At 73.9% G+C, this 54,664-nt stretch carries 53 protein-coding genes and 2 riboswitches (1 of these 55 only partly in view); of the genes, 31 read left to right on the top strand and 22 right to left on the bottom strand.

Features of this window, described 5'->3' with window-relative positions; all coding sequences use genetic code 11:
• Window positions 1-55 carry the 3' portion of a LuxR C-terminal-related transcriptional regulator gene (locus ACZ7MY_RS30605; RefSeq protein WP_499606515.1) on the top strand. The gene continues 617 nt to the left of window position 1, outside the view, so 55 of the gene's 672 nt are visible here — the last part of the coding sequence; its start codon lies beyond the left edge, outside the window; it ends in the stop codon at window positions 53-55.
• Between the two features lie 18 nt (window positions 56-73).
• Here ACZ7MY_RS30605 and ACZ7MY_RS30610 read toward each other — a convergent pair whose 3' ends face one another.
• A complete protein-coding gene (locus ACZ7MY_RS30610) occupies window positions 74-1,141 on the bottom strand; it encodes a C40 family peptidase (RefSeq protein ID WP_499606516.1) in 1,068 nt (355 codons plus the stop codon).
• A 339-nt stretch (window positions 1,142-1,480) separates the two neighbouring features.
• On the opposite strand from ACZ7MY_RS30610, the gene ACZ7MY_RS30615 reads away from it, so the two are divergent.
• Window positions 1,481-1,834 (top strand): hypothetical protein, encoded by a 354-nt coding sequence (locus ACZ7MY_RS30615; RefSeq protein ID WP_499606517.1) that lies wholly within the window; start codon window positions 1,481-1,483, stop codon window positions 1,832-1,834.
• Between the two features lie 64 nt (window positions 1,835-1,898).
• Here the strand turns inward: ACZ7MY_RS30615 and ACZ7MY_RS30620 are convergent, their stop codons facing one another.
• Window positions 1,899-3,032, bottom strand: a complete 1,134-nt coding sequence (locus ACZ7MY_RS30620; RefSeq protein WP_499606518.1) for a C40 family peptidase — start codon at window positions 3,030-3,032, stop codon at window positions 1,899-1,901.
• An 8-nt stretch (window positions 3,033-3,040) separates the two neighbouring features.
• Window positions 3,041-3,198: riboswitch (cyclic di-AMP (ydaO/yuaA leader) on the bottom strand.
• A gap of 261 nt (window positions 3,199-3,459) precedes the next feature.
• Between ACZ7MY_RS30620 and pcrA the strand changes: the two genes are divergently transcribed.
• Window positions 3,460-5,901, top strand: a complete 2,442-nt coding sequence (gene pcrA / locus ACZ7MY_RS30625; RefSeq protein ID WP_499606519.1) for a DNA helicase PcrA — start codon at window positions 3,460-3,462, stop codon at window positions 5,899-5,901.
• A 49-nt stretch (window positions 5,902-5,950) separates the two neighbouring features.
• Here pcrA and ACZ7MY_RS30630 read toward each other — a convergent pair whose 3' ends face one another.
• Entirely contained in the window at window positions 5,951-7,306 is a 1,356-nt protein-coding gene (locus tag ACZ7MY_RS30630; protein ID WP_499606520.1) for a M23 family metallopeptidase, read from the bottom strand.
• Between the two features lie 141 nt (window positions 7,307-7,447).
• Complete coding sequence (locus ACZ7MY_RS30635) at window positions 7,448-8,266, bottom strand: esterase/lipase family protein (RefSeq protein WP_499606521.1); 819 nt, start codon at window positions 8,264-8,266, stop codon at window positions 7,448-7,450.
• 241 nt (window positions 8,267-8,507) lie between these two features.
• On the opposite strand from ACZ7MY_RS30635, the gene icmB reads away from it, so the two are divergent.
• A complete protein-coding gene (gene icmB / locus ACZ7MY_RS30640; RefSeq protein WP_499606522.1) occupies window positions 8,508-8,921 on the top strand; it encodes a coenzyme B12-dependent isobutyryl CoA mutase small subunit in 414 nt (137 codons plus the stop codon).
• Window positions 8,922-8,983: 62 nt separating this feature from the next.
• On the opposite strand, the gene ACZ7MY_RS30645 is transcribed toward icmB, so the two are convergent.
• Together ACZ7MY_RS30645 and ACZ7MY_RS30650 are read right to left on the bottom strand one after the other, a co-directional pair.
• Entirely contained in the window at window positions 8,984-10,522 is a 1,539-nt protein-coding gene (locus ACZ7MY_RS30645) for a DUF5691 domain-containing protein (RefSeq protein ID WP_499606523.1), read from the bottom strand.
• Window positions 10,523-10,578: 56 nt separating this feature from the next.
• Window positions 10,579-11,943, bottom strand: coding sequence for an SWIM zinc finger family protein (locus ACZ7MY_RS30650; RefSeq protein WP_499606524.1), 1,365 nt, complete (start codon window positions 11,941-11,943; stop codon window positions 10,579-10,581).
• 164 nt (window positions 11,944-12,107) lie between these two features.
• Here ACZ7MY_RS30650 and ACZ7MY_RS30655 point away from each other — a divergent pair, with 164 nt between their 5' ends.
• The 5 genes from ACZ7MY_RS30655 to sucD all read left to right on the top strand — a co-directional run bounded on the left by ACZ7MY_RS30655 (window position 12,108) and on the right by sucD (window position 19,151).
• Complete coding sequence (locus tag ACZ7MY_RS30655; RefSeq protein ID WP_499606525.1) at window positions 12,108-13,196, top strand: ATP-binding protein; 1,089 nt, start codon at window positions 12,108-12,110, stop codon at window positions 13,194-13,196.
• Window positions 13,193-15,538, top strand: a complete 2,346-nt coding sequence (locus ACZ7MY_RS30660; RefSeq protein WP_499606526.1) for a DUF5682 family protein — start codon at window positions 13,193-13,195, stop codon at window positions 15,536-15,538. The genes ACZ7MY_RS30655 and ACZ7MY_RS30660 overlap by 4 nt, the downstream gene beginning before the upstream one ends.
• Window positions 15,535-16,719 (top strand): VWA domain-containing protein, encoded by a 1,185-nt coding sequence (locus ACZ7MY_RS30665; RefSeq protein WP_499606527.1) that lies wholly within the window; start codon window positions 15,535-15,537, stop codon window positions 16,717-16,719. Before ACZ7MY_RS30660 ends, ACZ7MY_RS30665 begins: the two co-directional genes overlap by 4 nt.
• Window positions 16,720-17,072: 353 nt before the next feature.
• Window positions 17,073-18,248, top strand: a complete 1,176-nt coding sequence (gene sucC / locus ACZ7MY_RS30670) for an ADP-forming succinate--CoA ligase subunit beta (RefSeq protein WP_499606528.1) — start codon at window positions 17,073-17,075, stop codon at window positions 18,246-18,248.
• Window positions 18,249-18,266: 18 nt separating this feature from the next.
• The gene (gene sucD / locus ACZ7MY_RS30675) at window positions 18,267-19,151 is read left to right on the top strand and encodes a succinate--CoA ligase subunit alpha (RefSeq protein WP_431960236.1); all 885 of its coding nucleotides are present in this window, start codon (window positions 18,267-18,269) and stop codon (window positions 19,149-19,151) included.
• A 95-nt stretch (window positions 19,152-19,246) separates the two neighbouring features.
• Here sucD and ACZ7MY_RS30680 read toward each other — a convergent pair whose 3' ends face one another.
• The gene (locus ACZ7MY_RS30680) at window positions 19,247-20,278 is read right to left on the bottom strand and encodes an RNA polymerase sigma factor (RefSeq protein WP_499606529.1); all 1,032 of its coding nucleotides are present in this window, start codon (window positions 20,276-20,278) and stop codon (window positions 19,247-19,249) included.
• 112 nt (window positions 20,279-20,390) lie between these two features.
• On the opposite strand from ACZ7MY_RS30680, the gene ACZ7MY_RS30685 reads away from it, so the two are divergent.
• Window positions 20,391-21,785: a cell division protein PerM gene (locus ACZ7MY_RS30685; protein ID WP_499606530.1), complete on the top strand. Its 1,395-nt coding sequence runs from the start codon at window positions 20,391-20,393 to the stop codon at window positions 21,783-21,785.
• A 30-nt stretch (window positions 21,786-21,815) separates the two neighbouring features.
• On the opposite strand, the gene ACZ7MY_RS30690 is transcribed toward ACZ7MY_RS30685, so the two are convergent.
• Window positions 21,816-22,520, bottom strand: a complete 705-nt coding sequence (locus ACZ7MY_RS30690) for a hypothetical protein (protein ID WP_499606531.1) — start codon at window positions 22,518-22,520, stop codon at window positions 21,816-21,818.
• Window positions 22,521-22,749: 229 nt separating this feature from the next.
• Between ACZ7MY_RS30690 and purN the strand changes: the two genes are divergently transcribed.
• Together purN and purH are read left to right on the top strand one after the other, a co-directional pair.
• On the top strand, window positions 22,750-23,364 hold the full coding sequence (gene purN / locus ACZ7MY_RS30695; RefSeq protein WP_499606532.1) for a phosphoribosylglycinamide formyltransferase: 615 nt from the start codon (window positions 22,750-22,752) through the stop codon (window positions 23,362-23,364).
• Entirely contained in the window at window positions 23,361-24,914 is a 1,554-nt protein-coding gene (gene purH, locus ACZ7MY_RS30700) for a bifunctional phosphoribosylaminoimidazolecarboxamide formyltransferase/IMP cyclohydrolase (RefSeq protein ID WP_499606533.1), read from the top strand. Before purN ends, purH begins: the two co-directional genes overlap by 4 nt.
• A 92-nt stretch (window positions 24,915-25,006) precedes the next feature.
• Here purH and ACZ7MY_RS30705 read toward each other — a convergent pair whose 3' ends face one another.
• Window positions 25,007-25,591 (bottom strand): hypothetical protein, encoded by a 585-nt coding sequence (locus ACZ7MY_RS30705; protein ID WP_499606534.1) that lies wholly within the window; start codon window positions 25,589-25,591, stop codon window positions 25,007-25,009.
• A 57-nt stretch (window positions 25,592-25,648) separates the two neighbouring features.
• Window positions 25,649-26,344, bottom strand: a complete 696-nt coding sequence (locus tag ACZ7MY_RS30710; protein WP_499606535.1) for an RDD family protein — start codon at window positions 26,342-26,344, stop codon at window positions 25,649-25,651.
• 102 nt (window positions 26,345-26,446) lie between these two features.
• On the opposite strand from ACZ7MY_RS30710, the gene ACZ7MY_RS30715 reads away from it, so the two are divergent.
• The 8 genes from ACZ7MY_RS30715 to ACZ7MY_RS30750 all read left to right on the top strand — a co-directional run bounded on the left by ACZ7MY_RS30715 (window position 26,447) and on the right by ACZ7MY_RS30750 (window position 34,776).
• Window positions 26,447-27,301 carry a bifunctional methylenetetrahydrofolate dehydrogenase/methenyltetrahydrofolate cyclohydrolase gene (locus ACZ7MY_RS30715; protein ID WP_499606536.1) on the top strand — a complete coding sequence of 285 codons (855 nt, stop codon included), beginning with the start codon at window positions 26,447-26,449 and terminating at the stop codon, window positions 27,299-27,301.
• Window positions 27,298-27,747: a DUF3017 domain-containing protein gene (locus ACZ7MY_RS30720; RefSeq protein WP_499606537.1), complete on the top strand. Its 450-nt coding sequence runs from the start codon at window positions 27,298-27,300 to the stop codon at window positions 27,745-27,747. Before ACZ7MY_RS30715 ends, ACZ7MY_RS30720 begins: the two co-directional genes overlap by 4 nt.
• Window positions 27,748-27,831: 84 nt before the next feature.
• Window positions 27,832-29,049: an NADP-dependent isocitrate dehydrogenase gene (locus ACZ7MY_RS30725; protein WP_499606538.1), complete on the top strand. Its 1,218-nt coding sequence runs from the start codon at window positions 27,832-27,834 to the stop codon at window positions 29,047-29,049.
• 233 nt (window positions 29,050-29,282) lie between these two features.
• Window positions 29,283-30,518, top strand: a complete 1,236-nt coding sequence (locus ACZ7MY_RS30730; RefSeq protein WP_499606539.1) for a sensor histidine kinase — start codon at window positions 29,283-29,285, stop codon at window positions 30,516-30,518.
• Complete coding sequence (locus tag ACZ7MY_RS30735) at window positions 30,515-31,198, top strand: response regulator (protein WP_499606540.1); 684 nt, start codon at window positions 30,515-30,517, stop codon at window positions 31,196-31,198. The genes ACZ7MY_RS30730 and ACZ7MY_RS30735 overlap by 4 nt, the downstream gene beginning before the upstream one ends.
• Before the next feature lie 94 nt (window positions 31,199-31,292).
• Window positions 31,293-32,144: a helix-turn-helix domain-containing protein gene (locus tag ACZ7MY_RS30740; RefSeq protein WP_499606541.1), complete on the top strand. Its 852-nt coding sequence runs from the start codon at window positions 31,293-31,295 to the stop codon at window positions 32,142-32,144.
• An 85-nt stretch (window positions 32,145-32,229) separates the two neighbouring features.
• On the top strand, window positions 32,230-33,138 hold the full coding sequence (locus tag ACZ7MY_RS30745) for a helix-turn-helix domain-containing protein (protein WP_499606542.1): 909 nt from the start codon (window positions 32,230-32,232) through the stop codon (window positions 33,136-33,138).
• Between the two features lie 648 nt (window positions 33,139-33,786).
• Window positions 33,787-34,776 carry a malate dehydrogenase gene (locus ACZ7MY_RS30750; protein WP_499606543.1) on the top strand — a complete coding sequence of 330 codons (990 nt, stop codon included), beginning with the start codon at window positions 33,787-33,789 and terminating at the stop codon, window positions 34,774-34,776.
• Between the two features lie 78 nt (window positions 34,777-34,854).
• Here ACZ7MY_RS30750 and pdxR read toward each other — a convergent pair whose 3' ends face one another.
• Window positions 34,855-36,336, bottom strand: coding sequence for a MocR-like pyridoxine biosynthesis transcription factor PdxR (pdxR, locus tag ACZ7MY_RS30755; protein WP_499606544.1), 1,482 nt, complete (start codon window positions 36,334-36,336; stop codon window positions 34,855-34,857).
• 50 nt (window positions 36,337-36,386) lie between these two features.
• Here pdxR and ACZ7MY_RS30760 point away from each other — a divergent pair, with 50 nt between their 5' ends.
• On the top strand, window positions 36,387-36,905 hold the full coding sequence (locus ACZ7MY_RS30760; RefSeq protein WP_499606545.1) for a carboxymuconolactone decarboxylase family protein: 519 nt from the start codon (window positions 36,387-36,389) through the stop codon (window positions 36,903-36,905).
• A gap of 40 nt (window positions 36,906-36,945) precedes the next feature.
• Here ACZ7MY_RS30760 and rocD read toward each other — a convergent pair whose 3' ends face one another.
• On the bottom strand, window positions 36,946-38,151 hold the full coding sequence (gene rocD, locus ACZ7MY_RS30765) for an ornithine--oxo-acid transaminase (RefSeq protein WP_499606546.1): 1,206 nt from the start codon (window positions 38,149-38,151) through the stop codon (window positions 36,946-36,948).
• Window positions 38,152-38,281: 130 nt separating this feature from the next.
• A riboswitch (ZMP/ZTP riboswitch) is annotated at window positions 38,282-38,368 on the top strand.
• 30 nt (window positions 38,369-38,398) lie between these two features.
• On the opposite strand from rocD, the gene ACZ7MY_RS30770 reads away from it, so the two are divergent.
• A complete protein-coding gene (locus ACZ7MY_RS30770) occupies window positions 38,399-39,841 on the top strand; it encodes a glycine hydroxymethyltransferase (RefSeq protein ID WP_499606547.1) in 1,443 nt (480 codons plus the stop codon).
• A gap of 50 nt (window positions 39,842-39,891) precedes the next feature.
• Here the strand turns inward: ACZ7MY_RS30770 and ACZ7MY_RS30775 are convergent, their stop codons facing one another.
• The 3 genes from ACZ7MY_RS30775 to ACZ7MY_RS30785 all read right to left on the bottom strand — a co-directional run bounded on the left by ACZ7MY_RS30775 (window position 39,892) and on the right by ACZ7MY_RS30785 (window position 42,024).
• The gene (locus ACZ7MY_RS30775) at window positions 39,892-40,611 is read right to left on the bottom strand and encodes a hypothetical protein (protein WP_499606548.1); all 720 of its coding nucleotides are present in this window, start codon (window positions 40,609-40,611) and stop codon (window positions 39,892-39,894) included.
• A 100-nt stretch (window positions 40,612-40,711) separates the two neighbouring features.
• Window positions 40,712-41,467 carry a hypothetical protein gene (locus tag ACZ7MY_RS30780; protein WP_499606549.1) on the bottom strand — a complete coding sequence of 252 codons (756 nt, stop codon included), beginning with the start codon at window positions 41,465-41,467 and terminating at the stop codon, window positions 40,712-40,714.
• Entirely contained in the window at window positions 41,464-42,024 is a 561-nt protein-coding gene (locus ACZ7MY_RS30785) for an RNA polymerase sigma factor (protein WP_499606550.1), read from the bottom strand. The genes ACZ7MY_RS30780 and ACZ7MY_RS30785 overlap by 4 nt, the downstream gene beginning before the upstream one ends.
• A gap of 144 nt (window positions 42,025-42,168) precedes the next feature.
• Here ACZ7MY_RS30785 and trpS point away from each other — a divergent pair, with 144 nt between their 5' ends.
• The 4 genes from trpS (at window position 42,169) to ACZ7MY_RS30805 (ending at window position 46,416) form a co-directional block, all read left to right on the top strand.
• Window positions 42,169-43,182 carry a tryptophan--tRNA ligase gene (gene trpS, locus ACZ7MY_RS30790; RefSeq protein ID WP_499606551.1) on the top strand — a complete coding sequence of 338 codons (1,014 nt, stop codon included), beginning with the start codon at window positions 42,169-42,171 and terminating at the stop codon, window positions 43,180-43,182.
• A 170-nt stretch (window positions 43,183-43,352) separates the two neighbouring features.
• The gene (locus ACZ7MY_RS30795) at window positions 43,353-43,958 is read left to right on the top strand and encodes a 2'-5' RNA ligase family protein (RefSeq protein ID WP_499606552.1); all 606 of its coding nucleotides are present in this window, start codon (window positions 43,353-43,355) and stop codon (window positions 43,956-43,958) included.
• Between the two features lie 46 nt (window positions 43,959-44,004).
• The gene (locus tag ACZ7MY_RS30800) at window positions 44,005-45,405 is read left to right on the top strand and encodes a pyridoxal phosphate-dependent decarboxylase family protein (protein ID WP_499606553.1); all 1,401 of its coding nucleotides are present in this window, start codon (window positions 44,005-44,007) and stop codon (window positions 45,403-45,405) included.
• A 33-nt stretch (window positions 45,406-45,438) separates the two neighbouring features.
• Window positions 45,439-46,416, top strand: coding sequence for a YihY/virulence factor BrkB family protein (locus ACZ7MY_RS30805; protein WP_499606554.1), 978 nt, complete (start codon window positions 45,439-45,441; stop codon window positions 46,414-46,416).
• Window positions 46,417-46,437: 21 nt separating this feature from the next.
• Here the strand turns inward: ACZ7MY_RS30805 and ACZ7MY_RS30810 are convergent, their stop codons facing one another.
• Together ACZ7MY_RS30810 and ACZ7MY_RS30815 are read right to left on the bottom strand one after the other, a co-directional pair.
• Entirely contained in the window at window positions 46,438-47,010 is a 573-nt protein-coding gene (locus tag ACZ7MY_RS30810; RefSeq protein ID WP_499606555.1) for a 3'-5' exonuclease, read from the bottom strand.
• A complete protein-coding gene (locus ACZ7MY_RS30815) occupies window positions 46,986-47,468 on the bottom strand; it encodes an ATP-binding protein (RefSeq protein WP_499606556.1) in 483 nt (160 codons plus the stop codon). Before ACZ7MY_RS30815 ends, ACZ7MY_RS30810 begins: the two co-directional genes overlap by 25 nt.
• 97 nt (window positions 47,469-47,565) lie before the next feature.
• Between ACZ7MY_RS30815 and ACZ7MY_RS30820 the strand changes: the two genes are divergently transcribed.
• Both ACZ7MY_RS30820 and ACZ7MY_RS30825 read left to right on the top strand, forming a co-directional pair.
• Complete coding sequence (locus ACZ7MY_RS30820; RefSeq protein WP_499606654.1) at window positions 47,566-48,354, top strand: helix-turn-helix domain-containing protein; 789 nt, start codon at window positions 47,566-47,568, stop codon at window positions 48,352-48,354.
• Entirely contained in the window at window positions 48,351-48,575 is a 225-nt protein-coding gene (locus ACZ7MY_RS30825; protein WP_499606557.1) for a DUF397 domain-containing protein, read from the top strand. The genes ACZ7MY_RS30820 and ACZ7MY_RS30825 overlap by 4 nt, the downstream gene beginning before the upstream one ends.
• A 49-nt stretch (window positions 48,576-48,624) precedes the next feature.
• Here ACZ7MY_RS30825 and ACZ7MY_RS30830 read toward each other — a convergent pair whose 3' ends face one another.
• Window positions 48,625-48,843: a hypothetical protein gene (locus ACZ7MY_RS30830; protein ID WP_499606558.1), complete on the bottom strand. Its 219-nt coding sequence runs from the start codon at window positions 48,841-48,843 to the stop codon at window positions 48,625-48,627.
• A 217-nt stretch (window positions 48,844-49,060) separates the two neighbouring features.
• Window positions 49,061-50,551 carry a D-alanyl-D-alanine carboxypeptidase family protein gene (locus tag ACZ7MY_RS30835; RefSeq protein WP_499606655.1) on the bottom strand — a complete coding sequence of 497 codons (1,491 nt, stop codon included), beginning with the start codon at window positions 50,549-50,551 and terminating at the stop codon, window positions 49,061-49,063.
• Window positions 50,552-50,776: 225 nt separating this feature from the next.
• Between ACZ7MY_RS30835 and ACZ7MY_RS30840 the strand changes: the two genes are divergently transcribed.
• The 3 genes from ACZ7MY_RS30840 (at window position 50,777) to ACZ7MY_RS30850 (ending at window position 52,819) form a co-directional block, all read left to right on the top strand.
• On the top strand, window positions 50,777-51,025 hold the full coding sequence (locus tag ACZ7MY_RS30840) for an SCO4848 family membrane protein (protein WP_499606559.1): 249 nt from the start codon (window positions 50,777-50,779) through the stop codon (window positions 51,023-51,025).
• Complete coding sequence (locus tag ACZ7MY_RS30845) at window positions 51,022-52,296, top strand: metallophosphoesterase (protein WP_499606560.1); 1,275 nt, start codon at window positions 51,022-51,024, stop codon at window positions 52,294-52,296. Before ACZ7MY_RS30840 ends, ACZ7MY_RS30845 begins: the two co-directional genes overlap by 4 nt.
• Before the next feature lie 118 nt (window positions 52,297-52,414).
• Window positions 52,415-52,819: an ATP-binding protein gene (locus tag ACZ7MY_RS30850; protein WP_499606656.1), complete on the top strand. Its 405-nt coding sequence runs from the start codon at window positions 52,415-52,417 to the stop codon at window positions 52,817-52,819.
• Between the two features lie 39 nt (window positions 52,820-52,858).
• Here ACZ7MY_RS30850 and ACZ7MY_RS30855 read toward each other — a convergent pair whose 3' ends face one another.
• From ACZ7MY_RS30855 to ACZ7MY_RS30865, 3 genes are read right to left on the bottom strand one after another with little or no spacing between them, the layout of a single operon-like run.
• Window positions 52,859-53,566, bottom strand: a complete 708-nt coding sequence (locus tag ACZ7MY_RS30855; RefSeq protein ID WP_499606561.1) for a TetR/AcrR family transcriptional regulator — start codon at window positions 53,564-53,566, stop codon at window positions 52,859-52,861.
• Between the two features lie 10 nt (window positions 53,567-53,576).
• Entirely contained in the window at window positions 53,577-54,125 is a 549-nt protein-coding gene (locus ACZ7MY_RS30860; protein ID WP_499606562.1) for a thiol-disulfide oxidoreductase DCC family protein, read from the bottom strand.
• 5 nt (window positions 54,126-54,130) lie between these two features.
• Window positions 54,131-54,541, bottom strand: a complete 411-nt coding sequence (locus tag ACZ7MY_RS30865; RefSeq protein WP_499606563.1) for a hypothetical protein — start codon at window positions 54,539-54,541, stop codon at window positions 54,131-54,133.
• Window positions 54,542-54,664 lie beyond the last annotated feature (123 nt).

Consider the following 54,664-nt stretch of genomic DNA (forward strand, 5'->3'; position numbering starts at 1 on the left):
GCTGAGCAACCGGCACGAACTCACCCGCTGGGCGACCGCCCGCCGCCTGGTCTGAGCCCTCGCGGCAAGGGCGTCACGCCGGACGCGCGGCGCCCGCGAAGGGCATCTGGTCGACCGGGGCGAGTTTGACGACGTCACCGGTGCGCGGGGCGTGGATCATCATGCCGTTGCCCACGTAGAGGCCGACATGGCTGATCCCCGAGTAGAAGAACACCAGGTCGCCCGGCTCCAGTTGGGAGCGGGAGATCCGGGTGCCCGCGTTGATCTGGGTGTACGTCGTGCGCGGCAGCGAGACCCCGCCCGCCCGCCACGCCGCCTGCGTGAAGCCCGAGCAGTCGTACGCCGACGGCCCGGTGGCGCCCCAGACGTAGGGCAGCCCGAGGGCTCCGTACGCGAAGGAGACGGCGCGCGCGGCCCGCGCGTTGGGGGCGGCGGCAGGCGCCAGCCCGGTGCGGGAGCCGGTGGCGGCACGGCCGGCACGGGCCGGGTCGGCGGAACCGTGGCCGCCGGAGGAGAGCACCTCGGCGCGCTCGCCGGCGGTCAGCCGGCCCAGCAACTGCCGCGCGGAGGCCAGGCGCTGCTCCACCGTGCGCTTGTGGCGGGCGAGTTCGGCGCGGGTGCCGCGCAGCTCCTCCAGCTCGGCGCCCGCTTCGGCGCGCAACTGCTCGATGTCCCGCTGCTGGGCCGACAGGGCGCGCAGCGCGGCGTTCTGACGGCTGCTCATCCGGTCCAGCATCCCGGCGCGCTCCAGGTAGTCGCCGGGGGAGGAGGCGAGGGCCAGCTGGACAGCCGGGTCGATGCCGCCGCTGCGGTACTGGGCGGTGGCGAGGGAGCCGAGGCCGTCGCGGGTGCTGTTGAGGCGCTCGGTCCTGCGGGCGAGCTCGTCCTGGAGGCGCTCGATCCGCGCGGTGGCCGTGTCCGCCTTCTCCTTGGCGCCGTTGTACCGCTCGGTGGCCTGCTCGGCCTCCTCGTACAGCCGGTCCACCCTGGCCCTGGCCTCGTCCGTGGTCAGCCGGGGCTCCGCGTGCCCGGCCTCGCCGAACACCGTCACGGAGGCGGCGCCCGCCAGGGCGAGGCCGACGGCGGTGCGCGCTGCCGTGCCTGCGGGACCGCGGTCCCTGGGCCTTCTGTGCGACGCCACGCGCCGTCACTCCTTCCGGGCTGTCCGTACCTCCCCCCGGCGGTCCGGCGGCGGGCGGACGGGGACCGTCCACCGCCGGACCTTCGGCGGGGGCGGCCGTGCCGGGGACGGGGTCCGCGCGGCAGTGGGGATCGGCCACCTGGGGCAGGACGCTAAACCTGGACGCCGCGAGGGGGCTCCGGAGTGTGCGGGACTGGTCCGATTCGGCCGCGGACTGCCCGCGGATGACCGCTGTTCGACGGGTGACCTGGTCACTTCCGGTCCGTCCCTGACCGATGTGACGGAGGAGCGGGACCTCGGTGCCGGGCGCTGGTATGGGCCTGGCTAGGGTCCTGAGCCATGGACGTACTCATCAACCTGATCGTCGGCCTGCACATCATCGGCATCGCCGCCCTCCTGGGCGGCTTCCTCACCCAGATGAAGGCCATGGGCCGCGGCGAGGCCCGTTTCGTGCCGGGCATGCTGCACGGCGCGCTGACCATGCTGGTCACGGGTGTGCTGCTGGTCGGCCTCAACCAGGCCGACGACCAGCCGGTGAACAACATCAAGATCGGCGTGAAGCTCGCGGTCCTGGTGGTGGTCCTCGGCCTGGTCTACGTCAAGCGCGACGAGGAGAAGGTGCCGGCGGCGGCCTTCGGCACCGTGGGTGCGCTGACCACCGCCAACATCTTCATCGCGGTGCTGTGGACCTGAGCCCGGCCGGCGGCGGCCGGACGGGGGCCCGGGCTCGGGCTCGGGCTCAGGTTCGGGCTCGGGCTCAGGCCATCCGGGCGTAGCCGTAGATCGGCATCTCCGTGATCGGGGCGATCTTCACCACGCTCCCGGTGTGGGGGGCGTGGATCATGTTGCCGCCGCCGATGTACAGGCCGACGTGCGTGATGTCGGAGTAGAAGAAGACCAGGTCGCCGGGTTGCAGCTGGTCCGCGCTCACCCGGATCCCGAAGTCGACCTGGTCGTAGGTCACGCGGGGGATCGAGACGCCCGCGGCGCCCCAGGCGGCCTGGGTCAGGCCCGAGCAGTCGTAGGAGTTCGGGCCGGTGGCGCCGTACACGTACGGCTTGCCCAGCTGGGCCCGCGCGAACTCGATCGCCTTGGCCGCCTTGGCGGCGTAGGTGCCGGACGGGGCGGTGGAGCCGGTGGAGCCCGTGGACGAGCCCGACTCCTTGGCGGCCGCCTCCTGCGCGGCCTTCTCCTTGGCGGCGATCTCCGCGGCCTTCGCGGCCGCCTCCTCCCGGCGCTTCTTCTCCAGCGCCGCCAGCCGTGCCTTCTCCTGCGCGGTGAGGCTGTTGAGCAACTTCTGCGCCGCGGCGAGCTTCTGCTTGACCGAGGTCTTCTCCGCGTTCAGCCGCTGCTGGGCCTCGGTCAGCTTCTGCAGGCTCTCGACGGCCTCGGAGCGCTTGGCCGTCGTCTCGGCCTGCTCGGAGCGGAAGGTCTCCAGCGCGTGCTCCTGGCGGTCGGACAGGCGGTCCATCAGGTGCGCCTGGTCCAGGAACTGCTGCGGGTCGGAGGTGAGGAGGAAGGTCGTCGTCCCGTCCAGGCCGCCGCCGCGGTACTGCGCCGCGGCGTACTCGCCGATGGTGCGGCGGGCGGCGTTGAGCGTCTCGGTCCTGCGGGCCACCTGGTCCAGCAGCGCGTCGGCGCGCGTGCGCTGCCGCTCGGTCTGCTCCTTGGCGCCGTTGTAGCGCTCGGTGGCGGCCTCGGCCTGGTGGTAGAGCTTGTCGACCTGGGCCTTGACCTCGGTGATGGAGGGCTTGTCGGGTGAGGCGGGCGCCGCGCTCGCGCTCTCGCCGAAGAGGGTGACGGTCGCCAGTGCGGCGGTCGTGAGTCCCACCGCGGCCCGGGGGCCGGGGACGGTCAGCGCGCGCGGGCGCGGCTTGCGGTGCGTCGCCAAGTCAGGCGGCTCCTTCCGTGGACCGCCTACCGGGTTAGCTGTCGGGTTCGGGCTTCGGAAGGCCGCCCTACGGTGCGGACGGGCGCGCTGCGCTCGTACGGACCGATTCACCCCAAGGTCGTGGGTCCCCGGCTCCGGCGGTCGCCGGACTCAGCGGAGGCGGCCCGTGACGGCACGGTCGCCGCCGCGTGGAGCGGACCGCCTGATCCGGCACGGTAGTCAACTGCAGGGGTCCGTGGGAACCCTGGTGTTCGAATTGTCCGCAATCATTTCGTGACCTTCGTCATTCGGGGCCGCGAAAGGGGGCGTCCGGTCGTCACGCGTTCGCCGGGGACGGGCACCGGGCGACTTCCGGACGCCCCCGGAGGGCGCGGGCTCGGGCAAGCGGCGCAACGCTGTCCGTCCCACGGCCTAGACTCGGGAGGCGATGAGCAGCCTCTTTGACGACAGCTTCCTGGCCGGCCTCGAACCAAGGGAGGAGGAGCCCCCGCCGCCTCCCGAGGAGGAGCCCGGCACGGTCCCCGACGACCTCTTCGAGGGGCGCTTCGACGCGCCCGTCGACCGGGACGCGTACTACCGGGACGGCGCCCACCGCCCCGTCGTCGACCCGGCCGCGCTGCTCGACGGGCTCAACGAGCAGCAGCGCGCCGCCGTCGAGCACACCGGCTCCCCGCTGCTCATCGTCGCGGGCGCCGGCTCCGGCAAGACCCGGGTGCTCACCCACCGCATCGCGTACCTGCTGGGCGCCCGCAAGGTCCACCCCGGCCAGATCCTGGCGATCACCTTCACCAACAAGGCCGCCGGCGAGATGAAGGAGCGCGTCGAGCAGCTGGTCGGCCCGCGCGCCAACGTGATGTGGGTCTCCACCTTCCACAGCGCGTGCGTCCGCATCCTGCGCCGGGAGTCCAAGAGGCTCGGCTTCACCTCCAGCTTCTCGATCTACGACGCGGCCGACTCCAAGCGCCTGATGGCCCTGGTCTGCCGGGACCTGGACCTGGACCCCAAGCAGTTCCCGCCGAAGTCCTTCAGCGCCAAGGTCTCCAACCTCAAGAATGAGCTCATCGACGAGGAGACCTTCGCCGACCAGGCCGAGAACCCCTTCGAGAAGAAGCTCGCCGAGGCATACGCGATGTACCAGTCGCGGCTGCGCGAGGCCAACGCGCTCGACTTCGACGACATCATCATGACCACGGTCAACCTGCTCCAGGCCTTCCCGGACGTCGCCGAGCACTACCGGCGCCGCTTCCGGCACGTGCTGGTCGACGAGTACCAGGACACCAACCACGCCCAGTACACCCTGGTGCGCGAACTGGTGGGCACGGCGGGCGGAGACGCGCAGGAGGACGGCGAAGGGCCGGCCGAGCTGTGCGTGGTCGGCGACGCCGACCAGAGCATCTACGCCTTCCGCGGCGCCACGATCCGCAACATCCTCCAGTTCGAGGAGGACTACCCGCAGGCCCGCACCATCCTGCTGGAGCAGAACTACCGCTCCACCCAGAACATCCTGACCGCCGCCAACGCCGTCATCGAGCGCAACGCCTCCCGCCGTCCGAAGAACCTGTGGACGGAGGCCGGGCAGGGCCCGGTCATCACCGGCTACGTCGCCGACCAGGAGCACGACGAGGCGCAGTTCATCGCCGACGAGATCGACCGGCTCACCGACGCCGGCGACGCCCGCCCCGGCGAGGTCGCGGTCTTCTACCGGACCAACGCGCAGTCCCGTGTCTTCGAAGAGGTCTTCATCCGCGTCGGCCTGCCCTACAAGGTCGTCGGCGGGGTCCGCTTCTACGAGCGCAAGGAGGTCCGGGACGTCCTGGCCTACCTGCGCGTGCTCGCCAACCCCGAGGACACCGTCCCGCTGCGCCGCATCCTGAACGTGCCCAAGCGCGGCATCGGGGAACGCGCCGAGGCGATGGTCGACGCCCTCGCCTCACGCGAACGGATCACCTTCCCCGCGGCGCTGCGCCGGGTGGACGAGGCCTTCGGCATGGCCGCCCGCTCGGTCAACGCCGTCAAGCGCTTCAACGAGCTGCTGGAGGAGCTGCGCACCGTCGTGGACTCCGGCGCCGGCCCCGCCACCGTCCTGGAGGCCGTGCTGGAGCGCACGGGCTACCTGGCCGAACTCCAGGCCTCCACCGACCCCCAGGACGAGACCCGCGTCGAGAACCTCCAGGAACTCGCGGCGGTGGCCCTGGAGTTCGAGCAGGAGCGCACCGAGGAGGAGCCCGGCACGCTCGCCGAGTTCCTGGAGCGGGTCGCCCTGGTCGCCGACTCCGACCAGATCCCGGACGACGACGAGGGCGGCGGCGTCATAACGCTGATGACCCTGCACACCGCCAAGGGCCTGGAGTTCCCGGTGGTCTTCCTGACCGGCATGGAGGACGGGGTCTTCCCGCACATGCGCGCACTCGGCCAGACCAAGGAGCTGGAGGAGGAGCGGCGGCTCGCCTACGTCGGCATCACGCGGGCGCGGCAGCGGCTGTACGTGACGCGGTCCACCATGCGCAGCGCCTGGGGCCAGCCCTCGTACAACCCGCCCTCGCGCTTCCTGGAGGAGATCCCGGAACCGCTCATCGAGTGGAAGCGCACGGGCGCCTCCTCGGCGCCCTCCGCCTCGGTGTCGGCGGCGGCCTCGATGCTGTCGCGGTCCCCGTCGAAGAGCGGCCCCTCCGGGTTCGCGACGCGGCGCACCCAGGACCGCCCGGTCATCTCGCTGGCGGTCGGGGACCGGGTCACGCACGACACGTTCGGGCTGGGGACGGTCGTCGCGGTCGACGGCAGCGGGGAGAAGGCGAAGGCCACCATCGACTTCGGCGACGAGCGGCCCAAGGTGCTGCTGCTGCGGTACGCGCCGGTGGAGAAGCTCTGAGCGGACTGCCGGGGTCCCGGTCCCGCCGCGGTGGGGCCGGGGCCGGGGCTCAGCGCGGGTCGATGCCGTGCTTCAGCATCCACTGCAGCGGGTCGATGGCCGCGCCGCCGGCCGGACGCACCTCGAAGTGCAGGTGCGGGCCCGTGGAGTTGCCCGAATTGCCGGAGTAGGCGATGACGTCGCCGGCCTTGACCGAACCCGAGCGGATCTTGGTGCTGCTCAGGTGGCAGTACCAGGTCTCGGTGCCGTCGGGGGCGGTCACTATCGCCATGTTGCCGTAGGCGCTGTTCCACTGGGTGCGCACGACGCCGTCGGTCGCGGCCATCACCGGTGTGCCGTAGTTCACCGGGAAGTCGATGCCGGTGTGGACCGACATCCAGTTCACGCCCGCCTGGCCGAAGTAGGCGCTCAGCCCGTGCTGCTTGACCGGGAGCAGGAACTTGGGGCGCAGCTGCTCCTTGAGGGCCGCCTCCGCGGCCTTCTTCGCGCGCTCCTGCGCCTGGCGCTCCTTGAGGTCGATGCGCTCCTGGTTGCGGCTGGCGCGGTCGGTGAAGTCGTCGACGTCCCGGTTGACCCCGGCGAGCTGCTGGTCGAGCTTGCTGGTCGGGACGTCGGCCGCCGCCTCCGGGGCGCCGTCGGCCTGGGTGCGGCTGGTGTCGGGGTCGTCGGTGTTGACGGTGACGGCGGCCGCGCAGGCGACGCCCATCACCGCGACGGAAGGGACGGCGACCGTGAGCAGGGCCGAGCGCCGGGCCTGCCGGCGCCTGCGGCTCCCGCCGCCGCTTCCCCCGCGCGGGCGCGGCAGTGCGGCCACGGGGGCGCTCTCCTCGGAGCCGTGCTCCGGTTCCGCCTCCGGCTCGGTGTCGTCCTCGGCGTCGTCGTAGGCCTCGGGCTCGTACGCGTCGGGCTCGTACGCCTCCGGCTCGTAGTGCTCGGCCGCGTAGTGCTCCGGGGTGTGGGCCTCGGCCCCGTACCGCTCCGGATGCTGCTCGTAGGCGGCGGCCTCGGGAGCGGGAGCGTGGGCGTGCGCGGCCTCGGGCTCCTCATAGGCGGCGTGGACGGCCGTGTGCTCGTAACCCGTGTAGTCGTACGCCGCCGTCGCCTGCGTCTGCGAGGGGTCCAGGTACCAGGTGCCGGTGGTCGCGCCCGTGTGGTCGGCGTAACCCGGGGTGCCGGTGGTCTGCCCGGAGGGCCAGTAGCCGGTCGCGGTGCTGTCGGCGGTGGCGTCGTAGGGCGCGGTGGCGTAGGACCCCGTGTCGTAGGCGGGGTAACCCTGGCAGGAGCCGAAGAGGGGATCGTCATCCGTGTGAGCGGCACCCATGGGCGCGTAGGAGGCGTCGGAGAGCCCCTCGTACCCATAGCCGCTGTACTCGGGGGCGTACCCCGCCGGATGACGGTCGTTCACCGCTTCTCTTTCGCCTCGGCAGCAGGAGAATTAGCGGCGACTGTATCCCCCTGCGGGCGACGCCCACAATCTTCGGCGGGATCTCGGTATCCCCGATGCCTTGTGTTCGACGGCCTTTCGATGCTTATGGGGGCAAGGCCGTCACGCGGCGTCCACGGCCCCCGACGCCAGCTCCTCGCCGAGCAGTGCCTGCCGGATGCCGGCGGCGATGGCCGCGTGGACCGGCATCGTCAGATGGCCGACCCCCGCGACGTGGACGTTGCGCGCGATGAGGTCCGGGTGGTCCAGGCGGGCGGCCTCGACCGGGCTCATCAGCTCGTCCAGATCGCTCCAGAACGCCACGAAACGGGTGCGGCAGCCGGTCGCGGGCTTGGCCAGCTCCTCGATGAGGTCGGAGTTCGGCCGCATCTGGCGGACGATCGGGTGCGGGTTCAGCAGTGGCGCGGCCCGGGTCCCGGCGTGCGGGGTGCCCAGGGTGACCACGGTGCGCACCCGCGTGTCGCCGCCCAGGCGCTGGGCGTAGTAGCGGGCGATGAGCCCGCCGAGGCTGTGGCCCACGATGTCCACCCGGTGGTGCCCGGTCTGCTCGCAGATCTGTTCGACGTGGCGTCCGAGGAGGGCCGCCGCCGTACGGATGTCGCAGGTCAGCGGCGAGTAGTTGAGCGCCTGCACATGCGGCCAGCCGTGCCGCCGCAGCGACCGGCGGAGCATCGCGAACACCGAACGGTTGTCCACGAAGCCGTGCAGCAGGAGCACCGGGGGATGGCTCCGTCCCGCGGTGGGGAGACGGGGCGGCTCCTCGGAGTCACCGACCGCCGGCTGCGGCCCGCGTTCCTGGAAGATTCCGGTCGGGTAGAGGAAGACATGACCGGTCAGGATGGCGATCTCGATCGCCGCGGCTCGTACGTAGGCCGCCTGGCGCACCAAGCGGTCTCCGACACCGAAAGACAGGACGCCCATGGCCTACCTCCCGTGGGCACACGGAGACGGCCCTGTCCCCCGTGCGCCGAGAACGCGACGGCCCGCGTCGCCTGCTGAACGGAGGACGACCACGGGCCGAACGCGTTTCTAACGTGAACGTGTCCCATGTGTGATTTCCCCCTCGGGGCCCTTCGTGAAACTGTCCGCACGGGGGATGCTGGCGATAACGTTCGTTCACACATGTGCCCGCTGAGCGCAGCAATCGTGTATGGAGGCAGCGATGGGAGTGTCCGGACCGATCCGTGTGGTGGTCGCCAAGCCGGGCCTGGACGGTCACGACCGCGGGGCGAAGGTCATCGCGCGGGCGCTGCGGGACGCCGGCATGGAGGTCATCTACACCGGTCTCCACCAGACGCCCGAACAGATCGTGGACACCGCGATCCAGGAGGACGCCGACGCCATCGGCCTGTCCATCCTCTCCGGTGCCCACATGACGCTCTTCGCCAAGGTGATCGAGTTGCTCCGCGAGCGTGAGGCGGAGGACATCAAGGTCTTCGGCGGCGGGATCATCCCGGAGGACGACATCGCCCCGCTGAGGGAGCTCGGCGTGGCGGCGATCTTCACCCCGGGCACCTCGACCGGTGACGTCGTCACCTGGGTGAACGACAACATCCGCCATCCGGCCGAGGCCTGACCGTCGCCGCGGGGGTGCGGGCCGAATCCCGCACCCCCGCCGGCCGGTCCCCGGCCGCCCCCTCAAGCCAGCTCCGCGAGCATCGCGGCCCGCATCCGCAGGGTGCCGACCAGCCGCTGGAAGGCCTCCGCCCAGTACGCCCCGGCGCCCGGTGAGGTGTCGGCGGACTCCGCGGGCACGGCGGCCAGTGGGGCCGCCCGGTCGGCCTCCGCCGGGTCCATGCAGCGCTCGGCCAGGCCCATCACCCCGCTGAAGCTCCACGGGTAGCTGCCCGCGTCGCGGGCGATGTCCAAGGCGTCCACCACCGCCGCCCCCAAGGTCCCGGCCCACGGCACGGCGCAGACCGCGAGCATCTGGAACGCCTCCGACAGGCCGTGCGCCTCGATGAAGCGGGCCACCCACTCCGCCCGCTCCGGGGCGGGGAGGATCGACAGCAGCTTCGCCGGGTCCCCGACCGGGCTGACCGCCGCCGCGGGGGCCGGGGTGGGGCCCAGCAGGGCACGGGCCCAGGCCGCGTCCCCCTGGCGCACCGCCGCCCGGCACCACGCGGCGTGCAGGTCCGGCTGCCAGTCGTCGGCGACCGGCAACGCGATGACCTCCTGCGGTGTCCGGCCGCTGAAGCGCTCCCGCCACGTGGCGAGCGGCGCCGCGTCCACCACCTGGCCGAACCACCACGCCCGCTCCCCGCGCCCGGCCGGGGGTATCGCCACCACGCCGTCGCGCTCCATGGCCGCGTCGCATTCGTACGGCGCCTCCACACCGATCCGGCCGGCCGCCGGATCCCAGGCGACGCAGGTCCGGGCCCGAGCGGCCATACGGGCGGCGAGGGCGGAGCCGGGCAGGGCCGACAGCAGCTCGGCGGCGGTGGCCCGCACATTGCGGCTGCGGTCGGTGAGGGCCTGCTCCAGGAAGGGCTCGTCCTGCGGCGACAGGCCCTCGCGGAGTGAGTCCAGGAACATCAACCGGTCCTCCGCACGCTCGGCGGCCCATCCCGAGCGCAGCAGCTCCAGCGCGCGGCCCGGGTCGCGGGCCCGCAGCCGGGCCAGCAACGCCACCCGTTCGGCGAACAGGCCCTCCTCCCACAGCGTGCGCACGGCCTCCGGGTCGGCGGTGTCGGGCACGACGCCGGGCGCCCCGGCGCGCAGCGCGAACCGCCAGTCCGCGTTCAGCTCCGCCAGCCACAGTCCGCGCGGTCCCGCCAGGGCCAGGGCGTCCGGCCGCAGGTCGGTGCGCGCGCGGGCGGCGTCCAGCAGCGCGGGCAGTAGCTCCGGCGGGGCCGCCCAGCCGCGGGCGTTGGCCTCGCCGAGCCACTGGGGCAGCAACTCGGCGAGGTTGGGGGCGGCGCCGCGCCGGCCGCCCCCGCCGCCGACCGAGCGTTCCGCCAGGAGCAGGGACAGCCTCCGTCGGGCCGCCTCGGGCAGCGGCGGCCGCGGGTCGTGGGGTGCCGCGGCCGGCCGCACCCCCGCCGTGGCGGGCCGCGCGCCGGCGCGGCGCCGCAGGACGGCGAGCGCGGCGGTGTCCAGCAGCTCCCCGGGCGTGCCGCCCCTGCGGTCGGTGCCGAGGAGCGCGGTGCCGACCAGGTCGGTCCAGGTTGTCGTCATCGGTCCTCCTTCGTCGTGGTGTGCACGTGGGCGGGCGGGGGGGCTTCCGGGTGGGATCAGGTCGTCAGCGGTACGGGTCGGGTGTCCGGGCCGGGCCAGGCGGTGAGGGGGCGCAGGCCCTGGTGGCCGAGTTCGCCGAAGAGGGTCACCGGGTGGCCGCCGGAGACCGCGGCGAGGCGCCACAGACCCGTTGCGGTTCCGGTGCCGGCCGCCGCGACCGGGACGGCGTCGTTCCCGTCCGTGTCCGCCACCTGCCAGCCCGTGCCGCCCGGTATCGGCACGACACCGGCGAGCACGACCGGCCAGGCGTCCAGCCACGGATCGCCGGCCAGGGCCTGCCCGTACGCGTCGAGCGCCGCCGCGACCGGCACACCCGGGGGCACGCGGCCCGGCAGCGGCGCGCCGTGCCGCGGCCCGAGCGCCGCCCGCAGCGGGCCGGCCCCCGGGTGGAAGGCCAGCTCCGCGTCGAGGCCGAGGCCGACCGGAAGCGCCGGCTCCGGCGCCCGTCCCGCCGCGCCGTAGGACAGCAGCAGTGCCGTCCGGCCCGTGGCCTCCCCGTGCAGCCAGGTCCTGCGGGTGGTGAGACGGTCGTCGGCGGTGTCCTGCCGCGCCAGGACCAGCCAGCGGTCGCGCACCCTCGGCCCGGCGAGGAGCTCCGCCGAGTCCACGGTGAAACCGACCCGGGACCGGACGGTGGCCGCCAGGGGCGCGGGCAGCGCGTCCTGCCGCAGGCAGCCCCGGGCCAGCAGATGCAGCAGCGCCGTCTCCTCCAGCAGCCGGGACGGCCAGTCGCCCCCCGAGCCGGCCACCGCGCCCAGTTCGCGCACCCGCGAGGCGAGCCCGGGAGCCTGGGCGTCCACCATGCGCGCCGCCGTCTCCTCCCACGGCCGGTACCCCTCGCGTTCCGCGCCCGCCAGGCCTCCCCGCAGCAGGTCCGCCAGCCGCCGCTCCAGCTCGTCGGCCCCGGCGGCCACCCGCCCCGCCCGGCGTTCGGCCCGCCTGCGCGCCGCCTGCGGATCGCCCCCGGACCTCGCGCGCCCGCCCGGCTCCGTCCGTCCCCCACGCGCGGCGCGCGCGTCCAGCCACTCGCTGACCCAGCCGGGCCGGCCACCCCCGTGCGCGGCCGGCCCGACCTCGCCCCCCGCCCACAGCAGGAGCAGCGCGACCGCGTGCTCGCACGGGAACGCGCGGCTGGGGCAGCTGCACCCGAAGGCGGGCCCCGCCGTGTCGACGACGGCCCGGTACGGCGCGCCGCCGCCCGCGCACAGCCCCCACACCGCCGTGCCCGAACTCCCCGTCCCGGACCAGCGGGCAGCCGCCGCCAGCTCCTTCCCGGCCGCGCGCGACGCCGCGTCGGGCGCGAGTGCCAGGACCTGGTCGGCGGTCCACCGCTCCGTCCGCTGTCCGTCCATCCCGTCCATGGCCACGACGCTACGGGCAGGCACTGACAAACCGGTCCGAGCTGCAGCTTCCTGACGGTGGAGCGGGATTGTCAGTGGGGTGCGCGATGGTGGGAACGCGGACGTCCCGCGGGGGCTGACGGGGCGTCCGCGCCATCCGCTCCATGGGAGAACAGGGGAGAACCATGTCCGTGGACACCGCACTCCGGCCGCACGCCGAAGACGCGTTCGCCCATGAGCTCAAGGCTCTCGCGGCGGCCGACGACCGGCCGCGCCCGGCCCGGTGGAACCTGTCGCCGTGGGCGGTCGCCACCTACCTCCTCGGCGGAGTACTGCCCGACGGCACCGCCGTCACCCCCAAGTACGTGGGCCCGCGGCGGATCGTGGAGGTCGCGGTCAGCACCCTCGCCACCGACCGGGCACTCCTGCTGCTCGGTGTCCCGGGCACCGCGAAGACCTGGGTCTCCGAGCACCTCGCCGCGGCCGTCAGCGGTGACTCCACGCTGCTCGTGCAGGGCACCGCGGGCACCCCGGAGGAGGCGATGCGCTACGGGTGGAACTACGCCCGGCTGCTCACCGGCGGCCCGAGCCGGGAGGCACTGGTCCCGAGCCCGGTCATGCGGGCGATGGCCGAGGGGCGCATCGCCCGGGTGGAGGAGCTGACCCGGATCCCCGCGGACGTCCAGGACGGCCTCATCACGATCCTCTCGGAGAAGACGCTGCCGATACCCGAACTGGGCACCGAGACCCAGGCGGTGCGCGGGTTCAACGTGATCGCGACCGCCAACGACCGGGACCGCGGCGTCAACGACCTCTCCAGCGCGCTGCGCAGGCGCTTCAACACGGTCGTGCTGCCGCTGCCGGCGACCGTGGAGGAGGAGGTCGACATCGTCAGCCGCCGGGTCGGTCAGCTCGGACGCTCGCTGGAGCTGCCGGCCGCCCCGGAGGGCGCGGACGAGATCCGGCGGGTGGTCACCGTCTTCCGTGAACTGCGCGGCGGGGTCACGGCCGACGGGCGCACGAAGGTGAAGTCGCCCTCCGGCACGCTCTCCACGGCCGAGGCGATCTCCGTGGTGACCAACGGCCTCGCCCTGGCCGCGCACTTCGGCGACGGCGTGCTGCGCGCCGGGGACGTCGCCGCGGGCATCCTCGGGGCGGTGGTCCGCGACCCGGCCGCCGACCGCCTGGTCTGGCAGGAGTACCTGGAGACCGTGGTCCGCGAGCGGGAGGGCTGGAAGGACTTCTACCGTGCCTGCCGCGAGGTGACGCCGTGACCGCCGCGGACGGGGTGGCGCTGCTGGGGGTGCGGCACCACGGCCCCGGGTCGGCCCGCGGCGTGCGGGCCGCGCTGGAGCTGCTGGAGCCGCGGATCGTGCTCGTCGAGGGCCCGCCGGAGGCGGACGTGGTGCTGGGGCTCGCCGCCGATCCCGGGATGCGGCCGCCCGTCGCGCTGCTCGCCCACGTCGTGGACGAGCCGTCCCGGGCCGGCTTCTGGCCCTTCGCCGAGTTCTCCCCCGAGTGGGCGGCGATCCGCTGGGCGGCCGGTCGCGGGGTGCCGGTCCGCTTCATCGACCTGCCGGCCGCGCACTCGCTCCTGCTGCGGGACGAGGAGGACGCGCCGCAGCGACCGCAGGAAGAAGGAGAAGGAAGAGGGGAAGAGGACGGGGGAGCAGGCGAGCGCGGGGCGGCGGACGCGCGGATCGACCCGCTCGCCGTACTGGCCCGGACGGCCGGCCACGACGACCCGGAGCGCTGGTGGGAGGACGCCGTCGAGCACCGCGGCCGGGACGGGCGGGGTGAAGGGGAGGGGGACGGCGATCCGCTGGCCGCGTTCGGCGCGCTCGCCGAGGCCATGGGCGCGCTGCGCGAGACCTACGGCGACGGGGGACACCCCCAGGACACCGTGCGCGAGGCCCACATGCGGCTGCGGATACGGGAGGCGCGTCGCGCGCACGAGCGGGTGGCCGTGGTGTGCGGCGCATGGCACGTGCCCGCCCTCGCCCGCACGGGCGGGGTCACCGCCGACCGGGCCCTGCTCAAGGGCCTGCCCAAGGCGAAGGTGGAGGTCACCTGGGTGCCCTGGACGCACCGCAGGCTCTCCCGGGCCGGGGGTTACGGGGCGGGCATCGACTCGCCCGGCTGGTACCGCCATCTGTTCACCTCGCCCGACCGGCCCGTCGCCCGGTGGATGACCAAGGTCGCCGGTCTGCTCCGCGAGGAGGACCTCCCGGTCTCCTCCGCGCACGTCATCGAGGCGGTACGGCTCGCCGACACGCTCGCGGCCCTGCGCGGCCGCCCGCTGCCCGGGCTCGGCGAGACCACGGACGCGGTACGCGCGGTGATGTGCGACGGATCGGACGTGCCGCTGGCGCTGATCCGGGACCGGCTGGTGGTGGGGGACGAGCTGGGCGAGGTCCCGGAGGGCGCGCCCGCGGTGCCCCTCGCCCGCGACCTGGCACGCGAGCAGCGCAGGCTGCGGATGAAGCCGGAGGCCCTGGCGAAGGAGGTGGACCTGGACCTGCGCAAGGACACCGACGCCGGACGCAGCCGCCTGCTGCACCGGCTGCGGATGCTGGGGGTCGGCTGGGGCGAGCCGAGCCGGTCGCGCACGGCCGCCACCGGCACCTTCCGGGAGAGCTGGCGGCTGCGCTGGGAGCCGGAACTCGCGGTGGCGGTCGCGGAGGCCGGGGTGTGGGGCACCACGGTGGAGTCCGCGGCCACCGCGTGGGCCGGGGACGCGGCGGTGAACGCGCGGACCCTCGCCGAGGTGACGGGCCTCGCCGAACGCTGTCTGCTCGCCGGGCTGCCGGACGCGCTGCCGACGGTCATGCGGGTGCTCGCCGACCGCGCCGCGCTCGACGCGGACGTCGCGCACCTCGCGCAGGCACTGCCGTCGCTCGTCCGCGCCCTTCGCTACGGAGACGTGCGGGGCACGGACGCCGGGGCCCTGCGCGGGGTCGCGGAAGGGCTGGCGGAGCGGGTCTGCGTCGGGCTCCCGCCGGCCTGCGCGGGGCTCGACGCGGACGGCGCCGCCGAGATGCGCGGCCATGTCACGGAGGTGCAGCGGGCCCTGCTCCTCCTCGGCGACGACGCGTTGCGCGAGCGCTGGGCCGGCGCGCTGCGGAAGCTGGCCGTGCGCGACCGCGGCGTACCGGGGCTGCTGCGGGGCGGCGCCGCGCGGCTGCTCCTGGACGACGCGCGCCTGGAGCCGGGAGAGGTGGCCCGGCTGATGGGGCTCGCCCTGTCCCGGGCCGCGGCGCCCCAGGAGGCCGCCGCCTGGGTGGAGGGCTTCCTCGCGGGCGGCGGGATGCTGCTGGTCCACGACGAGCGGCTGCTCGCGCTGGTCGACGGATGGCTGTCCGCGGTGCCGGCGGCCGCCTTCGACGACGTGCTGCCACTGCTGCGACGTACCTTCGGCGGCTTCGACCCGGGGGTGCGGCGCACGGTGGGGGAGCTGGTGCGGCGCGGCCCGGGAGGCGGGGGAGCGGACGGCGGCGCCGGGGAGGGCCTGCCGGGCTTCGCCCCGCGGCTCGACGAGGAGCGGGCGGAGGCGGCGCTGTCCACCGTGCGGCTGCTGCTCGGGCCCGGCGGAGAGGACGGGGGACAAGACGCATGACGGACACCGGCAACGGCCCGGGCGTGGACGCCGACGAGCGGCTGCGCCGCTGGCGGATGGTGCTCGGCGGCGGCCCCGCCGACGGCACGGGGCGGCGCCTCACCGGCCGGGACACGGCGATGGACCAGGCGCTGGAGGCGCTGTACGGCACCACCCCGCGCGGCCCCGGGGCACCGCCGGCGCGCGGCGCCGGGCTGGGCGGCTCGGCGCCCCAGGTCGCCCGGTGGCTGGGGGACATCCGCCGCTACTTCCCCAGCAGCGTCGTGCAGGTGATGCAGCGCGACGCCGTCGACCGGCTCGGGCTGTCCGCGCTGCTGCTGGAACCCGATATGCTGGAGGCGGTCGAGCCCGACGTCCACTTGGTCGGCACGCTGCTCTCGCTGAACAAGGCGATGCCCGAGACGACGAAGGAGACGGCCCGGGCGGTCGTCCGCAAGGTCGTGGAGGACCTGGAGCGGCGCTTGGCCACCCGGACCCGGGCCGCCCTCACCGGCGCGCTGGACCGCTCGGCACGGGTGCGGCGGCCCCGGCACCGGGACATCGACTGGGACCGCACGATCCGTGCCAACCTCCGGCACTACCTGCCCGAACACGGCACGGTCGTGCCCGAACGGCTGGTCGGCCACGGCCGCGCCGCGCGGGCGGTGCGCAAGGACGTGGTGCTCTGCCTCGACCAGTCGGGCTCGATGGCGGCGTCCGTGGTCCACGCGTCCGTCTTCGGCGCCGTGCTGGCCTCGATGCGCAGCCTCGACACCCGGCTCGTCGTCTTCGACACGGCGGTCGTCGATCTGACGGAGCATCTGGCCGACCCCGTCGACGTGCTGTTCGGCACCCGGCTCGGCGGCGGCACCGACATCAACCGCGCGCTGGCCTACTGCCAGTCCCTCATCGTCCGGCCCGCCGAGACGGTCGTCGTCCTCATCAGCGACCTGTACGAGGGCGGCATCCGCGACGAGATGCTCAAGCGGGTCGCCGCGATGAGGGCGTCCGGGGTGCAGTTCGTCGCGCTGCTGGCACTGTCGGACGAGGGCGCCCCCTCCTACGACCGCGCGCACGCGGCGGCGCTCGCGGCGCTCGGGGCGCCCGCCTTCGCCTGCACCCCGGACCTCTTCCCGGAGGTGATGGCGGCCGCCATCGAGAAGCGGCCGCTGCCCGTGCCCGACGCCGCGCCCGGCGGGTGACGCGGGGGCCGGGTGGGCGGGAGCGACCTGGTCACCCTCGGTGAACGAGGCGTCCGGGGCGGCGTCGCAGGGCCCTCCGGAGCGCCGTTCGCCCCGGTCCCGGCCCCGTGCCCGGCGTCACGGGAAGCCGCCCGTTCGGCTGGTCTGTGACCGTTCTCACCGCTCTCGCACCATCTCCGATTTACTCGTGCCGCCCGCGCGGCGATAACCTGCGAGACGGACATGCCGCGTGCTCGGCCGACGTGTGCGCCCCCCGTACGACCGTTCGCATGGTTCGTTACGAAGACGTCAGCGACGACCGCCCCCGGCACGCACGCAGACAACGAACCCGCGATTACCAAGGACGGACGCGCGTGGACCTGTTCGAGTACCAGGCGAGGGACCTCTTCGCCAAGCACGGTGTACCGGTGCTGGCCGGTGAAGTGATCGACACGCCTGAGGCGGCGCGCGAGGTCGCGGAGCGACTCGGTGGCAAGGCTGTCGTCAAGGCGCAGGTGAAGACCGGCGGCCGCGGCAAGGCCGGCGGCGTGAAGGTGGCGTCGGACCCGGAGGACGCGGTCGTCAAGGCCGGCCAGATCCTCGGCATGGACATCAAGGGCCACACGGTCCACAAGGTGATGCTGGCCGAGCTGGCCCCGGAGATCGCCTCCGAGTACTACGTCTCCTTCCTCCTGGACCGCGCCAACCGGACCTTCCTGGCGATCGCGTCCGTCGAGGGCGGCATGGAGATCGAGGAGGTCGCGGCCAACAACCCCGCGGCCGTCGCCCAGATCCCGGTGGACGCCATCGAGGGCGTGACCCCGGAGAAGGCCCGCGAGATCGTCGAGGCGGCCGCCTTCCCGGCCGACGTCGCCGACCAGGTCGTCGAGATCCTGCAGACCCTGTGGAAGACCTTCCTCTCCGAGGACGCGCTCCTCGTCGAGGTCAACCCGCTCGCCAAGGTCGCCGACGGCCGCGTCATCGCGCTCGACGGCAAGGTCTCCCTGGACGAGAACGCCGACTTCCGCCAGCCGGAGCACGAGGCGCTGGTGGACCACGCCGCCGCCAACCCGCTGGAGGCCGCGGCCAAGGCCAAGGGCCTGAACTACGTCAAGCTCGACGGCGAGGTCGGCATCATCGGCAACGGCGCGGGTCTCGTCATGAGCACCCTGGACGTCGTCGCCTACGCCGGCGAGGGCCACGGCAACGTCCAGCCCGCCAACTTCCTCGACATCGGCGGCGGCGCCTCCGCCGAGGTCATGGCCAACGGTCTCGAGATCATCCTGGGCGACCCGGACGTCAAGTCCGTGTTCGTCAACGTCTTCGGCGGCATCACCGCCTGCGACGCGGTCGCCAACGGCATCGTCCAGGCCCTGGAGCTGCTGAAGTCCAAGGGCGAGGAGGTCACCAAGCCGCTCGTCGTCCGCCTGGACGGCAACAACGCGGAGCTCGGTCGGCAGATCCTGACCGACGCCAACCACCCGCTGGTCGAGCAGGTCGACACCATGGACGGCGCCGCCGAGCGCGCCGCCGAGCTGGCTGCGAAGTAAGGGACAGGTCACCACATCATGGCTATCTTCCTGACCAAGGAGAGCAAGGTCATCGTCCAGGGGATGACCGGTTCCGAGGGCACCAAGCACACCCGGCGCATGCTCGCCTCGGGCACCAACATCGTCGGCGGCGTGAACCCGCGCAAGGCCGGCACCAGCGTGGACTTCGACGGCACCGAGGTGCCGGTCTTCGGCTCCGTCGCCGAGGCCATGGAGAAGACCGGTGCCGACGTCACCGTCATCTTCGTCCCGCCGAAGTTCGCCAAGGACGCGGTCATCGAGGCGATCGACGCCGGCATCCCGCTGGCGGTCGTGATCACCGAGGGCATCGCGGTCCACGACACCGCCGCCTTCTGGGCGTACGCGGGCAGCAAGGGCAACAAGACCCGGATCATCGGTCCCAACTGCCCCGGCCTGATCACCCCCGGCCAGTCGAACGCGGGCATCATCCCGGCCGACATCACGACCTCGGGCCGCATCGGCCTGGTGTCGAAGTCCGGCACGCTGACCTACCAGATGATGTACGAGCTCAGCGACATCGGCTTCTCCTCGGCGGTCGGCATCGGCGGTGACCCGATCATCGGCACCACCCACATCGACGCGCTGAAGGCGTTCCAGGACGACCCCGAGACCGACCTGATCGTCATGATCGGTGAGATCGGCGGCGACGCCGAGGAGCGTGCCGCGGCCTTCATCGCCGAGCACGTCACCAAGCCGGTCGTCGGCTACGTCGCGGGCTTCACCGCGCCCGAGGGCAAGACCATGGGCCACGCCGGCGCCATCGTCTCCGGCTCCTCCGGCACCGCCCAGGCGAAGAAGGAGGCCCTCGAGGCCGCCGGCGTCAAGGTCGGCAAGACCCCGTCGGAGACGGCCCGCCTCGCGCGCGCCATCCTTCAGGGCTGATCCCCCCGCCTCCTCGACGGAGGCACGCACACGGGCCCGCTCCCTCCGGGGGGCGGGCCCGTGTGCGTCGGCGGGACGGGACGGGCGCGGCGCGCTCAGGGCGCGGGCGCCGAGGTGCGCTGCCCGACGGGTCCGCGGTCGGCGGCGACGCGGTCGCTGAGCGGCCCGAAGACCAGCCCGACCGCGGTCACCAGCGCGATCAGCACCGTCGCCACCACGGCGCCCACCGTGCGGATGCGCAACCACTGCTCGCTCAGCTCGCGCACCATGGCCGCCGGGTACTCCGGCTGCGGTTGCTCGTCCAGCAGGTCGCCCAGCCGGACCGCCGCCCCCTCGCCCAGGGCCTCGCGCCCCCGGACGATGCGCCGCCTGGTCATGGACGTGGTGGCCATGCACTCCGCCGCCGTGCGCCGCAGACTCAGCCCGAGGCCGTCGTGGAGGAGCACGGCGTGCCGGGTGCCGCGCGGCAGCCGCTGGAAGGAACTGCGCTCCCGCGGCGGGGTGCGGTACCAGGGCAGCAGTTGCTGCCAGGGGGCCAGGGCGTGGTGGTGCGCCTCCGCGCGGATCCATCCGGCCGGGTCGGGGTCGACGGCGACCTCGGGCCACCGCTGCCAGGCCAGGTCGAAGGCGCGGTGCACGGCGTGCCGGGCCAGCGCCATGCTGCCGGTGAGCAGTTCGACCTGGCGGAGCAGGGCGGGGGCGTTGCGGGTGTACAGCCCGTCGAAGGCCGCCTGGGCGGCCTCGGCGATCCGTACGGCCTCGGCCGCCTGCGCCTGTGCCAGCGCCCGTTCCTGTGCCCGTACCTGTGCCCGTTCCTGTGCCCGTACCCGCGCCCGCGGTCCCGGGACGGCCTGTTCGCCGGGCGGCTCGGACGCGGGTGCGGTCGCGGACGAGGTCGCGGATGCAGGGTCGGTACGGCCGGAGCCGGGGGAGTTTGCCGCCCCCGCGGACGCGGGCGCGTTTGCCGCCCCCGCGGACGCGGGCGGCTGCGCGGGCGCGGCGGACTCCCCCGGACCGGCCGCCGGTGCGGCCTGCGGGTCCTGCGCGGCGTTCCCGGCCGACGCCGGCTGGTGACGCCTTCGCTTCTTGACGGCCTTCGCGGCCTTCGTCGTGGGTGTGCGGCTCATGCGATCGACCACTCGGATCGAATGAAGAAACGCATAACGCCATATTCCGCGACACGACGGGCATTCGCATGCTGCCACGTCGAAAGGGGGTCTTGTTGGCAGCATGAGATCCGTGAGTGCCGCAAGCGCCCTGAGTCATGCCGTGCACCGGATCCGGGCCGTCCACACGACCCTGCGCACCTCCGAGTCCGCCCCCGCCTTCACCGGCGGAGTCGTCGCGGCGGGCCTGGGTCTGGGCGGCTTCGCCATGCTCGTGCTCTTCCTGTGGGTCGTCTCCCCGTTCCCCGACAGCGGCCTGGACGGGGCGCTGCACGTCGCCGCCGACTGCTGGCTGCTCGCGCACGGGGGCGACCTCGTGCGCACCGAGACCCTCACCGGGGCCGCCGCGCCCGTCGGCGTCACGCCGCTGCTGCCCATGGCGTTCCCGGTGTGGCTGCTGTACCGGGCCGGGGCGGATGCCGTCGCGCCCGCCTCGGACGGCAAGGTCGCGCGGTCCGCCGTCGCATGGCTGATCGGCGGCTACCTGGCGGTGGGCGCCGGGGTGGTCGTCTACACCTCGTACGGGCCGGTGCGCAGCGACGCCCTCGCCGCCGCGCTGCACCTGCCCGTCGTGGCGGCCCTCGCGGCGGGTGCCGGGGCCTGGGCGGAGCGGGGACGGCCGCGGATCCCACCGCCCGCCTGGCTGTCCCGGGTGCCCGTGCGCGTGACGGTGCCGCTGCGGGAGGCCGTCGCCGTGTTGCGCTCGGCGGCGGGCGGTGTCTGCGTCCTCGTCGCGGGCGGCGCGGCGCTCACGGCGGTGACCCTGGCGCTGCACCCGGGCGCCGCGGGGGCGTCCTTCACGCGGCTGAGCGAGGCGCTGTCCGGGCGGCTGGCGGTGCTCGCGGTGGCGGTGGCGCTGATCCCGAACGCTGCCGTGTGGGGTGCGGCCTACGCGATGGGGCCCGGCTTCGCGCTCGGCACCCAGGCCGTGGTGCGTCCGGCCGGGGTGGTGGGGGAGCCGGTGCTGCCGGACTTCCCGCTGCTCGCGGCGTTGCCCGGGCCCGGGCCGGGGACGTCGCTGACCTGGGCGGCGCTGGCCGTGCCGGTGCTCGCGGGGATCGCGGTGGGGGTGCTCGCCGTGGAGCGCCGGGAGCCGTGCGGCCTCGGGCGCACCGCGGCGCACGCCGCCCTGGGCGGGCTGGTGTGCGGGATCGCCATGGCGCTGCTCGCCGGGTTCGCGGCGGGGCCGCTGGGCACCGGGGCACTGGAGGACTTCGGGCCGTCCTGGTGGCTCACCGGCGCCGCGGCGGCCGGGTGGACGGCGGCCGCCGGCACGCCGACGGCCCTGCTGGTGCGCTGGGTGCGGGTCCGCCGCACGGCCGCCGCGACGGAGGACGGGCGGGCGGACGGGCAGGACGAGGGCGGGCCGGAGGAAGACCGGCCGTCCGACGCCCCGGCGGCTTCGGTGCTCCCGGGCGCGGCGGGCGACGGCGACGCGGCCCCGGGCGCCGCCCCGCCGGAGGTCTGAGCCTCCGTCCGGGGCGGGCGCGGCGACGCGTCAGGGCGTGTGGAGCACGTCGCGCAGCGGGGTCGGCAGCAGCTTCTCGCACGCGTCGCGCGAGGAGGAGGTCAGCGCGTCGCGGGTGCAGGCGTAGTAGTCCTTGTAGACCACCTGGGTCGTGAAGGTCACCGCCACGACGCACAGGGCCAGCCCGCCCATGATCAGACCGCCGAGCGCGGCGGGGCGCTGCGGCTTGCTGCGGGGGTCGGTGGGCCGCGGCGCCGGCGGGGTCGCCCCGCCCTCGGCCAGCAGCGCGGCCGCCTCGGCGCGGGCCTTGGCCCGCTCCTCGGGCTTCATCCGCAGCGCGTTGACGCTCCAGTACAGCGCGAGGGCGCCGAGCAGCAGCCCCACGTACGTCCAGCCGAGGAAGAGGGCGAAGAAGAGCCCCCACATCCCGCAGATCATCGCGTAGCGGGCACGCCGTTGAGCCGGGTCGGTGGGATCGAAGCGGGGACCGTCCGGCCGCCGGCCGCCGTAACCGCCACCGGGGCGGTCGCCGTAGCCGCCGTCCTGGCGGCCGGGCTGCCGGTCGCTCCACTGGCCGCCCCACGCCGGGGGCGGCGGGGGCGGGGTGGGCGGCGTGGGCTCGTCCCCGGAGTCGGAGGGCTGCTGCGGCCGGCGCGGCTGCCAGGGCTGCTCGGGCGCGTCCTCCGGCGGCGGGGCGAACGGGTTGTCCTGCTCCTGGCCTCGGCCACTGCTCATGTTTGCCTGGGTCATCCCCTTGCCGTCGACTCCTCGAGTTGTCGGACGCGACACTTCGCCGTTCTCACCCCAGACGCTACCGCCCGCGCGCTCCCCCGTCCCGTGGGGGCGGGCTGGTGTGCCGGTATCGTTGCTGACGGTCGACGGCCTCGTAGAGTTCCCCGGAATTCCGGCGATCTTCGAGTCGTACGATCCTCCAAAGCACCGGATCCCCGAGAGATGACCCGCAGTGGCCACAGTCTTTCCGCCCCTTTCCCGCCCCGCCCGACTCGTCGTGCTCGTCTCCGGTTCGGGTACGAACCTGCAGGCGCTGCTCGACGCGGGACTCCACGTCGTCGCCGTCGGCGCGGACCGGTCCGGCATCGCCGGGCTGGAGCGCGCCGAGCGGGCCGGGGTGCCGACGTTCGTCTGCCGGGTGGCGGACCACGGCGACCGGGAGGCGTGGGACGCCGCGCTGACCGAGGCGGTGGCCGGGTACGAGCCCGACCTGGTGGTCTCGGCGGGGTTCATGAAGATCGTGGGCAAGGAGTTCCTCGCCCGGTTCGGCGGCCGTCTCGTCAACACGCACCCGGCGCTGCTGCCCGGCTTCCCGGGCGCGCACGGGGTGCGCGACGCCCTCGCCTACGGCGTGAAGGTCACCGGCTGCACCGTCCACTTCGTCGACGACGGCGTCGACACCGGCCCGATCATCGCCCAGGGCGTGGTCGAGGTCCGGCAGGACGACACGGAGGAAGCGCTCCACGAGCGCATCAAGGAAGTCGAGCGCACGCTGCTCGTCGACGTCGTGGGGCGGTTGTCCCGCGACGGCTATCGCATTGAGGGACGAAAGGTTCTGTTGCCGTGAGTACCAAGCGGGAGATCCGTCGCGCACTGGTCAGCGTCTACGACAAGACCGGTCTGGAGGAGCTGGCCCGCGGCCTGCACGAGGCGGGCGTCCAGCTGGTCTCCACCGGCTCGACGGCCGGGCGGATCGCCGCCGCCGGCGTGCCGGTCACCAAGGTGGAGGAGCTGACCGGGTTCCCCGAGTGCCTGGACGGCCGGGTCAAGACCCTGCACCCGAAGGTGCACGCCGGCATCCTCGCCGACCTGCGGCTGGAGGACCACCGCCGGCAGCTGGAGGAACTGGGCGTCGAGCCCTTCGACCTCGTCGTGGTCAACCTCTACCCCTTCCGCGAGACGGTCGCCTCCGGCGCCTCCGAGGACGAGTGCGTGGAGCAGATCGACATCGGCGGCCCCTCGATGGTCCGCGCCGCCGCCAAGAACCACCCGTCCGTGGCGGTCGTGACCAGTCCCGAGCGGTACGCGGACGTGCTCGCCGCCGTCCGCGGGGGCGGCTTCGACCTCACCACCCGCAAGCGCCTGGCGGCCGAGGCGTTCCAGCACACCGCGGCCTACGACGTCGCGGTCGCGAGCTGGTTCGCGAGCTCGTACGCCCCGGCGGACGACACCTCCTTCCCCGACTTCATGGGCGCCACCTACGAGCGCAAGAACGTGCTGCGCTACGGCGAGAACCCGCACCAGGCGGCCGCGCTGTACACCGACGGCGGCACGGGCCTGGCCAACGCCGAGCAGCTGCACGGCAAGGAGATGTCCTACAACAACTACGTCGACACCGAGGCCGCGCGCCGGGCGGCGTACGACCACGACGAGCCCTGCGTCGCGATCATCAAGCACGCCAACCCGTGTGGCATCGCGGTCGGCGACGACGTCGCCGAGGCGCACCGCAAGGCGCACGCCTGCGACCCGCTGTCGGCCTTCGGCGGCGTCATCGCCGTCAACCGGCCGGTGAGCGTGGCCATGGCCGAGCAGGTCGCCGAGATCTTCACCGAGGTCATCGTGGCGCCCGACTTCGAGGAGGGCGCGGTCGAGGTCCTCGCCCGCAAGAAGAACATCCGCGTGCTGCGCTGCCCCGAGGCGCCCGTGGCGCGGACGGAGTTCCGTCCCGTCGAGGGCGGGCTGCTGCTGCAGGAGAAGGACAGCCTCCAGGCCGCCGGCGACGACCCGGCCACCTGGACGCTGGCCACCGGCGAGCCGCTGACCGCCACCGAGTTGGCCGACCTGGCATTCGCCTGGCGGGCCTGCCGGGCCGTGAAGTCCAACGCGATCCTGCTGGCCAAGGACGGCGCGACGGTCGGCGTCGGCATGGGCCAGGTCAACCGCGTCGACTCCGCCAAGCTCGCCGTCCAGCGGGCCGGCGAGGACCGCGCGACGGGTTCCTACGCCGCCTCCGACGCCTTCTTCCCCTTCCCCGACGGGCTGGAGGTGCTCACCGGTGCCGGGGTCAAGGCCGTGGTGCAGCCCGGCGGTTCGGTGCGCGACGAGGCCGTCGTCGAGGCCGCGCGCAAGGCCGGCGTGACCATGTACCTCACCGGTACGCGGCACTTCTTCCACTGACCGGCCGCAGCGCCGGAACGCCGAAGGCCCCCGCCTGCGCGGGGGCCTTCGGACTGCGGGCGGAGCCGCCCGGCGCCAGCGGGCGGGCCCGCTCAGTACTGCGGGCGCCGGAACCAGGCCGCCGTCTCGGCCTTGGCCGCGAAGACGATCAGCAGCACGCTGAGCGCGAGCGGCGCGATCAGCACGAACGCGCCGCTGAACATGGTCGCGACGCTGCTCAGCGCGACCAGCACGCCGATCACGATGGACCCGATCCGGGTGCCGTTGCCGCCGGTCCGGTACTTGGCGCCCATGCCGATCGACAGGACGGCGAAGGCGAGGAAGAGCACCCCCATGACGTAGACCAGGCCGATGGGCATGGCCAGTTCGTCGGTGTCGTCCACGCTCTTGAGCGCCGCCGCCCCCAGCAGGAGCAGCAGACCGCCCAGGATCTGCATCCCGCCGAGCACGAACAGCATGGCCCGGGCCGCCCGCGCCGACGACGGCATGACCTCGGGGCCGCCCGGGTACGCCGCGAACGGCGTTCCCTGCTGCGGCTGCTGGGGGTACCCGTACGGCGGCTGGGGCTGCGTCGGGTAGCCGTGGCCGGGCTGGGCCGGAGGCTGCTGCGGGTACCCGTACGGCGCTTGCGGTTGCTGCTGGCCGTAGGGGTTGCCGGGGCCGGGCGGGTAGCTCACTTCTGACTTCCTTCGCGAGGACGGAACCGGGGACGTGGGCGCGTTCTGGCCCGGGGCCTACTGGGCCTTGACGACGACCGAGTTGAGGATCTTGTCGGCGAAGGTCTGCTTCTTGTCGTCCCACAGCGGCCACAGGTAGCCGATGTAGCAGGCGGCGCCGTCCAGGCCGTGGCACAGCCGGCGGACGAAGGCCATGCCGAAGCCGAGCGGACGGCCGTCCAACTCCCGCAGCACGCTGATGCCGAGGGCCTTCTTGCCCGGCGTCTGGCCCGTCTTGCCCTCGCGGTAGCACAGGAACAGGCCGCCGGCCAGGGACAGCAGGAGGCCGAGGCCGATCAGGGCGAGGGCGCCGCCCGGCATGGCGGGCGCGGGGCAGGTGCCGTAGGTGCCGCTCGCGTCGCAGTCGCGGGCCGCGTCGACCACGACGGCGATGAACTGCCCGTAGCCGACGCCGACGAGGATCATCGGCACGAGCCCGGCGACCAGGAAGTCGATCAGCGTCGCGCCCACCCGGGCGCCCCAGCTCGCGAACGGCGGCATGCCCGGGACGGGACCGGCGGGACCTCCCGGGTAGCCGTAGCCGTACGGGCCCTGGGCCTGCGGCGGAACGGCGCCGTAGGGCGGCTGGGGCTGCGTCGGGTAGCCGTAGCCGGGCTGGGCCGGGGGCTGCTGCGGGTATCCGTAGGGCTGCTGCGGTTGCTGCTGCGGAGGCTGCTGGCCGTACGGATTGCCGGGACCGGGCGGGTAGCTCACGTTGGCTTCTTTCGCGCGGATGGGACTGGGGACGGCCCACATCGTCCTGGTCGGCGTCATCCGCTGTCCAGCGTTGGTGTGCGGACCTGAGAAGATGGAGGTATGACCGCCCAGATTCTCGATGGCAAGGCCACTGCCGCCGCGATCAAGTCCGAACTGTCGACCCGCGTCCAGGCGCTCAAGGAACGGGGTGTCACCCCGGGGCTGGGGACGCTGCTGGTCGGCGACGACCCGGGCAGCCGCTGGTACGTCGCGGGCAAGCACCGCGACTGCGCGGAGGTCGGCATCGCGTCCATCCAGCGCGAGCTGCCGGAGACCGCCACCCAGGAGGAGATCGAGGCGGTCGTCCGCGAACTGAACGACAACCCCGAGTGCACCGGCTACATCGTCCAGCTGCCGCTCCCCAAGGGGATCGACACCAACCGCGTCCTGGAGCTGATGGACCCGGCCAAGGACGCCGACGGGCTGCACCCCACCAACCTCGGGCGGCTGGTGCTGGGCGAGCGCGGCCCGCTGCCCTGCACCCCCAACGGCATCGTGGAGCTGCTGCGGCGGCACGGCGTCGAGATCAACGGCGCGCACGTCACTGTGGTCGGCCGCGGCGTCACCGTCGGCCGCTCGATCGGGCTGCTGCTGACCCGCAAGTCCGAGAACGCCACCGTCACCCTCTGCCACACCGGCACCCGCGACCTGTCCGCCCAGCTGCGCCAGGCCGACATCGTCGTGGCCGCGGCGGGCGTGCCGCACCTGGTGAAGCCGGAGGACGTGCGGCCGGGCGCCGCCGTGCTGGACGTCGGTGTGAGCCGCGACGAGAACGGCAAGATCGTCGGTGACGTGCACCCGGGCGTGGCCGAGGTCGCCGGGTGGATCTCGCCGAACCCCGGCGGCGTCGGCCCGATGACCCGGGCCATGCTGCTGGCGAACGTCGTGGAGGCCGCGGAGGGCCGGTACGCATGACCGGCACGGGCCCCCGTACGGGAGGTGGAGCGGCGGAGCCGGAGGAGACCGGCGACGCCGGCCGCAGCCGCCGCTTCCAGGTGCTGACCCGGGGTACCGCGCGCCCCGAGGGCGGCGGCCGGGCCATGGGCGCGCACGCCCCGGCCCCGGCCCGCCAGTGGCCGATCCTCGTGGTCTCCGGAGCGGTGCTGCTCGGCCTGGTGCTGGTGGCGGCCGACGTCACCCGGGCCGGCCTGGTGCTGGTCGGCTCGGCGCTGATGGTGGGCGGGCTGATGCGCCGGCTGCTGCCCTCGGTCGGCATGCTGGCCGTCCGCAGCCGCTTCACCGACATGATCACCTACGGGGTGCTGGGCGCCCTGATCGTGCTCCTGGCACTGATGGCGCAGCCCCACCCGGTGCTGGAGATCCCCTTCCTGGAGGACGTCGTCCGTTTCTCCGTGCGTTGATCCGGTTACGCTGTGTGGCGAGTGCCCTGACGTACGACGTGCACTCCGGGCACACGTCACGGCGTGAGAGGGAGAACGACTCCCATGACCAAGATCAAGGCAAGGAACCCGGTCGTCGAGCTCGACGGCGACGAGATGGCGCGGATCATCTGGCGGTTCATCAGGGACGAGCTGGTCCTGCCCTACCTCGACCTCGAACTGGTCCGCTACGACCTGGGCATCGAGCACCGGGACGCCACCCACGACCGGGTGACGGCCGAGGCGGCGGAGGCGGTCGCACGGCACGGCGTCGGCGTGAAGTGCGCCACCGTCACCCCCGACGAGGCGCGGGTCGCGGAGTTCGGCCTGAGGGGGATGTACCGCTCCCCGAACGCCACCATCCGTGACCGCCTCGGCGGCGGGATCTTCCGCGAACCCGTCGTCCTGCGGAACGTGCCGCGGGCCGTGCCCGGCGGGTCGCGGCCCGTGGTGATCGCCCGGCACGCCTTCGGGGACCAGTACCGGGCCACCGAGCTGCGGATCCCCGGCGCCGGCACCCTCGCCCTGAACTTCACCCCGGCCAACGGCTCCGACCCGGTCGACCTGGAGGTGCACCACTTCCCCGGTCCCGGCGTGGCCCTCGGCATGGTGAACCTGGACGAGTCGATCCGCGAGTTCGCGCGCGCCGCCTTCCGCTACGGCCTCGCGCGCGGGCTGCCCGTCTTCCTGTCCACCAAGAACACGGTGCTCAGGAAGTACGACGGCCGCTTCAAGGACCTCTTCCAGGAGGTCTTCGACACCGAGTTCCGGCGCGAGTTCGAGGCGTCCGGCCTGGGCCACGAGCACCGGCAGGTCGACGACATGGCGGCCTCGGCCCTCAAGGGCGCCGGCGGCTACGTCTGGGCCTGCAAGAACTACGACGGCGACATCCTGTCCGGGGTCCTCACCCGGGGCGTCGGCTCGGCGGGGCTGATGACCTCGGTCCTCATGACCTCCGACGGCCGCACCCTGCTGTCGGAGGCGGCGCACGGCACGGTCACCCGCCACTACCGCAGGCACCAGGCGGGACGGCCGACCTCGACCAACCCCATCGCCATGGTCTTCGCGTGGAGCCGCGGCCTCGCCCACCGGGCCCGGCTGGACGACACCCCCGAGCTCGCCACGTTCGCCGGGACGCTGGAGAGCGCCGTCCTGGAGGTCGTCGAAGCCGGGCAGCTGACCCAGGACCTGGCGGTGCTCGTCGGCCCGGAGCAGCCGTGGCTGACGACCGAGCAGTTCCTGGCCGCCGTCGACGAGAACCTGCGCAAGCGGATGTCCGTCTGAGGCCCGTCCGCCGCCCGCGCGGTCACGACCCGGTGCCCCGTCCTCCCCCCGTCGGAGGACGGGGCACCGTCGTGTCGGGGTGCCCCCCTCTGGCCCCCGGGCCACGACGCTACGGCCGGCGGGGCCGGGGGGTCGTCCCGTGCCGGTTTGACCTTTCGCAAGGGGACGTACAACTTCCGCGGTACGGCGGGGGACTGACGCACGCCCGTACGGCCGGGGCCTACGCTGCGCCCGTGGGGAAAAAGGGGCTGGTCGACGTCCTGCTGGCGGTGGGCTTCACCGCCGCGAGCATGCTGCTGGGGCACGAACGGCCGCCCGACGACTGGATGCGCCTCGACCTGTTCGGCTACGCGCTGACCGCGCTGGTCAACCTGCCCATCGTGGTGCGCCGCTGGGCGCCGGTCGGCGTCTGCGTCTTCGTCTGCGCCGCTTGGACGCTCTACGTCGCGGCCGGCTACTGGCCGGTCGTCAACTCCATGGCGCCGCTGCTCGCGCTGTACACCGTCGCGTCCCTGCGCCCGGTGCGCACCGCGCTGGCCTGCGCCGCGCTGACCGGCGCGGTCTGGGTCCACGCCGGGCTGACCGCGGCGCAGGGCTCGATGGCCACGGTGGCCGCCCAGGCCGTGGTGTTCCCGCTGGTGATGTGCCGCTTCGGGCGCTCCGCCCGGGTGTCCGGCAAGCGCGAGGAGCGGCTGGCCCGGCTCACCGAGCGGTTGCGGACCGAACAGCAGGACCGGGCCCGGGAGGCGGTGGCGGAGGAGCAGGCGCGGATCGCCCGCGAGCTGCACGACGTGGTCGCCCACCACATGTCGGTGATCTCGGTGCAGGCGGGCATGGCCGCGTACGTCTTCCACACCTCCCCGCAGACCGCCCGCGGCGCGCTCGACACCATCTCCGACACCACCCGCGAGGCGCTGCAGGAGATGCGCCGCATGCTCAAGGTGCTCCGCGCCGGGCCGGGGGAGCCGCAGGAGGGCTGGGCCTCGTACGACCCGATGCCCTCCGTGACCCGGCTGGGCGAGATGATCGAACGGGTGCGGGCCGCGGGGCTCGCCGTCGAGCTGCGGACCGAGGGGGAGCCCCGGCTGGTCGCCCCCGGTGTCGGCCTGTGCGCGTACCGGGTCGTGCAGGAGGCGCTGACCAACGTGCTCAAGCACGCCCCCCTCGCCCGGGCCCGGGTCCTGGTCGCCTACGAGCCGCACCACCTGACGGTGACCGTCACCGACGACGGCGCGGGTACCACGGGCGCCGGGGGCGCGGGAGGCGGCTCCGGGGCGCCACCGGGCCGATCCGATCCGGCCACAATCGGCCGGGGAACCGGTCACGGCTTGATCGGCATGCGGGAGCGCGCCAGGCTCTACGGCGGGACGGTGGACACCGGCCCGCTCGGCGAGGGCTTCGAGGTACGGCTCGTGCTCCCCACGTCCGCGCGGGGCTCAGAGCGGCGAGGGGACTCATCGGACGCATGACCAGGGTGCTCGTCGTCGACGACCAGTTCCTGATCCGGGCCGGGCTCGTCGCGTTGCTGCACGCCGCCCCCGGCATCGAGGTGGTCGGGGAGGCGGGCGACGGCGAGGAGGCCGTGCAGGGGGCGGCGCGGACGGCGCCCGACGTGATCCTCATGGACATCCGGATGCCGGGCATCAGCGGTGTCGTCGCCACCGAGCGCATCCTGGCCGCCGCGGCCGACCCGCCGCCGCGGATCCTCGTCCTGACCACCTTCGACCTGGACGAGTACGTCTACACCGCGCTGCGCGCCGGGGCGTCGGGCTTCCTGCTCAAGGACGCCGGCCCCGAGCGCCTGATCGCCGCCGTCCACGCCGTCGCCGGAGGGGACACCCTCTTCGCCCCGAGCGTCACCCGGCGGCTGATCGAGGCCTACGCGCCGCCGCGTCCCGGCGCCCCGCCCGCCGGCGCCGACCGGGCCCCGCCCGCCGAACTGGCGGCGCTGACCGCGCGGGAGGTGGAGGTGCTGCGGCTGATCGCCCGCGGCCTGTCCAACCCGGAGATCGCCGACCTGCTCTTCATCAGCGAGGCGACCGTCAAGACCCATCTGAACCGCACCATGGCCAAGCTCGGCCTCGGCAGCCGTGCGCAGGCCGTCGTCCTCGCCTACGAGACCGGACTCGTCACCCCGCGGGGAGCATGAGGATTCTCCGGATTCCATGCATCGAGCGTATGTGCGTCGCTACCGTGGGTTGACCGACGGAGCCGGGGGGTGCGTGGTGGCACGGTGGGAGCCATTGCCCGAGACACTGGACGGCGCCGCGCGCCGTCTCGCCGTGCACTTGCGCAGGATGAAGGACCGCAGCGGGCTGAGCGTCCCGGCGCTGGCCGCGCGCACCGCGAGCAGCACCGGGGCCTGGGAGCAGTACCTCAACGGCGTGCGGATCCCGCCCCGTGACGCGGTCGAGGTGCTGGGGCAGCTCAGCGGCGCCGACTACGACCGGTTGATGGCCCTGTGGGAACTGGCCGACCGCGGCGTCGCCGACACCATGAAGGGCTTCCCGTACGCCGATCCGCTCGACCCGCTCGCCCCCGTCGAGGGGATGCCCCGGCACGCCCTGCGGCGGCGGCGCAAGGCGCTGGTCGCGGTCGCGGGCGGGCTGGTGCTGGGCGGGGTGTTCGCGCTGCTCGTGGCGACCGGGGTGGCCACGGACGGGACCGGGCGGGCCGGGGCACCGCCGGAGGCCCGTCCCACGGCCAGCGTGCCGGCGGCGGGCCCCGCGCCCTCCGCCTCGGGCCGGGCCGGGTCCGCCGGCACCTCCTGGCCCGGGTCGGCCCCCTCGGCGGGCACGAAGGACGCGGGGGCCTCCCGTACCGCTGCCGCCGTCTCCCCGGACGGCGGCACGCCCGTGGCGCAGGTGGCGGAGACCGGCGAGGTGTCCTCCGCGCCCGGGCGCGGCCCGCACACGGCGGCGCCCGGCACGGGCGGGACGACGACCCCGGCACCCGGCGGCGGCGCACCCACGACCAAGGCACCGCCGCCCGCGACGAGCGCCCCGGCGGCGCCGGCGCCCTCCGCATCCCCGAGCCGCAGCCCCGGCAAGGGGCTCTGCCTGGGCCTGATCATCCTGGGCATCTGCATCGGATGACGGGCGCAACCGGACGGGCCGCCCGAAGCATCCCCATCGGTAGCCTTCCGGGGCAGAACGGCAACGGCAGGAGGGGGAACGGGAGATGGCCCGCTGGCGGCCACTGGCCGACGACCTGGACCCGCGGGTACGGGAGTTCACCGAGCAGCTGCGCCGCCAGGTCGAGCGCGGCGGCCTGAGCGTCGCCGCGCTCGCCGAGGCGACCGGCTACAGCAGGAGTTCGTGGGAGCGGTACCTGAGCGGCCGACTGCTGCCGCCCCGCTACGCGGTGGTCGCGCTCGCCGAGGCGACGGGCGCCGACCCCGCGCACTTCACCACCATGTGGGAGGTCACCGAGCGGGTCTGGAGCCGCGCCGAGGCCCGCCACGACGTCACGATGGAGGCGCTGCGGATCGCCGAAGCCCGTGCCGCGCTGGGGGAGTTCGGCCCGGCCCCGGGCCCGGCGGCGGCACCGGCACCGGCGGAAGCGCCCACCGCCCCCGGCGTACGGCGGCGTCGGCTCGTGCTCTTCGCGGTGGGCGTGGTGGGCGTCGTGGCCGTCGTACTGGCGGTGTTCGGCGCCACCGCGCTGACCGGCGGCGGCGAGGGCGACGACCGCGCCCGGCCCGGCCCGACCCGTACCGCCCGGGCGGCCGCACTGCCCGCGGGCGTGAAGTGCACCGGCCGGGACTGCACCGGCAAGGACCCCGAGGGCATGGGCTGCGGCGGGGGCAACGCCCGCACGGCGGCGTCGGCCTGGGTGGGCGGCGCGTACGTCGAGATGCGCTACAGCCGCGTGTGCGCGGCCGTCTGGGCCCGCATCTCCGCCGGAGCCCCCGGTGACACGGTCAGCGTCACGGAGGCGGGCGGCGCCCGCCGCTCCCAGCGCAGCCGCATCGGCCGGGACCCGGAGGCGTACACCTCGATGCTCGCCGTCCACGCCCCCGGCGCCGCCCGCGCCTGCGCCACCCTCACCACGGGCCCCCACGGCTGCGCCGCACCCCCGCCGGACTGACGCGCGCGACGCCGTCACGCCGTGGGCGGCATGCGCCCGGGCGTCCCGGTGCGCGGTGTGACGGTGTGTCGGCTGCGCCGGTGCCGGTGGCCGCGTGATGGGGCCCGGGGCGCCGGGGGGCCGTGTACGCGCTCGCGGGCGGCTCGCCTCCCGTGACCGCCCGCCCCGCCGACGTCACCGCCGCGGCGGACGCGGTGACCGGAGGTCCAAGGGGGTGTGGGGTGCCGCCTGCGTGCTCCCCGGCGGCGGGTCCTTCGAGGTCGGCGTCGCGGCGGCGTGGTGGTAGGTCGGATGCGCCGGTGTTCGGTGTGTGCGGAGGTCCCATCCCGTGTGCGGCGCCGTCACGACGGGGTGGCACGCGCACGGGCGCCGCGCACCGCGGCGTGACGGTGTGCCGGCGCCGGGGCCGGCGTGCGGAGGCGCCCGGCGGTGCGGGGTGCCGCCTGCGTGCTCCCCGGCGGGCGGGTCCGTCGAGGTCGGGGGCGCGGCGGTGCGGCGGTGACCGGGGCCACACCCGGGGTGGCTTCTGCTGCGACGGCACGGGTATAGCCTGGCGTGGGTCTCTTGACGCCGAGAGATCCCCGTTCCGCGGCAAGGGACGCTGCCGGGGCGGCAAGGGATCCAGCAGGAGAAGGCCAGGAGAAGGCAATGACTCGCACTCCCGTCAACGTCACCGTCACCGGAGCGGCCGGCCAGATCGGCTACGCGCTGCTCTTCCGCATCGCCTCCGGCCACCTGCTCGGCCCCGATGTCCCGGTGAAGCTGCGGCTGCTGGAGATCACCCCGGCCCTGAAGGCCGCCGAGGGCACCGCCATGGAGCTGGACGACTGCGCGTTCCCGCTGCTCAAGGGCATCGACATCTCCGACGACCCGAACGTCGCCTTCGACGGCGCCAACGTGGGCCTGCTCGTCGGCGCCCGTCCCCGCACCGCCGGCATGGAGCGCGGCGACCTGCTGGAGGCCAACGGCGGCATCTTCGGCCCGCAGGGCAAGGCCATCAACGACCACGCCGCGGACGACATCCGCGTCCTCGTCGTCGGCAACCCGGCGAACACCAACGCGCTCATCGCGCAGTCCTCGGCCCCGGACGTCCCGGCCGACCGCTTCACCGCGATGACCCGCCTGGACCACAACCGTGCCGTCTCGCAGCTGTCCAAGCGGACCGGCGTGCCGGTGAGCGAGATCCGCCGCCTCACCATCTGGGGCAACCACTCCGCCACCCAGTACCCCGACGTCTTCCACGCCGAGGTCGCCGGCAAGAACGCCGCCGAGACCGTCAACGACGAGAAGTGGCTGGCCGAGGAGTTCATCCCCACCGTCGCCAAGCGCGGTGCCGCGATCATCGCGGCCCGTGGCGCCTCCTCCGCCGCGTCGGCCGCCAACGCCGCGATCGACCACGTCTTCACCTGGACCAACGGCACCGCCGAGGGTGACTGGACCTCCGCAGGCGTCGTCTCCGACGGCTCCTACGGCGTGCCCGAGGGCCTCATCTCCTCCTTCCCGGTGACCGCGAAGGACGGCAGGTTCGAGATCGTCCAGGGCCTGGACATCAACGAGTTCTCCCGTGCGCGCATCGACGCGTCGGTGAAGGAGCTCGAGGAGGAGCGCGAGGCGGTCCGCGGTCTCGGCCTCATCTGAGACCCGGACACCGAGTCCCACCGGCGGCCCTCCGCCGCGCCCCGCACGGGCGCGGCGGGGGGCCGCTTCGCGTGCTCCTCAGGCCGTGTGCGCGGCGAGCAGGGCGCACAGCTCGTCCAGCGCGCCGGCGAAGGCGTGCTCGGGCGGGGCGCCGTAGCCGACGACGATCGCGTCGTCGTCCGTGCCGCCGAACTCGGCGACGGCCTGCAGCGCGAGCCCGCGCTCCCGCGCCCGGGCGACCAGCGCCGTGCCCGAGGTGCCGGGCGGCAGGCGCAGCACGGCATGGAGGCCTGCGGCGATGCCCGACACCCGTACGGCGGGCGCACGGGTGGCGAGCGCGGTGACGAGGCGGTCGCGGCGGCGGCGGTAGTGCAGCCGCATCCGGCGCACATGGCGGTCGTAGCCGCCGGAGACGATCAGCTCGGCGAGGGTCAGCTGGTCGAGGACGGGGGACTGGTGGTCGGCGAGCACCTTCTCGGTGATCACGGGTTCCACCAGGGCGGGCGGCAGGGCGAGCCAGGCCAGCCGCAGCCCGGGGGCGAGGCTCTTGCTGGCCGTTCCGGCGTACACGACGTGCTCGGGCGCGAGGCTCTGCAGGGCGCCGACGGGTTGCCGGTCGTAGCGGAACTCCCCGTCGTAGTCGTCCTCGATGACCAGGCCGCCGGTGGCGCGGGCCCAGGCCACGGTCGCCGTGCGCCGCGCGGGCGAGAGCGGGGCGCCGTACGGGAACTGGTGCGCGGGGGTGAGCAGCGCGGCGTCGACGGCGGCGTCGAGTGCGCAGACCTGCGCGCCGTCGTCGTCGACGGCCAGCGGGACGGTGGTGAGCCCGGCCCTCCGCAGGATGCGCAGGGTGTGCGGGTAGGCGAGCGCCTCGACGGCGACGCGGCGGGCCCCCATGGTCCGCAGGGCTCGGCCGACCAGCCCGGCGGCCTGGACGAAGCCCGTGCACACCACGACGAACTCCGGTGCGGTGCGCACCCCGCGCACCCGGCCCAGGTAGGCCGCCAGGGCCTCGCGCAGTTCGGGGCGGCCGCGCGGGTCGGTGTAGCCGAGGGCGTCGTTGGGTGCGGCCGCCAGGGCGCGGCGCGCGGCGGCGGACCACGCGGCTCGGGGGAAGGAGCCGAGGTCGGGCGAACCGGGCCGCAGGTCGTACGGGAAGTGCTCCCGCTGCCGCGGCGGTCCGGCGGGGGGCTCCGCGGTGCCGGCGCCGGTCGCGCCGCCGCCCGGGTGCGGTGCGGCGGTGCCGGCGCGGGCACGGCCGCCGCGGGACGGGGCCGCGGCCGGTCCGGCCGGGCGCCAGCCGTCGCCGACCCGCGTGCCGGAGCCCTGGCGGGCGGACAGCCAGCCTTCGGCCACCAGTTGTCCGTAGGCGTCCGCGACGGTGTTGCGGGCGATGCCCAGGTCCCCGGCGAGGGTCCGGGAGGACGGCAGCCGGGTGCCGGGGGCGAGCCGGCCGTCGCGCACGGCCTCGCGCAGCGCCTTCTCCAGCCCGGCCCGCGCACCGGTCCCGCCGGTGAGGTCCAGATGGAGGTCGACTCCTGAAATGGCCCAGTCGTTCACCCCTCAAGTGGACCACGGCCCGAGGCCACCCGGTCACTACGGTGTGTCACATGACGATGATCACGACCCCTGCCGGTGCCGCCGCCGACCTGGGCCCCGACGACCTGGTGCCCGCGCACGCCCCCCGCATGCTGCTGGGCAAGGCCGCCCCCGACTTCTACAAGGCGATGATCGCCCTGGACGCCGCCGCGTCCGCCGGCCTCGACCCGGTGATCAACGAGCTGGTCAAGGCCCGCGCCTCGCAGCTCAACGGCTGCGCCTACTGCGTGGACATGCACATCGCCGACGCCCGCAAGCTGGGACTGACCGAGCAGAAGATGCACGGGCTGAGCGTGTGGTGGGAGACCCCGTTCTACACGGTGCGCGAGCGCGCCGCGCTGGCCCTGGTGGAGGCGGTGACCCGGCTGGGTCAGGGCGGTGTCCCGGACGAGGTCTACGACGAGGCCGCCCGGGTCTTCGACGAGGACGAGCTGCCCCGGTTGATCGCCATGTGCGTGACCATCAACGCCTGGAACCGCATGGGCGTGACGACGCGGCTGTCCCCGGCGGCCCGCCCCGACGGCGTCTGACCGCCGGGACGCACCTCCTCGGGACCCCGTACCCCGGGGTTCAGACCGACAGCACGGCCCGCAGCTGGTCCAGACCCCAGTCCAGGTCCTCCTTGGAGATCACCAGCGGCGGCGCGAGCCGGATCGTGGAGCCGTGGGTGTCCTTGGCCAGGACACCCCGCTCCAGGAGCCGTTCGGAGATCTGCCGGCCGGTGCCGTGCTCCGGGGCGATGTCCACGCCCGCCCACAGGCCGCGGCCGCGGACCTGAGTGACGGCCCCGCTGCCGGTCAGCAGCGCCAGTTCGTGGTGCAGGTGGTCGCCGAGTTCGGTGGCCCGTTGCTGGTACTCGCCCGTGCGGAGCATCGCGAGGACCTCGAGCGCCACCGCGCAGGCCAGCGGGTTGCCGCCGAAGGTGGAGCCGTGCTCACCGGGGCGGTAGACGCCGAGCACCTCCGCCGAGGAGACGACCGCCGAGACGGGGACGACGCCCCCGCCGAGCGCCTTGCCCAGCACGTACATGTCCGGGACGACGCCCTCGTGCTCCGACGCGAAGGTCCGGCCCGTCCGGCCCAGGCCCGACTGGATCTCGTCGGCGACGAAGAGGATGCCGCGCTCCTCGGTGAGCCGGCGCACCCCCGCCCAGTAGCCGGCCGGCGGCACGAGGACCCCCGCCTCGCCCTGGATGGGCTCCATCATCACGGCCACCGTGCGGTCGTCCAGCGCCGCCTCCAGCGCGGCCAGGTCGCCGTAGGGGACGACCTCGAAGCCGGGGGTGTACGGACCGAAGTCCGCGCGGGCCTCGGGGTCGGTGGAGAAGCTGATGATCGTGGTCGTCCGCCCGTGGAAGTTGTCCGCCGCGACGACGATCTTCGCCTGGCCGTCCGGCACGCCCTTGACCCGGTAGCCCCACTTGCGGGCCGTCTTCACCGCCGTCTCGACGGCCTCCGCGCCGGTGTTCATCGGCAGCACCATCTCCATGCCGCACAGCTCGGCCAGCTCCGTGCAGAAGCGCGCGAAGCGGTCGTGGTGGAACGCCCGCGAGGTGAGCGTCACGCGGTCGAGCTGGGCCTTGGCGGCCTCGATGAGACGGGCGTTGCGGTGCCCGAAGTTCAGCGCCGAGTAGCCGGCGAGCATGTCGAGGTACCGGCGGCCCTCGACGTCCGTCACCCAGGCGCCTTCGGCGGAGGCGACGACGACCGGGAGGGGGTGGTAGTTGTGGGCGCTGTGCGCCTCGGTGGCGGCGATGTGCTCGGCGGCGGTCGACACGTGAGTGCTCCGTTCGTGGTACGTCGGGAGTTGTGGCGCTGGGCCCGGTGGGGCCCCTTTCTATCGTCGCTCGTCCCGGATGCGAAGAAACCTCGCGCCGGGCGGCGCCCCGACCGGCGTTGCTAGGCTGGCGACGGGTCGTGACTGGCGCGCTGGGATGGGATTGACCATCGGGGAGCGGCCCGTGAACTGTGTGCCGTGCGCCTGGGCCGTCCCGTGTGCCGTGCAGTGCAGCAGGAGGTCTGACATGCCGAGTGGCTCCACCGAATCCACCGCCTTCCGCAGTGCCCTCGAGGTGATCAGGGGCGTCGAGCCGCGTGTGGCCGACGCCATCGGACAGGAGATCGAGGACCAGCGCGCCTCGCTCAAGCTCATCGCCAGCGAGAACTACGCCTCCCCGGCCGTGCTGCTGGCCATGGGCAACTGGTTCAGCGACAAGTACGCCGAGGGCACCGTCGGCCGCCGCTTCTACGCCGGCTGCCGCAACGTCGACACCGTGGAGGCGCTCGCCGCCGAGCACGCGCGCGAGGTGTTCGGCGCGCAGCACGCCTATGTGCAGCCGCACTCGGGCATCGACGCCAACCTCGTCGCCTTCTGGGCCGTGCTCGCCGCCCGGGTCGAGGCGCCCGCACTGGAGCGGGCCGGGGTCCGGCAGGTCAACGACCTGACCGAGGAGGACTGGGCGCGGCTGCGCCACGAGCTCGGCGACCAGCGGATGCTCGGCATGTCGCTGGACGCGGGCGGCCACCTCACCCACGGCTTCCGCCCCAACATCTCCGGCAAGATGTTCGACCAGCGCTCCTACGGCACCGACCCCGCCACGGGGCTGCTGGACTACGAGGCGCTGCGCAAGACCGCCCGCGAGTTCCGTCCGCTCGTCATCGTGGCGGGCTACTCGGCCTATCCGCGGCTGGTGAACTTCCGCATCATGCGGGAGATCGCCGACGAGGTCGGCGCCACGCTGATGGTGGACATGGCGCACTTCGCCGGCCTGGTCGCGGGCAAGGTCCTCACCGGCGACTTCGACCCCGTACCGCACGCGCAGATCGTCACCACCACCACGCACAAGTCGCTGCGCGGCCCGCGTGGCGGCATGGTGCTGTGCGACTCCTCGCTGGCCGAGCAGGTCGACCGGGGCTGCCCCATGGTGCTCGGTGGCCCGCTGCCGCACGTCATGGCCGCCAAGGCGGTGGCCCTGGCGGAGGCCCGCCGCCCCGACTTCCACGCCTACGCGCAGCGCATCGTCGACAACTCCCGGGCCCTGGCCGAGGGGCTGCTGCGGCGCGGCGCGACGCTGGTGACCGGCGGCACGGACAACCACCTCGTCCTGATCGACGTCGAGTCCTCCTACGGGCTCACCGGCCGGCAGGCCGAGGCCGCGCTGCTGGACTCGGGCATCGTCACCAACCGCAACTCCATCCCCCAGGACCCCAACGGCGCCTGGTACACCTCCGGCATCCGCATCGGCACCCCGGCGCTGACCACGCGCGGCCTGGGCACCGCCGAGATGGACGAGGTCGCCGGGCTGATCGACCGGGTGCTCACCGCCACGACGGCGGGCGTCACCTCGGCCGGCAAGCCGTCCAAGGCGCAGCACGTACTGGACGCGAAGGTCTCCGACGAGATCGCGCAGCGCTCGGCGGACCTGGTGGCCGGCTTCCCGCTCTACCCCGGGATCGACCTCGGCTGACCGGCAGTCCGCACGGGGTGCGTGCCGGCGCGGCACGCACCCCCGTCGCGTCAGGCGTCGACGAGTTCCTGGCGGGGCCCCTCCTCGGGCGTGTTCCGGGATATGCGCCGCAGGAAGAGGAAGGTTCCGGCGCCGCCCACGAGCAGGCCGGCGCCGAGCCCGGGCAGGGACAGCCACCAGCCGTCCGCTCCACCGCTGCCACCGGCCGCCGCGGCCTGCGGGGCATCCGAGGCCTGCGGTGCGGCCGCCGCGGTCTCCTCGACTGCGGTCGCGTCGTCCGGGCTGAGCGGATAGTCGGGGGCGCTCATGCCGAGGCCCTTGTCGGGCTGCATCAGGCCCAACCGGTCCAGGAGGGCGCGGAGCTCGTCGGAGCGCGCGGCCTTGCGCCACGCGCCCTGCTCCGGCAGACCCTTCTCCGTCGCCGTGCGGCTGTGGACCCAGGCACCGCCGGGGCCGTCCGGATACACGTAGTCCACCTTCCAGACCGACACGTCGTGGACCAGCCAGGTGACGGTCACCTGGCGGTGCCGGTCGTTCGTCACGTCCGACAGCGACTTCGGCGCCTCCTCCTTCGGCTCGTCCCCGATGGACTGCTCCAGTTCCCGGTAGTCGGGTGAACTGGTGTAGATGCCCGCGGCCTTGCCACTGCCCGGAGCGACCAGCATCACGCTGGTCGGCCCGCCCGCCGCGGCCGGCCCCGACCCGCCGATCACGGCGGCGAGCGCCGTCACGCCGACCCCGGCCCAGGTGACGAACCTTCTGATCCGCATCGCGTCCCCCTCTCCTCTCGCCCGGTCCTGCCCCTGATACACCGCCCGCGCCCGCGGGGTTCCCGTCCGCGGGAAGGGAAAGGGGCTTGCCGCCGATTGCCTACCGCCGCCGGGCCGAGTCCGCGACGGCGACCGCGCGGGCCAGGTCGGGCACGCCCTCCAGGCGCAGCGTCGTCACCCCGCGCTGCCAGACCAGGGTCGGCCCGGCCGTCCGGGGCGGCTCGCGGCGGGTACGTCCGTCGGGATCGACCAGCTGCACGTAGTGGGGCTCCGCGAACCACACCCCGTAGTCGCTCCCGCTGCCCACCTCGACCCATTCGGCCGCGTCGCCGACCCTCTTGAGGAAGACCATGTCGATGGTGGCCCGGAACTGGTCGAGCCGTACCGTGCGCCCGTCCACCCGCCAGCTCATCGACAGCACCCGGCCCCCGTCGACGACCGCCACCCCGTCGGGATCGCCCAGCTCCGCCGGCACGTACGCCCCGTCCAGCGGTGCGTCCCCCCGCACCGGCGGCGGGGCGCCCGTGCCCGGACGGGCGGAAGGGTCCCGCCGCACGACGACACCGCCGAAGCCGAACCAGTCCGCCACCGCGGCCCGCACCGGCGGCGTCAGCACCAGCACCACCAGCAGTCCGCACAGGACGGCCGTCAGGGCCCGCCACCGCGCCGCGGCCCACGCGCGCACCCGCGCGCCGCGGCCCCGCGCGGGGGCGCCCGGCGCGGGACCGCCCGGCGCCGGGACCGCCTCGGCCAGCAGCCGGGCCAGCACCTGCTCGGCCACGGAGTCGGGCGACGGCGCCGGGATCTCCAGCCGCCGGCCCGCCTCGCGCAGCTCCTCCGGGAGCCGGTCGGTCATGGGCGCCGCCCCCCGTCGTCGCACCGGCCGGCCGGCACCGGCTCGCCCAGCCCCGCCCGCAACCGGGCCAGGGCCCGGTGCAGCCGGGACTTCACCGTGCCGCGCGGCCAGCCGAGCACCGTCGCCGTCTCCTCCTCGTCCAGGTCCAGCAGATAGCGGCAGGTGACCACCATCCGGTGCGGTTCGCTGAGCGCCTGCACGGCGGCCAGCAGCTCCGCCCGGCGCTCCCGCGACACCGCCAGCGACTCCGGGTCGTCCGCCGCGGGGGGCAGCGCCTCCAGGGCGGCGTTGCGTTCCACCGCCGACCGCAGACGGCGCGCCGCGCGCCCGGCGTTGCGCGCCTCGTTGGCGACGATCCGCAGCAGCCACGGGCGGAAGGCCGCCCCCTCCTTGAAGGTCGCGAGCGCGCGGTACGCCTTGACGAACGAGACCTGCACCACGTCCTCCGCATCGGATCCCGCGCCGAGCAGCACGGCGGTACGGTGCGCGACGTCCGCGTGCAGGCGCACCAGCTCCGCGTACGCCTCCCGCTCACCGGCGCGTACGCGCGCGATCACCGCCGCCTCCCCCTCCGTGGCGGACCCCCTTCGCTCACCCGGCGCCGCCCCCGTGCGGCACACGTCACCCCTTCTACACCGCCGCCCGCCCCCGGGTTCCCACCGCGGCCGTGGAATCCTCGCGGACCTGAGAGAATGAGTGCCATGGCTCTCGATCGTCCCCGTGTGCTCTCCGGCATCCAGCCCACCGCAGGTTCGTTCCACCTGGGCAACTACCTGGGCGCGGTCCGCCAGTGGGTGGCGCTGCAGGAGTCCCACGACGCCTTCTACATGGTCGTCGACCTCCACGCGATCACCGTGCCGCAGGACCCGGCCGAGCTGCGCGCCAACACCCGGCTCGCCGCAGCCCAGCTCCTGGCCGCCGGGCTCGACCCGGAGCGCTGCACGCTGTTCGTCCAGAGCCACGTCCCCGAACACGCGCAGCTCGGCTGGGTGTTCAACTGCCTCACCGGCTTCGGCGAGGCGTCCCGCATGACGCAGTTCAAGGACAAGTCCGCCAAGCAGGGCGCCGACCGGGCCACCGTCGGCCTGTTCACGTACCCGATCCTGCAGGTCGCGGACATCCTGCTGTACCAGGCGAACGCCGTCCCCGTCGGCGAGGACCAGCGCCAGCACATCGAGCTCACCCGCGACCTCGCGGAGCGCTTCAACGGTCGCTTCGGCGACACCTTCACCGTCCCCGACGCGTACATCGTCAAGGAGACGGCGAAGATCTACGACCTGCAGGAACCGCTGTCGAAGATGAGCAAGTCGGCGGCGTCCCCCAAGGGCCTGATCAACCTGCTGGACGAGCCCAAGTCCTCCGCGAAGAAGATCAAGAGCGCGGTCACCGACACCGACACCGTGATCCGCTACGACGAGCAGGAGAAGCCGGGCGTCAGCAACCTGCTGACCATCTACTCCACCCTCACCGGCACCGGAATCCCGGAACTCGAGCAGAAGTACGAGGGCAAGGGCTACGGTGCGCTCAAGACCGACCTCGCGGAGGTCTTCGTGGAATGGGTCACGCCCTTCCGCGAGCGCACCCAGGAGTACCTGGGCGACCCGGAGACGCTGGACTCGGTCCTCGCCAAGGGCGCCGAGAAGGCCCGGTCCGTCGCCGCGGAGACCCTGGCGAAGGCGTACGAGAGGATCGGCTTCCTGCCCGCCAAGCACTGACGGCCCCCTCCCCTCCCGGACGCCCGGGAAGAGGGGCCTTAGGTCCCGCGCAGGTGTGACGGACGACGCTCGCGCGGGAGGCCGCGCGCGCGTCACACTGGCAATGACGGAGTTGTGCCCGCACGGCGTGCGTACGGTACGACGAACCGACCCGGGGAAGGGGTGAACGCGTGGGAAACCGCATGATCGGCGTGTCGATCGCGGTCCCCGAGCCTTACGGCAGCCTGCTGCAGCAGCGCCGTGCCGGCTATGGAGACCCGCTGGCGTACTGCATCCCCACCCACGTCACGCTGCTCCCGCCGACCGAGGTGGACACCGCGCTGCTCCCGGCCTTCCGGGAGCACCTCGCGCAGGTCGCCGCCACCGGCAGGCCCTTCCCCATGCGGCTGGAGGGCACGGCCAGCTTCCGGCCCGTCACCCCGGTCGTCTACGTCGACCTCGTCCAAGGCGGCCCCGACTGCGCCGAGCTGCAGGAGCGGGTCCGCTCGGGCCCGGTGCGGCGCGAGCTCCAGTTCCCGTACCACCCGCACGTCACCATCGGCCACGGCATCCCCGACGAGGCGCTGGACCGCGCGCAGACGGAGCTCGCCGGCTTCGCCGCCACCTGGACCGCCGGCTGCTTCTCGCTGTACGAGCAGGACGACGAGGGTGTCTGGCGCACCGTGCGGGACTACCCCTTCGGCGGCGGCGCCGCCGGGCACCGGCTCGTGCCGCACCAGCCCGGCGCGTGCGAGCCGCTCAGCACGGCTCCCGCGGGCGGCCCGCCGCACGGGTGAGCGCACCGGGCGCGGCCGAGCACGACGGCCCGCCTACGCTGCCGCCATGCACCCCACACTCGCCGCGGACCGCGCGCACCTCCCCGAACTCCTCCAGGCCGTGCGGGACCTGGCCGCCCGTGAGCTGGCGGCCGTCGACGACCGCCCGGCGGCCCGCCCCGGGCCCGCGCCCGAGCCGCAGCCGCTGCCCTTCACCGGAACCGGCGCGGAGGCCGCGCTCGCGCTCTTCGAGCGGCGCTGGGCACCCGGCTTCTCGGGCAGTGCCGGACCGCGCTACCTGGGCTTCGTCACCGGGGGAGCGACCCCCGCCGCCGTCGCCGGGGACTGGCTGACCAGCACCTACGACCAGAACGTCTCGGCGGGCGGCGACTCGTCGGCCGCGGCCCTGGAACGCGAGACCGTCGGCTGGCTCCGCACGATGCTCGGCCTCGGCGAGGAGCACAGCGGCGCCTTCGTCACCGGCGCGACCGTCTCCAACACCGTGGGCCTGGCGGTGGCACGCGAATGGCTCGGCGAGCGGCGGGGGCTGTCCGTCTCCCGTGACGGGCTGGCAGCGCTCGGCCCGGTGACGGTGCTCTCCGGCACCCCGCACTCCAGCGTCGACAAGGCCCTGTCCGTGCTCGGCCTCGGCCGGTCGTCCCTGACCTCCGTGCCGGTGCTGCCCGGTGGCCGCGAGGCGGTGGACGTCGACCGCCTCGACGCGGCGCTGACGGCGCTGGAGGGCCGCCCGGCCGTCGTGGTCGCGAACGCCGGCACCGTCAACACCGTCGACTTCGACGACCTGCGCGCCGTCGCCGCCCTGAAGGAGCGGCACGACTTCTGGCTGCACGTCGACGCCGCGTTCGGCGGCTTCGCCGCGCTGTCGCCCGCGTACGCGCACCTCACCGAGGGCATCGAAGCCGCCGACTCCGTCTGCGTCGACCTCCACAAGTGGCTGAACGTGCCCTACGACGCGGCCGTCCAGTTCACCCGCCGTCAGGACCTCCAGGTCAGGGTCTTCCACAACGCCTCGCCCTACCTCGGCCTGCCCGCCCTCCCCGACCCCGACTTCCTCCACCTCACCCCCGAGAACTCCCGCCGGCTGCGCGCCCTCGCCGCGTGGTTCTCGCTCACCGCCTACGGCAGCGAGGGCCACCGCGAGGTCGTCGAACGCAACGCCGCCTGCGCGCGACACCTCGGCGAGCGCGTCGAGGCCGACCCCCGCCTGAGGCTGCTGGCGCCCGTCCGGCTCAACGTCGTCTGCTTCACCCTGGCCGGCGACCCCACGGCCGAGCGCGTTGCCGCGTTCGTCCGCGCCGTCGCCGCCTCCGGGGAGGCCTTCCTCACCCCGACGGTCCTCCACGGCGTGCCCGCGGTGCGCGCCGCCTTCAGCAACTGGCGTACATCCGGGGCCGACACGGACCGCGTCATGGACGCGATCGCCGTCGCCGCGGCGGCCGCCACCTAGAGTGCACGTCGTGACGGAGGGTAGGCGCGCGGTATGGAATGGCTGACTCGGCTCCCAGTGATCGGACCGTGGATCGCGCGGCTCATGCGCACCCACGCCTGGCGCACGTACGAGCACCTGGAGGGCGTGCACTGGACGCGGCTGGCCGCGGCGATCACCTTCGTCAGCTTCGTCGCGCTCTTCCCGCTGCTGACCGTCGGCGCCGCCGTCGGCGCGGCCCTGCTGTCCCCAGGTCAGCTCAAGGAACTCGAGGGCAAGCTGAGCGAGCAGGTCCCGGGCATCGCCGACCAGCTCAACATCGGCGGGCTCGTGGACAACGCGGGCACGGTCGGTGTCATCGCCGCCGTCCTGCTGGTCCTCACCGGCGTCAGCTGGGTCGGCGCCCTGCGGGACTGCCTCAGGGCGGTCTGGCACAAGGACGACGAGCCGGAGAACCCGTTCCTCCAGAAGCTCGAGGACTTCGGCGTCCTGGTCGGCCTGGGCGCCGTGGCACTGCTCTCCGTCGCCTGCTCGGTCCTCGCCGGGACGGCCGTCGGCCGCCTCGGCGACGCCATCGGCCTCGACGAACACGGCCCCGGGCGGGCCCTGTTGTCGGTGGCGGGCTTCTGCATCGCCGTCCTCGTGGACCTGCTGATCCTCGCCTACCTGCTCACCCTGCTGCCCGGGGTCACGCCGAACCGCCGCGACGTCGTCGTCGCGAGCCTCATCGGCGCGATCGGCTTCGAGCTGCTGAAGCTGCTCATCAGCGGCTACCTGCAGAGCGTGGCCACCAAGAGCATGTACGGCGCCTTCGGGGTGCCCATCGCGCTGCTGCTCTGGATCAACTTCACGGCGAAGCTCCTGCTGTACTGCGCTGCCTGGACGGCCACCCCGCACAGCGCGGAACTGGCCGCCGCCCGCGCCGGGCGGCCCGAGGAGCCGGGTGAGCCCGAACGCGGGCGGGCCGCACGGCCGGAGCGACCGGAAAGGCCCGAGCGGCCGGAGCGGCCCGAGCGCCCCGAGACCGCCTGACGCCGTGCGCGCCCCCGCCGGTCAGTAGGCGGGGGTCGCCGGCCAGGCGCCCCGGCCCGCCAGGTCGACGACGAGGGCGGCGATGTTCCACGAGTCGTCCTCGCCGCGGTGGTGGCGGCCTTCCAGGGGCAGCCCGATGAGCCGCAGCGCCTCCGCCATGCCGGGGCGCTTGGTGAGGCGGTGGGCCTGGGTGAAGAGCGTCTTGACGTTGATGTGCCGGCCGCCGAAGGGGTACGTCGTGCCGGTGGCCCGGCACTGGCGGTTGAACTGGTGGCGGTCGTAGTCGCCCCAGCTCGCCCACGGGCGTGATCCCGCCCGGTGCTCGACGGCGAGCAGCTTGCACGCGTCCGCGAAGTCCAGCCCCGCGTCCACCTCGTCCTGCGTCAGACCGGTCAGCTCGGTGCAGAAGGGACTCACGGTGGAGCGCGCGGGCCGCACGAGGACGCGGTGGCGGGCGACGCGCTCGCCCGCGACGACGTCCACGACGGTCAGCCCGATCTCGATGATCTCGCTCACCGAGCCCTGCGGCGGCTCGCCGTCCCAGCACGTCGCCTCGACGTCTATGACGTTCAGGAGTCCCAGGTCACTGTCCATGGCGCGAACACTACGTCGAGATCCGGCCACTGGTCACTACTGTTTACGGATGGTTTTGTCACTCTGAGTTCGAACCAGACCGTCTTACCGATGCCGTACGGCCGAGGTTGAACGTTCCAGGCGTCGGCGAGCATCTCCACGAGCGCCAGCCCGCGCCCCGACTCGTCCGTCGCGGAGGCCCGCCGCGGTACGGGCGGGTCGTCGCAGGCGTCGCAGACCTCCACCCGAAGGACCCCCGCGACCAGGCCCGCCCGGGCGGCGATCCGCCGGTCCGGCGGAACCCGCGCGTGGCGGACGGCGTTGCCCATCAGCTCGCTGAGCAGCAGCACCGCGGTGTCCGTCGCCTCGGCGTCGAGGCCCCACACGAGGGACTGTTCGCGCAGCAGGGCCCGCGCCCGGCCGACACTGCGCGGGTGGCGCGAAAACCACCACCCGACAGGGGGAGTTGTCTCGTTCATGGCTCAAAAGTGCAGGTCGCGGCGTACGGTCGGGAGGAGCGGCGCGAGTACGGAGGGTGGTTGTACCCGAGTGGCGAGTGACGTGTCCCCGCCCCCGATGGCGTGGCGGTACTGCGGCAACCAGGTCAAACTCTGGCGCGAGCACGCCGGCGTCACGCGCGAGCAGCTGGCCGACGAGGCGGGGTACGGCTACGAGACGGTCAAGTCGATGGAGCAGGGGCGTCGCCGCCCGACGCAACGGCTGCTCCAGGTCGCGGACGGGCTGTGCGGGGCGCAGGGCAAGTTGACGGCGGCGGAGGCGTTCCTCAGGCCTGAGCGCTTCCTGTCGTACGCCCGGGACTTCATGCGTTACGAGGCCGAGGCGATCGCCCTGAACACCTACGAGCCCCAGTTCATCCCGGGGTTGCTGCAGACCGAGGAGACCGCGCTCGCGTTGTTCCGCGCCCACTGGCCGCCGCTGGACGACGAGACCATCGAGGAGCGCGTGACTGCGCGGCTGGCCCGGCAGGCCCTACTGGACAGGCAGACACGGGCGTTCAGCTTCACGATCGGTGAGGCGGCGCTGCGGTACCCGGTGGGCAGCGGGGAAGCGCACGTCCGGCAGCTGGAGCGCCTGCTGGAGGCCGGGGCCCGTCGCAACGTGAACGTCCAGGTGATGCCCTTCGGCGGTGCGCATCCCGGCCTCAACGGCCCTTTCGTCCTGCTGGAGACCTCGGAACACCTGCACCTCGCCTACGTGGAGGGACACGAGACCGGCGTGCTGCACTCGGACTCGGAGAAGGTCAGCATCATCGCCCAACGGCATGCCATGATCCTCCGACGGGCCCTCGGGCCCGGGGAGTCGGAAGCGTTCATCGGGAAGCTTGCGGAGGAGCTGCGGCCATGAACGGCGAGCTGACCTGGTTCAGGTCCACCCACAGCGACACCGGCGGAGGCAACTGCGTCGAGGTCGCGTTCGGGCCCGGCGCGGTCCTGGTGCGGGACTCCAAGGACCGGGCCGGGGCACGGCTGGCGTTCACGCCCGCCGCGTGGGCGGAGTTCGTGGCCTACGCCGCCACGCGCGGCGCGGACGACGCCGGGCGACGACGCCCATCAGCGCCGCGATGACGAACGGCGTGGCCGCGTAGCGGCCGTCGAGGCGGACGGACCCATCGGGTCAGCGCAGGAAGTGCGCGACGGTGAACCATGCGGCGGCCAGCACCAGCACGGTGATCAGGATGTAGCCCACCAGGTAGACCCCGGCGAGCACGGCCGCCGGGGCGGCGATGACCCAGCCGGCGCGTCCGGCGGGGGTCTTGGCCCTGAAGGCCGAGCGGACGCAGTACGCGACCGCGACGAGGCCCAGGACGAGCCCGATGACCGACAACATGCCCATGGCGTGCTCCCATCCCGTACCGGTTCCCTGGTTCCTGGGTACTGGCAGGGCCGTCCCCGTGGCAGGGGGCGGTCGCAGCGGGGTGGGCGCACGAGCCGCACGTGCGCCGTCGAGCGCCCCCCCTGGCCGGGGCATGTGCGCGTGGCACGGGACGGCTGCGGCCGGTGGCGTGCGCCACCGGCCGGGGACGGCGGGATCAGGCCACGTCTTGCCGGGGTCAGGACGTGCGGTCGGCGGCGGTCCCGGCCTTCCGCCCGGTGCCGTCGTCCGCCGCGGAATCCTCCGCCGCGGCCTCCTTCTCCGTCACTTCCTTCGCGCCGGTTCCGCCCTCCGCGTCGGCCTTCGCGTCGGACTTCGCGTCGGCCTCCGCGTCGGCCTCCGTAGTGCCGGCCTTCTGCCCGTCCGCCTCTTCCTCCGCCGCCTCCGCGGGCTTCGCGGCAGCGTCGTCGCCGGGCTTGGTCGGGGCGGGGATGACGGCCTTCGCCGTCCGCTGCGGCAGCGGCCAGCGGCGGCGTACGAGGTAGGCCAGGGCGGCGACGACCAGCACCGAGCCACCGGTGAGCGCGAGGGCCGTCCAGGCCCCGCCGCCGCCACCGGAGGGGGTGGGCGCCGCGGCCTGCTGCGGGGCCTTCCTGCTGGGGGAGGCGGAGGGGGAGGGGGACGCGGAGGCCGATGCGATGGCGGACTTCGGCGGCACCAGGATGCCGACGGGGGTGACCATGCCCTCCGCCTCGAAGCCCCAGTCGAGCAGCTTCGCCGCCTCCTTGTAGGCCATGTTGTGGCCGTCGCCGGGGTGCATGACGGTCACCAGCAGTGTGCGGTCGCCGCGCTGCGCGACACCGGTGAAGGTGTTGCCCGCGTTGGTGGTGTAACCGTTCTTCACACCCGCGATGCCCTGGTAGGAGGGGAGGTCGTAGTCACCGGAGAGCAGCCGGTTGGTGTTCTGGATCTCGAAGCTGCTGCGCTTCTTGGTGCCCTTCTTGCCCTTCTTGCCCTTGGTCTTCTTCCACTCGCCGGGGAACTGGGCGCGCACGGTAGAGCAGTACTCGCGGAAGTCCGCGTTCTGCAGGCCGGAGCGGGCGAAGAGCGTCAGGTCGTACGCCGAGGAGACCTGGCCGGGCATGTCGTAGCCGTCCGGGGAGATCACGGTGGTGTCGTCCGCCTGGAGGTCCTCCGCCTTGCGCTGCATCTCCAGGACGGTCGCGTCCACGCCGCCGTTCATGGAGGACAGGACGTGGACGGCGTCGTTGCCGGAGCGGAGGAAGACCCCGAGCCACAGGTCGTGGACGGTGTAGCTGAGGTTCTCCTTGACGCCCACGAGGCTGCTGCCCGCGCCGACGCCGTCGAGGTCGGAGGGGAGCACCTTGTGCGTCTGCGTCTTGTCGAGCTTGGGCAGCAGCGTGTCCGCGAAGAGCATCTTGAGGGTGCTGGCGGGCGGCAGCTTCCAGTGCGCGTTGTGCGAGGCCAGCACCTGCCCCGTCTCGGCGTCGGAGACGATCCACGACCGCGACGTGAGCTTGTCCGGCAGGCCGGGAGCGCCGGCGAGCGGGCTGACCTGGGTGCCCGGCTGCCCCAGCCGGTCCCCGCCGACCTCCGACATCCGCGCGGGCGGCGTCGGGGTGGCGGACGGGGAGGGCTTCTTCGCGTGCGCGACGGGCGCGGTGGCCAGGGCCGTACCGCCGACCAGTGCGAGGACGGACAGCACCATGGCGGAGCGGCGCGCGGCGCGGGGGGAGGAGTTCGGCACGATGAGAAGTTACAGGCCGTCCGGTGACCGCGGCAGGCGTGGGGGGCCGATCGGGTCCGTGACCGATCCCACGTGCCCGATGCGCAACCGGGCGGTGCCCATCGGCGTCTTGGGCGGCGGCCCACGGTGGAGGGACCGGGCGGACCCCGTGGGAGGGGGCCGCGCGGCGGCCCCCATACTGGTCGCATGAAGCTCAGCCGCCCCGTGTCCTGGTTCCTGACCGCCTTCGGGGTGTGGAGCTGGATCGTCTGGACGACGTTCGTCAAGAACCTGTGGAAGGACGCCAGTGGGCTCGCCTTCGAGGGCGGTGACCACGCCTCGCCCACCACATACTTCTGGGTGCACCTGACGCTGGCGATCACCTCGCTCGTCCTCGGCACCGCGATCGGCGTCATCGGCGTCCGGGGTCTGAGAGCTCTGCGGGCGGGCCGGTGATCGTCGTCGTGGTCGCCGTCGTCGCGGCCGTCCTGGCGCTCCTCGGAGGGGTGCACTACTACCTGTGGCGCCGGCTGGTGCGCGACGTGTCCGCGCCGGGCGGCTGGTGGCGGCGGACGGGAACGGTCCTGGCGGTCGTCCTGCCGTTGCTGAGCCTGGGCGCGCTGGTCGGCGGGCGGTCACTGCCGCTCGCGGCCGAGCGGTGGCTGGCCTGGCCGGGCTACCTGTGGCTGGCGGTGCTGCTCTACCTCACGCTGGCGGTGCTGGTCGGCGAGGCCGTACGACCGCTGCTGCGGCTCGCGCTGGAGCGCCGGGAGCGGTCCCGGGGCGTGCGGGTCGCCGAGACCGCCGAGGCCACCGGGCCGGCCGGGGAGGCCGCCGAGGCGTCCTCGCAGCCCCAGCCGGAGCCGCAGCCGGAGCCCCAGCCGGAGCCCGTGACCGCCGGACTGCCCAGGCGGCTGTTCGTGGCCCGTACGGTCGGCGCCGCGGCGGCCGTCGTCGCGGGGGTGACGGTCGGTCAGGGCACTTACGGCGTGCTGCGCGGCCCGCGCCTGAAGTACGTCACCGTGCCGCTCGCCAAGCTCCCCGCGAGCGCGGACGGCTACCGGATCGCCGTGGTCAGCGACATCCACCTCGGCCCGATACTCGGCACGGCGCACACCCGGCGGATCGTGGACACGATCAACGGGGCCCGCCCCGACCTCGTCGCCATCGTCGGCGACCTGGTCGACGGCTCGGTCGGGGAACTGGGTCCCTCGGCGGAGCCGCTGGCCGGGCTCCGGGCGCGGGACGGCAGCTACTTCGTCACCGGCAACCACGAGTACTTCTCCGGGGCCGCGCCGTGGATCGACTTCGTGCGCGACCTGGGCGTCCACCCGCTGGAGAACGCCCGCACCGAACTCGCCGGCTTCGACCTGGCCGGGGTCAACGACATCAGCGGCGCCGAGCACGACCACGCCCCCGACTACACGAAGGCGCTCGGCGACCGGGACCCCGCGCGCGCGGTCGTGCTCCTCGCCCACCAGCCGGTGATGATCGACGAATCCGTCCGGCACCACGTCGACCTGCAGCTGTCCGGGCACACCCACGGCGGGCAGCTGTGGCCGGGCAACCACATCGCGGCACTCGCCAACCCCACGGTGGCCGGACTGGAAACGTACGGCGACACCCAGTTGTACGTCACCCGTGGCGCGGGGGCCTGGGGCCCGCCGGTCAGGGTGGGTGCGCCCTCGGACATCACGATCGTGACCCTGGCCTCACCGCGCGCCTGAATGTGGCCGGAAACCGCTCACCGAACGCGAACAATCTGACACGGAGCGCATTCCCCGCGTCGAAACTGGTAAGGGATGGCGCAACGGAAGGGGGGCGTTCGCTCATGGGGAGAGTGACCTGATGAGGCGCAGTGCGTTCCGGCTGCCCCGGCACCCGACGTCGGTCGGGCTGGCCCGGCACCGGGTACGTGACCACCTCGAGGGCTGGGAGCAGGAGGGCGAGACCGTCGAGTCCGTCGTCCTGGTCGTGTCGGAGCTGGCGACCAACGCCGTTCGGCACAGTCCGCTCCTGGAGCGGGAGTTCGAGGTGGCGGTGACCGTCCACTCGGACGGGTCGTGCGTCGTCGAGGTCTCCGACGGCGGCGCGCAGTCCCGCCCGGTGCCGCGCGACGCGGGGGACGGCGACGAGTCGGGGCGCGGTCTGCGGCTGGTGCAGGCGCTCTCGGACACCTGGGGCGTCCGGGAGCGCGGCCGGTACGGCAAGACGGTCTGGGCGGTGCTGGCCGAGCCCGCCGTGGGCTGACGGGGTGCGCCGCGCGGGCGGCGGGCGCGGCGGGCCGGCTCAGCGCCGGAAGAGGAACTCCGAGAGCAGCTCGCGGATCTCGCGCACGATGGGCCGCAGCAGCCGGTAGCGGGAGAGCCTGAGGATCCGCGCGCCGAGCGGCGCGGTCCGGGCGACCAGCCGCCGGGTGCGCTCGGTGTCGGGGGAGTGGTCGAAGACCCAGTAGACGACGATGCCCATCTGGTACATCCACATCAGTTCGGGCAGCACGGTGGCGAGTTCGGCGTCGACCTTGATGTCGGAGCCGGCGAGCACCCGTTCGTGGATGGAGATGGCGGCGTCGCGGGCCGGGTGCGACTCGGGGGAGAAGGGGCTGAGCGGACTCGCCGGGTCGGCGGCGTTCTTGAAGAACTGCGCGGCGAACTGGTGGTAGGGGCGGGCCACGTCGATCCAGGCGGTCATCACGGTGAGCAGCCGCGCCGCCAGGTCCCGGTCCCCGCCGCCGTCCAGGAGGCCCCGGACCGCGGCCTCGTGCTCGGCGGCGAGGCGGTCGTAGAAGCCCTGGACGAGGTGTTCCTTCCCCGCGAAGTAGTAGTAGGCGTTGCCGACCGAGACCCCGGCCTCCTTGGCGATGGCGCGCATCGTGGTCTTGTCGTAGCCCCGTTCCTCGAAGAGCCGCATGGCCGTCTCGAGGATCAGGGCGCGCGTCTGCTCGCTCTTGGGGGGCCGGGGTGTCCCGGGGGTCGTGCCGGGGGGTGCTTCTTCCACGTCCGTGAGCCTAACCGGGCGGGGCGCAGCCGTCCGCGCAGGCGTCCGGGGCGGTGTCCCCGGCGGTGCCCGGGCCGGTGTGCGTCCAGCCGTCCTCGGGGTGGTACGACCAGCCCTCGCCGCTGGTGTACACCCGGCCGCCCCAGCCCGTCGCGGCGGCGCCGCGGCCCCACTGCGCCTCGCGGTAGCGCGCGGCGGCGAGCACGGCGGCCCGGGCGACGGGGGCTCCGGCCCGGGTGCCGAGGCGGTGCGCCAGCGGGCGGTAGTCGGCGAGGGCCCACAGGCAGACCAGCCAGGCGGCGTCGTCCCGGTACACCTGCCCGGAGTCCCCGACGACGGTGATCTCGCGCAGCGTCGCGGTGTGGTCGAGTTCCGGGAAGCGGCGCCGGGCCTCCTCGGAGGCGACCGGGACGAGGTCCAGCGGCACGATCTGCCGCTGTCGTTCCAGCCAGCGGCGCACGAAGGAGCAGAGCGAGCAGTCCGGGTCGTACAGCACGGTCAGCAGGCGGACCGGCACCGGGGCCGCCGGAGCGGCCCCGGTCGCCGGGGTGCGGTCCACGGCGGTCACGCCCCGGGCCGCGCGGGGGCGGTCCAGCCCTGCGGGCGGACGGGCGGCACCTGCTCGCGGTCCATCACGCCCCGGCGGCGGATCTTGTTGAGGACGTAGACGTTGGCCAGGTGCAGCACCCCGAGGACGAGCAGGACGACACCGAGCTTGACCGACAGCGCCTCGAAGAGCTCGCGGGCGTCGCCGACCGGGTCGGCGTTCTTCAGGTACAGCGCGACGAAGCCCAGGTTCACGAGGTAGAAGCCGACCACCAGGAGGTGGTTGACGGCGTCGGCCAGCTTCTCGTTGCCGTGGAGCACGTCTTCGAGGAAGACCTTGCCGGCCCGGCTGAGGGTCCGGGCCACCCACACCGTCAGCGCGACGCTGATGAGCAGGTAGATGACGTATGCGACGACCGTGAGGTCCATGGGTCCCACCCTTTTCGAACGTGTTCAAAACCCGTTGCCGATGACTGTAGACCTGTTTTTGAACATGTTCAAGGTGGGAAGTGCGGTACCCCACAGGGCCCGTGGAGCCGCCGCGCCGCGCGG

The sequence above is a fragment of the Streptomyces sp. NPDC111520 genome (genome assembly GCF_055635295.1).

What these genes read in the sequence shown, in the direction of transcription:
- ACZ7MY_RS30680 (WP_499606529.1), bottom strand. Translation starts at nt 20,278, where the DNA reads ATGAGCCGCACACCCACGACGAAGGCCGCGAAGGCCGTCAAGAAGCGA.
- ACZ7MY_RS30650 (WP_499606524.1), bottom strand. Translation starts at nt 11,943, where the DNA reads ATGGACGGGATGGACGGACAGCGGACGGAGCGGTGGACCGCCGACCAG.
- ACZ7MY_RS30735 (WP_499606540.1), top strand. Translation starts at nt 30,515, where the DNA reads ATGACCAGGGTGCTCGTCGTCGACGACCAGTTCCTGATCCGGGCCGGG.
- ACZ7MY_RS30840 (WP_499606559.1), top strand. Translation starts at nt 50,777, where the DNA reads ATGAAGCTCAGCCGCCCCGTGTCCTGGTTCCTGACCGCCTTCGGGGTG.
- ACZ7MY_RS30690 (WP_499606531.1), bottom strand. Translation starts at nt 22,520, where the DNA reads ATGAGCAGTGGCCGAGGCCAGGAGCAGGACAACCCGTTCGCCCCGCCG.
- ACZ7MY_RS30805 (WP_499606554.1), top strand. Translation starts at nt 45,439, where the DNA reads ATGGAATGGCTGACTCGGCTCCCAGTGATCGGACCGTGGATCGCGCGG.
- ACZ7MY_RS30775 (WP_499606548.1), bottom strand. Translation starts at nt 40,611, where the DNA reads ATGCGGATCAGAAGGTTCGTCACCTGGGCCGGGGTCGGCGTGACGGCG.
- ACZ7MY_RS30720 (WP_499606537.1), top strand. Translation starts at nt 27,298, where the DNA reads ATGACCGGCACGGGCCCCCGTACGGGAGGTGGAGCGGCGGAGCCGGAG.
- ACZ7MY_RS30615 (WP_499606517.1), top strand. Translation starts at nt 1,481, where the DNA reads ATGGACGTACTCATCAACCTGATCGTCGGCCTGCACATCATCGGCATC.
- icmB (WP_499606522.1), top strand. Translation starts at nt 8,508, where the DNA reads ATGGGAGTGTCCGGACCGATCCGTGTGGTGGTCGCCAAGCCGGGCCTG.
- ACZ7MY_RS30645 (WP_499606523.1), bottom strand. Translation starts at nt 10,522, where the DNA reads ATGACGACAACCTGGACCGACCTGGTCGGCACCGCGCTCCTCGGCACC.
- ACZ7MY_RS30750 (WP_499606543.1), top strand. Translation starts at nt 33,787, where the DNA reads ATGACTCGCACTCCCGTCAACGTCACCGTCACCGGAGCGGCCGGCCAG.
- ACZ7MY_RS30815 (WP_499606556.1), bottom strand. Translation starts at nt 47,468, where the DNA reads ATGAACGAGACAACTCCCCCTGTCGGGTGGTGGTTTTCGCGCCACCCG.
- ACZ7MY_RS30835 (WP_499606655.1), bottom strand. Translation starts at nt 50,551, where the DNA reads ATGGTGCTGTCCGTCCTCGCACTGGTCGGCGGTACGGCCCTGGCCACC.
- ACZ7MY_RS30655 (WP_499606525.1), top strand. Translation starts at nt 12,108, where the DNA reads ATGTCCGTGGACACCGCACTCCGGCCGCACGCCGAAGACGCGTTCGCC.
- ACZ7MY_RS30760 (WP_499606545.1), top strand. Translation starts at nt 36,387, where the DNA reads ATGACGATGATCACGACCCCTGCCGGTGCCGCCGCCGACCTGGGCCCC.
- ACZ7MY_RS30865 (WP_499606563.1), bottom strand. Translation starts at nt 54,541, where the DNA reads ATGGACCTCACGGTCGTCGCATACGTCATCTACCTGCTCATCAGCGTC.
- ACZ7MY_RS30820 (WP_499606654.1), top strand. Translation starts at nt 47,566, where the DNA reads ATGGCGTGGCGGTACTGCGGCAACCAGGTCAAACTCTGGCGCGAGCAC.
- ACZ7MY_RS30745 (WP_499606542.1), top strand. Translation starts at nt 32,230, where the DNA reads ATGGCCCGCTGGCGGCCACTGGCCGACGACCTGGACCCGCGGGTACGG.
- ACZ7MY_RS30780 (WP_499606549.1), bottom strand. Translation starts at nt 41,467, where the DNA reads ATGACCGACCGGCTCCCGGAGGAGCTGCGCGAGGCGGGCCGGCGGCTG.
- trpS (WP_499606551.1), top strand. Translation starts at nt 42,169, where the DNA reads ATGGCTCTCGATCGTCCCCGTGTGCTCTCCGGCATCCAGCCCACCGCA.
- ACZ7MY_RS30825 (WP_499606557.1), top strand. Translation starts at nt 48,351, where the DNA reads ATGAACGGCGAGCTGACCTGGTTCAGGTCCACCCACAGCGACACCGGC.
- sucD (WP_431960236.1), top strand. Translation starts at nt 18,267, where the DNA reads ATGGCTATCTTCCTGACCAAGGAGAGCAAGGTCATCGTCCAGGGGATG.
- ACZ7MY_RS30635 (WP_499606521.1), bottom strand. Translation starts at nt 8,266, where the DNA reads ATGGGCGTCCTGTCTTTCGGTGTCGGAGACCGCTTGGTGCGCCAGGCG.
- ACZ7MY_RS30715 (WP_499606536.1), top strand. Translation starts at nt 26,447, where the DNA reads ATGACCGCCCAGATTCTCGATGGCAAGGCCACTGCCGCCGCGATCAAG.
- ACZ7MY_RS30830 (WP_499606558.1), bottom strand. Translation starts at nt 48,843, where the DNA reads ATGGGCATGTTGTCGGTCATCGGGCTCGTCCTGGGCCTCGTCGCGGTC.
- ACZ7MY_RS30810 (WP_499606555.1), bottom strand. Translation starts at nt 47,010, where the DNA reads ATGGACAGTGACCTGGGACTCCTGAACGTCATAGACGTCGAGGCGACG.
- ACZ7MY_RS30665 (WP_499606527.1), top strand. Translation starts at nt 15,535, where the DNA reads ATGACGGACACCGGCAACGGCCCGGGCGTGGACGCCGACGAGCGGCTG.
- ACZ7MY_RS30770 (WP_499606547.1), top strand. Translation starts at nt 38,399, where the DNA reads ATGCCGAGTGGCTCCACCGAATCCACCGCCTTCCGCAGTGCCCTCGAG.
- ACZ7MY_RS30800 (WP_499606553.1), top strand. Translation starts at nt 44,005, where the DNA reads ATGCACCCCACACTCGCCGCGGACCGCGCGCACCTCCCCGAACTCCTC.
- ACZ7MY_RS30725 (WP_499606538.1), top strand. Translation starts at nt 27,832, where the DNA reads ATGACCAAGATCAAGGCAAGGAACCCGGTCGTCGAGCTCGACGGCGAC.
- pcrA (WP_499606519.1), top strand. Translation starts at nt 3,460, where the DNA reads ATGAGCAGCCTCTTTGACGACAGCTTCCTGGCCGGCCTCGAACCAAGG.